The sequence below is a fragment of the Brasilonema angustatum genome, assembly GCF_059505445.1.
The window spans coordinates 1-51,998 of sequence record NZ_JCACKO010000035.1 but is presented as its reverse complement, the minus strand read 5'-3'; the positions used below and the strand labels follow the sequence as shown (position 1 = coordinate 51,998).

The following is a 51,998-nucleotide window of genomic DNA, read 5'->3' as shown; positions in this document are numbered from 1 at the left end:
ACTCACCAACCTGGAATCGCTCGACCTCAGCAGGAATCAACTCAGCGCACTGCCAGCGGAAATTGTCCAACTCACCAACCTGGAATCGCTCGACCTCAGCAGGAATCAACTCAGCGCACTGCCAAAGGAAATTGGACTACTCACTAAAATCAGAGACCTTAGGCTTGATGACAATCCCCTAACGTCACTTCCACCAGAAATTCGAAGAAAAGAATTTAGAGAAATTCTAGACTTTTACAGGCAACAGCTAGAACAAGAAACCGATTACCTCTACGAAGCCAAATTACTTATTGTGGGAGAACCTGGAGCGGGCAAAACTACGTTAGCAAAAAAAATTCAAGACCAAAATTATCAGCTACAACAGGATGAAATCTCTACCGAAGGTATTGATGTTATTCAATGGAAATTTCCACTCTTAACTGGCAGAGAGTTTCAGGTTAATATATGGGATTTTGGCGGTCAGGAAATTTATCATGCTACCCACCAATTTTTCCTCACCAAACGCTCCCTTTATGTTGTGGTCGCAGATACTCGTAAAGAAGATACAGATTTTTACTACTGGCTAAAAGTGGTAGAGTTACTGAGCGGTAACAGTCCTTTGTTAATTATCAAAAACGAAAAGCAGGAGCGTAAACGAGAAATCAACGAACGGGAGTTACGGGGTGAGTTTACTAATTTTAAAGAAACACTCACTACAAATCTTGCGACTAATCGTGGTCTTCCAGAAATCCTTAATAATATTAAGTATTACATTCAAAAGTTACCCCATGTAGGAACAGAACTCCCCAAAACCTGGGTTAAAGTTCGGGAAGCTTTAGAACACGACCCCCGTGAATATATTAGCTTGGAAGAATATCTCGCTATTTGTCAGAAACATGGATTTACTACAAAAAAGGACAAACTCCAACTCAGTGGCTATCTGCATGATTTAGGTGTATGTCTTCACTTGCAAGACGATTCTACACTCAAACACTATCTCATCCTCAAACCGGAATGGGGTACTACTGCTGTCTACAAAGTGTTGGACAATGATACCGTTAGGCAAAATCAGGGGCGCTTTACCCAGGATGATCTTCTTAATATCTGGAATAAAGTTGAACATGCCGATATGCAAGATGAACTGCTGCAGTTGATGATGCGGTTCAAACTCTGCTACAAAATTCCCAATCGTCCTGGCACTTATATTGCACCTCAATTGCTTTGTGCTAACCAACCCGACTACACTTGGGACGAAACCAACAACCTGATTTTGCGCTATGAATACGAATTCATGCCCAAAGGTATCCTCACCCGCTTCATTGTTGAGACACACTTTTGGATTGAACAACAAACACTCGTCTGGAAAAACGGCGTTGTTCTCAATAAAGACCAAATCCGTGCCGAAGTGATTGAAAACTATAATCAAAGGGAAATTAAAATTCGTGTCGCCGGAAACCGCAAGAAAGAACTGCTAGCAGTTGTCACCCACGAACTCGAAAAAATCCATAAGTCTTTCGAGCATTTGAAGTATGAAACCTATGTTCCCTGCAATTGCGCAAGCTGTCAAGCAAGTGAGACGCCTCATCCCTACAAATTGAACGCACTGTATAAGCGCTTGAACGCTGGTATAGACGAGGTTGACTGCGAGAACAGCTATCAAAGAATCCAGATCCGAAGGTTGATTGATGATGTTATGCATCAACCCTTCGCTGTAGATAGAGAACTCAAGTCTCAAGCAGCACCGTTGCAACAGGAACTGGAACAAGAGAAAAAAGCATTGTTGACCCCAACCAGAAACCTCGTTTTCATCAGCTATAGTCATAAAGATCAAAAGTGGTTTGACGACCTCAAAACTCATCTAGAACCATTAATTAGAGAAAAGGATTTGCAACTGTGGGATGATACCCAAATCCAGGCTGGTGCTGTGTGGCGAGATGAAATTTCCAAAGCTCTCGCCGCTGCAAAAGTTGCTTTGTTGCTGGTGAGTCCTAATTTTTTAGCATCAAACTTTATCAATAAAAATGAATTACCACTTCTATTAGAAAAGGCTGGAGCAGGAGTCACAATTTTTTGGATCCCGTTGCGTTTTAGCAGTTACAAAGAAACAGCAATTGAAAAGTATCAAGCAGCGCACGATCCCAAGAAGCCTCTAAGTAGCTTGAGTGAGGCAGAGCAAGATGGAGCTTGGGTGGACATCTGCGAAAAGATTAAAAAAGAAGCAACGTTTCAGTAAATGGTATTTAGTGAGTGCGATTTAGTTAAGTCGGTGGACATAAATAAACGTCACTATGTCCGCCGCGAACGGACACGCTACGCGAACGCAAGTGCTTGAGATTGCTTCGTTTCACTTCGTTCCACTCGCAATGACATATCGTAAGTATTGAGCAGGACATGATATTAGCTATGAATTGATTATTTATTGCAAAAAAACATTGCGATACGCGTTTGGGTCCGAGAGTGCGCTCCCTTTGGGAGCTAGCGCCCCCTATGCCTAACGGCACGGCTACGCCTATCGGGGCTAGCGTCAGCCCTTTGGGCTATCGCCTCCCAAGTTTAAGCAATATGATTGAAGCTACAGCCTGTCCATATGGTAGTGATGAAATAGGCGATCGCTTTATAATTTACGTCCAACCATACCTTACAGTAGATGGGCAAGTTCCTTATTTCCGCTTAACCTTAACCGCTCTAGACTCCACTGTGAACGCTGGAATATCTTGCAGTTCAGTTTCACTCAAACTGTATTGTTCACAAACTAAGCTTAGACGAGTCCCTGTGATTTTAACAGCATTCACCGAATGAGTCAGATCGCCTTGAAAATACAGTAACGTGTTAGTTCGTGGTTTAATCTGCCCGACTTGCTGTTTGTGGCGGCGCAGCACCAGTTCTCCGCCTTGCAAGTTTGGCTGTACTTGCACATAAAGAACACTAACCACCACAGGAGGCTCAATCGTTTTGCAGTAAGATCGCAGGGAGCGATCAATATGCGGATCGACGCGGGAGCCTTCTTTGAGCAGCAGCGGGTTAAGATAGAAAGCGTTGCAGTTCGGCTCTAGCGCCTGGTCGAGATAGGGCTTGAAGAAAGGAAAGCGCCGTTCTACTTCCGCAATTTCTGAACGCTGGAATACCACAGAAAAACCCTTTGTGTCAACAAAGTCGCGGTTAAGGTTGTTGGTTGCAAAATAGGGGGACGCTAAAATCTCTCCTCGCAAGTCGTTGAGGTAAGTGATTGGGAAGGCGTCTTGGTGCTGAGAAAAGTAGTTCAAGTGTTCAAAAAGTTTAAAAGTTTCAAGTTGAACAGAGATTCAGATTGGTGATGAGGCAAAGTATGGTTTTGGGTGAGAGCGGCGGTGATACGATCAAGGCAATTGTGTTCTACTGATATGCATCAAACCTTTATCCCTGGCATTACTCCAGCCACAGTACAATCTCAACCTTCCTGGTGGTTTGCCTTTGTTGGCAATAAATTGCTGGTTCGCTCCGAAGGAAACGTCAGCCAAATTCCCAATTTAATCAGTCTAACAGAAATTGGCTTAGAGCCAGTGCGAACCCAATTCCTTGGCACCCTGGATGGTCAACCTTGTTACTCGGCAGAACTGCCCAAGGATGCGATCGTCCCCGATGGCATGGTTTTGCAGGGATTGCGCGAATTGTACGGAATGTTGGATGAACAGTTGTATGCGCTGAGTGGTCGTGCGATCCAAATCGTGGAATGGGATCGCACTCACCAATACTGCGGGCACTGTGCGACTCCGACAACCCAATTATCCCATGAGCGTGCCAAACGTTGCCCCAAGTGTGGATTAGTGAATTATCCTCGCCTCTCGCCTGCGATTATCGTTCTCGTTTCTCGCGGCGAAGAACTCTTATTGGCTCGCGCCCCTCGGTTTCCACCGGGAATGTACAGCGTGCTAGCTGGCTTCGTGGAACCAGGAGAATCATTAGAAGAAACGGTGGTGCGCGAAGTCCGCGAGGAAGTGGGGATTGAGGTGAAAGATATTCGCTATTTTGGCTCGCAACCTTGGCCATTTCCCAACTCACTTATGATTGGATTCACAGCCACTTATGCAAGTGGTGACATCGTTATCGAACCGCAAGAGTTGGTAGATGCTGCCTGGTTTAGTAAGCACAACTTACCACAAGTTCCTCCTAGGTTGAGTATTGCTCGCAAGCTTATCGACTCCTTTGTACTTTGAGCGAAACTAAGGGTGTAGGGGTGTAGGGGTGTAGGGGTGTAAGGGGTAAGAAGGGATTATATTTTTGTGCAATGCCCAACGGGAGAGCCAGTCGCCCAGGCGACTGGTGAACGCGTAAGGGTGGTCAATAGGTTAGTGGTGGCTTGGTGCCCCCAAATTACACTCATCCCCTACACCCCTACACCCTTACCCCCTTACACCCCTAATTCTTAAAAATCAATGGTTCAAACAATTATTGTTTTTGTGATCATTGGGCTGATTATCACTGGGATTTTAGTCAGTCCCACCCTAGTTAAACAACGAAGAAACCGTCTTAAACATCGTCCTTTCCCGCCACTTTGGAATGCGATTATTGAGAATAATCTTCCCATTTATCTCCATCTTTCTCCCGCTGAACGCCGACAGGTTCAAGGACATATTCAAGTATTTTTAGCGGAAAAACAATTCATTGGCTGTGCAGGATTGCAGGTAACGGAGGAGATGAAATTGGCGATCGCTGCTGTAGCCTGTTTGCTCTTGCTTAACGAGCGAGGAGAATACTTCCCTAAACTTCGTTCAATTCTGATTTATCCCAGCACTTATTTTGTTAATGAAACGATTGCCACCGGCAATTATATTGTTGAGGAAAGGCGCGTGGCAAGACTGGGAGAATCGTGGACTCATGACCAAGTTATATTATCTTGGGAACAGGTGCAACAAGACACTCAAAACTGGAGGGATGGACATAACGTTGTGCTTCATGAATTCGCCCACCAATTGGATCAAGAGGATGGGAAAGCTGAGGGGGTTCCTATTTTGCAACGAAATTCAGACTATCCCATTTGGGCGCAGGTGATGGCACAAGAATATCAACAGCTGTGCAATGATGTTCAACGAGGCGTAAAGACCGTAATGGATAGCTATGGCACAACTAATCCCGCAGAATTTTTCGCCGTGGCGACTGAAACATTCTTTGAAAAACCCCAGCAATTGCTGAAGAAGCATCCGGCACTTTATGAACTACTGCAACGTTACTATCAACTAGATCCGGTGCAATGGGTGAGAGATTAGATTGAGTTGAGGCGTAAGACCTAAGATTATATTGAGTAGTGAGGAGTTTTGTTTTTTAAGGCATCTTACAACGGTAGAGTTTGCTGCACTTCAACTAGTATAAGTTTTTATTGAGCGACTATTCGTATAAACTATTAAATACAGTTAATATAGGTGTGATTCATATGAAGATGGAGCCTGCATACACTTCTGTGGGGAAAATTTTTGAATACAGACCGATGTTTTTTATCCCCAAGTATCAAAGAGCTTATGCATGGGAAGCTGAATCTGTTGAAGATTTTATCAAAGATTTGAAAAACTGTTTTGAGAGAAGAAAATCACATACGCCTGTTAATCATTTTTTTGGAGGGGTGCTCTGCGTTAGATATCCTGTTGCAGGAGCTGTTAATCAACACGAATATGAAATTATTGATGGACAACAAAGAATTTCAACATTTACGCTATTAATGTCTTGTTTAATTAAGATATATAAGGAGTTACTTGAACAAGTAAAGCATTCAAAAGATGAAAATAATCAGTTCATTTTGGAGGGACGGATAAAAGATCTCTCTGAAAGATTTATAGAGTTTCGGCAGGAAGTTCAAAGAAAAGTAAATTCTGTCGAAGTTATGAGACTATCCAGAGTGGATCATCCGTTCTATAAAGAACTTATTCGTGAGATGAATCCATCTCCTTCAAGAGATTCTCATGAAAAGATTAATCGCGCCTACCAAACTATACTAAAAGCAGTACGAAATATAATCAATCCATCAAAGTTAGAAGGAAAGATGGACGATATTGAAATAATACAAAATATTATAGATAATGACTTTACCATACTATACATGGTTACTGATAGTAAAGATGATGCATTTAGATTATTTCAAGTTATTAATGATAGAGGAACCAATTTAACAGTTGGCGATTTATTAAAAGCAAATACTTTAGAGATTTTAGAAGGATTCAAAGACTGTCAGGATAGTTGTGAAATCTTCTGGGACAATATCCTTGCCGATTCTCCATCAAAAACAGCAAATTATTTGAACTGGATTTATGAATCCTATCAGGGTAAAAGAGCTAAACAAGATGAATTTTTTGACACACTTCTTGATAGCTTTTTTCCAGAACATAAAAAACATAAAACAGAAAATTTTACATATTCTGAATCTAAACAAGTATATCAAACAGTCAAAAATATACATGAAGATATCTTGAAGTGTAGAAAATTGCTAGAAGGACAATGGCTATATCCATCAAAACAACCAATCACTAATTGGGATAGAACTCGCTTAAATATTCTTTTGAAAGAACTTGACCATACTTTATCTGTACCACTCTTTCTAGCCGCTTCACAACTTGAACATAAGATTTTTTCGGAAATAGTGCAGATTGTAGAAAGGGTTTATTTCAGATATAAAATAATATGTAATCAGCACGCCACATCATTAAAAAATATTTATTATGAAGAATCGCTTGCTATCCGGGAGAATCCAAGCTCTTATAATGTCTCAGGATTAAGGCAAAAGTTACAAAAGCTAATTAATTCTAAAGCATCAGATATCACATTTAAGACTGGTCTTGAAATGTTAGAGTATAAAGACTCTGGAGTAAGTAATAAACCCCTTAAATATTACTTAATGACTACAGAATATTATTACGAATGGTATCAAGCTGGAGCTACAGAAACTCCGTTATGTAAAGATAAAAGCAGAGTCTATGACTTTGCCGGAACTTCAATTGAACATATATATCCACAAAATACAAGTAAGAAGTTTAGAGACGAAAAGTTGGAACCTCTGAAAAATACATTGGGAAATCTGACTATTTTAGACCCCGCGCAGAATACTATAGGCGGAAATGATCCTTTCGATGCAAAAAGGTCTCTTTATCAAGCATCATCAGTATTATTGACTAGAAATATAGCAAGAAATCAAACTTGGGGTGAACAAGAAATCAAAAATCATAAAAATTTACTTATAGATATTGCGCTCAAAGTTTTTTATCCATAATTTTCAACAATGAAAGACGAAGTCACATCATAAATTAATTTTGATTACACTGTAAAAGTGCAATTGGGCAAAGTCCACTGTGTTCTGCACTCAGGGTGCGATCTCACATTTGTAAAAACACGACTGGCGATGACTATCATCAGTCACTATCTACTTGTTTGTCCTTTTCTTCCGGCTCAAACTCAGCCAATATCTGCTGAATTTCCTCTGCTGCAATATCTTCCTGCTCAGATTTAGAGTAGATAGTAACTAAAATAATCTTTGTACTGGTTTTGAGATAATATATCAGCCTATATCCACCACTCTTACCCTTTTGGATATCGCTATTTTTTAGTCTTAGCTTAAAAATGGTATAACCTACTCCTGGTATCTGGTCGCCTGGTAACTCTCCAGATTGAAGTTGTTCAATAATTGGCTGGATATCATTGCGAATACTGCGGTACTTTTTCGCCAAAATCCGCAAATTGCGCTTGAATTTGCCAGTTACCTCAACCTGAATCAAAGGTGAATCATTCTGCATCAATTCCTTCCCACAGTTGAGACACGGGTAAAGTATTTCCCGTCATTGCATCATACCAACCCTGACGAAAACTTTCTGCGGCAGATTCAGATATTTCCTCATCTTCTTCGTGGTTGTTTTCTTTATCAGCTTCTTCAGCAAGCAGTACAATGACTCTGACACGGGTATGCTTGTCCACACTCAAGGGTATATCTAGGGAAAGTTGACCTTGCTCATCCACAGTTCCCATGATTTCAATAGCTTTCATGACTCCTCCAATGGGATTTGCTTTCACTACTGTACTCCCAAATCGACTTAAAGCAATGGCGTTAGCAACCGAGATACTCTCACGGCTAACTTGAACCAGAAAGGTTTTTTATGGTATTCAGATAAATCAACAGAAACAGAAGCAGCCAAATCATCTTGTAACATTTTCTCCACACTTTCAACAAAGTGAGAATCAGCAACAAAGCCCATCACTTCAAAGTTAAGGAAGAAAGAACGATAATCCAAGTTGATACTTCCTACCCCTGCCATGTCGTCATCAATAAGTATGATTTTCTGGTGCATGAACCCATTTTTGTAGCGGTACAGCTTAATACCACCTATTGCCTGTATCTCAGCATAGTACGAGAAAGAACACAGATAAACGAATAAGTGATCGGGTCGATTTGGTAAGATAATACGTACATCTACACCGCGCATTGCTGCCAGTTTCAAAGCTTGAAGAGTTGATTCATCTGGTACCAAATAAGGAGTAGCAATCCACAAGCGAGTCTGAGCTTGATTGATTACATTGATAAAGAAAAGGTTACAAACTGGTAATTGATCCGCAGGTCCAGTGGAAAGCACTAACGCGGTTTGGTTAGCTTCCCGATTAGCTTTAATCTGCCAGTTAACTTCCAGAATTTTTCGAGTCGCCCAGTACCAATCTTGTATAAAAACACTTTGCAGACTGTGTACACTCGGACCTTGCAACATCATGTGAGTGTCACGCCAAGGACTTAGGCGGGGATTTTTTCCCAAATATTCGTCAGCTATATTCAAACCACCGACAAATGCTGTTTCACCATCCACCACCAGAATTTTACGATGGTTTCGGAAATTGAGCTGAAAACGATTGCCTTTGCCTCTAGTGGTGTGGAATGCACTTACTTGAATGTTATTGTTGCGTAGAGACTTAATATAAGAGCGAGATAAGTTTTTTGAACCAATTTCATCGTAGAGAAAGTAGATGCGTACTCCTTGCTTTGCCTTGGTAATCAACGCTTGCTTAAACTCGTTACCTGCCTGGTCATCACTGACGGTGTAGGATTCTAGCAAGATATAATCGGTTGCTTGTGCGATCGCACTCAACATCGCTTCATAAGTTTGCTGGGCATCAATCAGCAATTGAGCTGCATTACCTGATGTGAAGGGAATTGCTGTCAACGCTTCAGCTATTGGTTGCAGCTGCGCTAACTTTTGGGGTGGTGCAATTTTAAATTTAGCAATTTCACCGTAAGCTTCTTGAACCAGCCTATAGTGTTGTGCGTAAACTGAGCGTAGGGCTTCGGTATATCCATGAAATTTAGTCCTGCCTAAAATCCAATACAATGGAATGGCTAGCCAGGGAAAGGTGATCAGAGAAATCCCCCAGGCGATCGCCCCACTAGAAGAACGCACAGTCATCACCGCATGAGCAGCATGCAAAATCCCCAAAGCATGAACAACAACTACTATAATTCCACTGACAAGGGCTAAAACACCACTATCAACAAGCATCTCGATTTTATTGGGTATCTATATCTGTATAAGAAAATTCTGCCAGCAATGGCTTGTGATCAGATGAACAAATCTGATCTAGCACCTTAGCACTAGCTTTCTTTTCGCTGAATCCTCGGTAAAAGATATAGTCTAAAGGAGGTGACAACAGGAATCGTTTAATTTTCTTGCTTTCATGCGGTGCAAAAACAACTGGTGCTAACCCCAGCCGAGTAACCGCTTCTTCAAGGAGAACTGCTCTTTTTCGACTCCAGGTATTGAAGTCTCCTGAAAATATCACACAACCATGATGTGTAGATAGGGCAAACTCTAACTCATGCAGTTGTGTTTTGAATTTATTTAAATCCACAAAATTGATCAGATGACTATTAATAGCGAGGAGAGTCTCTTGTTTATCAGAGAGCGGATACTCAGTAATTAGGGAAACTTTAGGAGTTTTAACAATAGGTTCATGATGTTTTGTCAAAATCGATCTACAGCTAACTGGACTGATTTTCGCTGCTGTTAAAATTCCAGAATAAGTCTGATGATGAGCATCGATAAAATTAGGGGCAAAATCCCAACTCATTTCTTTCAATTGAGCAGCATGTTCGGCATTTATTTTCAAGCTAAATTCTTGCATAAACACAAGATCTGGTTTGTACTGCTCAAGAATTGCTAAAAAATCTTTCATCCAAATTTTGTCATAATTTCTCTTAGCAATGTTCCAACTCAGCACTTTAATTGAGCTACTATTTAGTTCTGTTTGGAGGACATGGCTTCTACTAATTGTGGATTTATCTGTGCGAATGAATCGATATGATGGAACAAATTGTTTTGTGAGAGTGGCTATGTGTTCTTTTTGATCAGGCATGACTAAAAATTAACGGAACTTCGGATAGCTTAACGTTATTGAATAGTCAACAGAGCCTATCATATCAGATGATGTGGCGATACCCCTTGGGGACTGAGCCTTGCCTAATTACTTAAAGAAAGCAGACTCATACACTGCAAATTATGATCGTCGCACAGATAAATCCATCAAATTCGCCAGCTTGAAAACAATCCGCGCACCAACATTACCATCCCACTCAGCATCACCAACTTCGCACAGATCAAAACCAATAATTTTTCTACCACTATTTACCAATTCACGAAACAAACAAAAAGCTTGCTCTAATTCCAGTCCACCCGGAACAGGAGTTCCTGTACTTGAACAGTATTTTGGATCTAGACCATCTACATCAAAGCTAATGTAAACATATTCAGGCAAATGACTGATAATTTCTCGACACAACTCCATCCAAGTCGTTCCCGAATATAGCTTTTGTTTCATGGCTGGGTCATAATAAGCGACAATTCGACCATGAGATTGGTTAATCATTTGCACTTCATCATGACAAATATCACGCAAGCCTACCTGCACTAACTTGGAAATTTGTGGTAGCTTCATCGCATTGAACATGATGGACGCATGGGAAAACTCAAATCCCTCATAGGCATCGCGTAAATCTGCGTGTGCGTCTATGTGCAAAATGCCATAGTTTGCGTAGCTGGCTGCTAATGCTTGGAAGTAACCTAACGGTGAACTGTGATCCCCACCAATCACAGCAACTCGTTTACCATTTTCAATTGCTTGCTTAGACTGTTCAAACAACCGTTGATTTACCTGTTGACAAGCTTGATTAATTTCTGCTAACACAGGTGTTAAATCTGGTGTATCTGTCAGGGATTTACCTTGTTGGAGTCGCTCGATAATTTTTGCCGCTAAAATGCGATAGTATTCGTTCTTCTCTAAAATATCCTGGGGAATTTCTACCATGAAAATTCCCTGTTTCCATCCATCAGGATTATCGAAATCGAACAAATCTAGTTGCGGCGAAGCATCCAGAACCCGTTGTGGTCCTTGGGCAGTGCCTGCGCCATAGGAAACGGTCACTTCCCAGGGTATACCAAAGATAATCAGGTTTGCAGACTCGTAATCAAATGGTAAAGCAAAAAGGTTGCCATTAATTTGACCTATGCCACTGGGATTGTACTCTTGGAGTTGATGGCTCATTGATTCTCTTATGGATGTACGTGGGTAGATAAAACACCGCTTGGTGGACACCTGCACTATTGTAGCGAACCATTAGCTTATGGTATCTTGCTTGTCAGACGCACCCTAGGCAATGTGGGTATCCACAATGATTAAGATAGGGCGATCGCCTACGGCAGAGCTACGCTTAACGCTCTTGGCGGCGGCAGCTTCCGCATCGCCCTTCTTCGCCCAGAGGCTTGGGTCTAAACGTGTAAAAATCCAGCAACTTATGCCAACTGATCGCTTGGCGATACGCCTTTATGCGTCTGTTGCTTTGCGCAATCGCCCTAATAATAGAGGTGAAGCATTGTCAAGGCAGCTTTGCACAGGGTACTTCCCCCGCAAACGTGCCGCCCCTAAAAATCCGATCGCCTTTATTTGTTTGCCAATAGCTTATGTCTCGTATCAGGTCAGCCATCAACCTTAATATTATTTTCTTGTCATTCTATAATTTTCTGTTAAGGAAGACAGAAAACAAGCATAGTAAAACTTATGACTATACACAATATGTTAGTGGACGTGACTATATATTTGAATCGATTGATAATCAGCCAAAAGGTTATATGACTGGACTTGGTACAGGTATCCAACGCGGGGATTATATCATTTTATGTAACAAATCTAATACTTGTCGATATCAGGTTGAGGACATTGATTACTATTCTGAGCCACCCGATATGTGGATAGCCTTACTTCAAGAAGTTGATTTTGAATAGTAGAGATTTTCATTTTTCCAGGATTTAAAACCGAAAGCCCACGGCGCGTCTTTCCATGTGCGCACCGATATATCATGTCTGTGGAACTGTCAATAGATTGAAACTCTATCGCTTTATGAGTAGAGTTCTCCTAACTCTACCAATTCTGAATGTTGACTCCTTTCATTGAACTTTAAAATTCTTTCCAAAATTCCAAGGCAAAGGTGAGAGTTTATTTGTTGTCATAGAAAATAAAAAGGCGATAATTATGTCGGTAAACATACAGTTTTTTTGAAATGGAGAGGCTCTTTTGAGTCATTGCAAAGATTAGATATCTCAATTAACACATACTTAACAGTATTGTGTTTTTTTTATGAATTTTATGAAAAAAACTAGTATTTTTTGGCATTAATTATCATATAATGTCAGGTAAGCATTCGTTGAAATAAGCATATACAAACTTGAGTACAATTAAGTTTGTTGGAAAAGCCATCTACCACTGCAGATAAAAAATCCAGTTTGTGATCTAGATTATTGCATGTTTTGAGACCAGGGACAATTTATAAGTAGGTAGGCACAAGTAAACCTAACTACGTAACAAAATATAAAGTGGTCAAAACTATTGCGATTGCTAAGAAAGCGGGAAGCCCCCTCCCGGGTCTACGTTCTACTCGCAATAATATACTGAAAAATTTTTCCGTTCACCTACTTAACAGTTAAGACTGTGATAGTTTTTCTTATCAGAGTAAAGCTTAGGAAACTCAAGAAATTGGTATAGTTTGGGTAGTGTACTAGACAAGTAAAACCCTATAAAATAGGGTAGAGTTAGTTGCTGTGTGTCAATCACTCATCTTAATGATTTCAAGTTACACAAAGTCTTTAGAATTAATGTACCTTTTGAGAGATTTCCAGTGCATTGACTGATTTGAAAATCAATTACAAAAATAAATTTTTTAAAAAATCAAGCATCAAAAGGAAATCCCTGTAATCATGACCTCAAAATCATTGAACTATAAGATCTCAGAGTCGTCGATAGTAGTAGCTGCTGTAGAGCAGATATCTTCTGATCTTGGTGGCGAAGCAGTCATTCTGAATCTCAAATCGGGAGTTTACCACGGACTAAATGAAATAGGAGCAAGAATTTGGAATATCATTCAACAACCCAAGGTGGTGAATGATATTAAACAGACGCTTTTGGAAGAATATGAAGTAGAACCAAAAGTTTGCATGAGAGATATTTTGGCACTGCTGGAAGAACTGAAAGCTGTAGATCTGGTTAAAGTTAACAATGAAACGGTTGCGTAACTTTCTGAAACTTTCTGGGAGCGATCGCTATTTTTTAGCAATCACTTTTATCCTGCTGGGAGCAATTAGGTTAGGGCTGTTTTTCCTCGCCTTTGGGAATTTACTAAATCTCTTGCAAAAGATAAATAAGCAAAATATTCGTTTTCCATTTGAGACTCATAAAAGTCAAATTTCTGTAGGCAAGATAGTTTGGGCTGTTAACGTAGCAACACGCTATATGCCTGGTGGTGTTAAGTGTCTGGCTCGCGCCTTGACGACTCAATTTCTCATGAACCGCTATCATTACTCCTCTGAACTACGTATAGGTGTTGCTAAAGAACAGGGAGGACAATTAGAGGCTCATGCTTGGATTGAGTATCAGGGACGGGTTGCGATCGGCAATCTTCCGGATCTCTCACGCTTTATCCCACTACCATCTCTCGAAGGAGTCAAGCTATGAGCGGCATTATGGGAATTTACTACCTTGATAATCGCCCTGTAGATCGAGAAGATTTGGGACGGATGGTCGATATTCTTGCTCACCGGGGACATGATGGTGCAGACATCTGGGTTGACGGATCTGTCGGTTTAGGGCATCGGATGCTGTGGACAACACCGGAATCTCTGCTAGAAAAACTGCCATTGATTAACCAGACAGGTGATTTAGCCATTACAGCAGATTGTCGAATAGATAACCGGGATGAACTTATCCATGTGTTACAATTTGATAAGTGCCCATCCGAAAAAATCACGGATAGCCAGTTAATATTGGCGGCTTACGAAAAATGGGGTGAGTCCTGCCCAGAACACCTCTTAGGAGACTTTGCGTTTGCCATTTGGGATAAGCGAAATCAAATGCTTTTTTGCGCTCGCGACCATATGGGCGTCAAACCTTTATACTATTACTATCAAACAGGTCGAATTTTTGCTTTTGGCTCTGAGATTAAAGCTTTATTGTGTTTGCAGGAGATACCACACCAACTTAATGAAGTGAAAGTCGCTGATTATTTAGCAGCAATCTTCAACGATAAGTCTATTACATTTTATCAGCACATATACCGACTTCCTCCTGCCAGTTACATGACGTTGAGTGCCAAAGGAATCCAAATTGGTTCCTATTGGTCACTAGATCCTTGCCGTGAGTTGCGGTTGGGTTCTGATGAGGAATATGCTTCAGCATTACGGGAAATATTTACCGAGGCAGTCCGGTGTCGTCTACGTAGTGCCTTTCCAGTCGGTTCGCATCTTAGTGGTGGGCTAGACTCGTCCTCTGTCACCTGTACGGCACAGCAACTACTGATGCAAGAAGGCAATAATCGCTCATTGCACACCTTCTCAAATATCTTTGATGCAGTTACCGAATGCGATGAGCGCCCGTTTATTGAAGCTGTTCTTGCCCAGGGTGGCATGATTCCCCATTATGTTCATGCCGACCAACAAGGTCCCTTATCAAACTTAGATAAAATTTTCCAATATCACGATGGAGCGATTCCTGCACCTACACATTTTTTGGTTTGGGGATTGAATGAAGCAACTCACAAAGAGGGGGTTCGCGTTGTCTTAGACGGCTTTGACGGTGATAATACCTTGTCTCATGGCGAGGCTTATCTTACTGAATTGGTCAGAAAAGGACAATGGTCAACTTTCGCAAAGGAAGTCGATGATTTACACAAGCTTGCTAGTGTTTCACCACGTAAAATTCTTCAATACTATGCTTTTACGTATCTCGAAGAACTAGCACGCTCTGGGAGATGGGTTACTTTTGCCAGACAAATCAATCAGATCCTGCAATACTTTAACGTCTCACGGCGATCGCTTTTCGTGCACCACGGCTTTAAGCCTTTGCTTCCTCAACCAATACGACAGGCTTGGCAATTGCTGCGCGGACACAATCAACCGGCAAATAATGACCGCAACCAAATCGTCAAGCGTAAATTTGCCAAGCATATCAATCTAAAAAAGCGTATTCAAGTTCTCAAGAATTCACAGTCTAATCAACCCCTTACCGAAAGAGAACAGCACTGGCGGGGTCTAACTTCGGGCGTATTGACACAAGCTCTAGAAGTCTCAGACCAGTATTCCGCAGCATTTTCCATTGAGACGCGCCACCCTTTTATGGATAAGCGGTTGATTGAATTCTGTTTGTCTCTACCACCTGAACAAAAGTTTCGCCAAAGTTGGTCTCGCTTTATTATGCGTCGTGCCATGTCAAATGTTCTACCGGAACAAGTGCAGTGGCGTCGCAGCAAAGGCGATATGAGTTCCAGCTTTTTGTATGGACTATTGGAACATAATCGGGAGCATTTGGATCGAGTGATGCAAAATCATTTACATTCGATCACTGATTATGTGGATGTCAAAGCCCTACGTAAAATCTATGAAGAATTAATATCTATAAAGGACATTCAGTCCTCTGAAAGCGTAACAGACTTAGTGTTCTGGCAAGTAGCCATGTTGGCTTTTTGGCTAGATCACACCCAACTCAAACAATAGAATTAGTTAGAAGTATAAATTACGCTCAATCTTTATACGTACTCATATTAAAATTGGGTGCATCTACGCAAATACACAATACTTCACAACAGGATTGAAAACAATGAAAAAAACTTACGCAGCGCCTAGACTTACCAACCACGGTAACGTGAGCAAGATCACAGCTTTTAGCTTTGACTCTAGTGCAAAAGATACCTATTTTGGACCGCCAATGGCTAGTGTTCCTCTTCAAAGTGGTACTGGTTCACTTGATGGTTGTGTCAAAAAGAACGGGCAATGTATCTAAGAAGCAGCCTAAGAGTTCAAGGTATGCTGTAGCCTCCTTTATAAGGTATGAGCAAACAGCAATTAACGCCCTTGCAACTCTAATACCAAACTGTAATCTAAACCGTAAAACTGAAATGCCTTAAGTACCTCAGTTTTAAGGATACTGCCAAAATCTAAATTACGTTTTAGAAAGCGGATTGGTATAAGTCTTCTTTGTAGGAGCTAATTTCTCCTAAGAGAATAGCTATGAATCTTCATAGCTATTCTCTTCAATTCTTCCCGAACAAGCAAAAAGGTGACTAAAAGGTGTTTGCTTACTCTGCCTATAATCTCTATATTCACTCAGAACTGGCTTTTCCTGAATTGATGCCTGGTGAAACAATGCCAGAAATTACTAGGCAACAGCCAGATGTAGTCATTTCCAAGGGGCAGATTGGCGACTTTGAAAGTGAAGCTGCTGATGGTGGCTTAAGGCTAGTAGGATTTTTAAAGTTAGAAAACTCAACAGTGGGAAGGTTTTTGGTAGAGTTTGGACACAAGATTGTTGTCGAACCAGACCCAGGAATTGATGAGGATTTGCTGCGTCCTTTTATTCTCGGACCGGCTCTTGCAGTACTGCTCAGGCAACGAGGACTGCTTGTTCTTCATGCCAGTAGCATTGCTGTTAAAGGTGGAGCAATAGCATTTTTAGGTCATTCTGGATGGGGTAAGTCAACGCTAGCCGAGGCATTCCATACTAAAGGATACAGTATTTTTACGGATGATGTGATGGCTGTCAAGATGGATACTGACGAACCCATCGTCTTTCCTGGATTTCCCCAGGTTAAATTATGGTCTGATGCCGCCACTTCTTTAGGGCATACTCCGGAAAATTTGCCGTTGTTACACTCAATGACGGAAAAGCTGGTTTACCGCTTTTCCGAAGGTTTTTGCGAAAAACCCCTGCCATTAAAGCGTCTTTACGTGCTGGACAAAGGAACTCAACATAGCATTGAAGAACCGTTGCATCCTGCAAATGCCTTCATGGAGTTGGTGCGCTATTCCCGCGCTGTCAATTTATTACAAACTCCAGACTTTACCAAGACACATTTTGACCAGTGCCAGAAACTAGTTAAGCAAATATCTGTGTGCCGACTGCGACGGCAATTTTCTTTGGACGCTCTTCCAGATCTAGTGAAGTTGATCGAGGAAGATATTAAACAGGGTGTTTATACTCGCTGAATTGTCAAAAATAACTTTTTTCTATAATCTAACTTTAGATTCAACACTCGCAGCAGCCATTTAACCTCTTAATATTTTGTTTTGGTATAAATTTAAAGTATGCAAGCAGGCAAAATATTAAAACAAAAACTCCAGAACACATTACGCTTTTTGCCTGCATTGCGCCTAGTTTGGCAAAGCAGTCAAGGTTGGACGATCGCTCGCGTCGTCCTCTTGGTCATCCAAGGTATATTACCTTTACTAACAATCTATCTTGCTAAACTCATCGTCGATACAGTCGCTGCCAGCCTCAACACAGCTGACAAAGCAGCAGCCTTTGGTCAGGTATTATTCTTAATTGTCCTAGCAGGTGTAGTCACCCTGGTCACTACGCTTTGCAACTCCTTAACAGAACTGGTCAATACCGCCCACTCGCAGCGGGTGAGTGACTATATGCAGGGTATTCTCCAGGCTAAATCAATAGAAGCTGATCTAGAATACTACGAAAATCCCCAATACTACGATACCCTGCAACGCGCTCAACAAGAAGCTCCTTACCGCCCTCCCCAAATCTTGAATCGTTTGGCACAGGTGGGACAAAATAGTATTTCTTTGCTGGCGATGGTTGGCTTACTGCTGTCACTTCATTGGGGAATTGCCTTAATGTTATTTGTTGCTGGTCTCCCCTCTATGCTGGTAAGAGTAAAATACACTCGTGTTTTGTACCGTTGGCAGCGTAAAGTCACACCTCAAGAACGGCAGTCGATGTACTTAGCTTGGATGCTGACATCAGACCAATTCGCTAAAGAGATTCGCTTGTTTAATTTAGGCTCCTACTTCAGTCAATGGTATCTCCGTATCCGACGACAAATATATAAAGAAAGTCTAGCCATTTTCACCGCACGTTCTCTGGCTAACTTTGCTGCTCAAGCTGTAGCAGCAATTTTAATGTTTGCTGTCCTTGCCTTCATCGTCAATCAAGCTATCCAAGGTGTGCTCAAACTAGGGGATCTTGTCTTGTATTACCAAGCATTGCAACGTGGACAGAACGATATTAAAGGTCTATTGAGTAGTGTGTCTGGTTTGTATGAAGACAACCTATTTCTCGCTAACCTTTATGAATTCCTTGACCTGAAACCCAAATTGGTTGAGCCTTTACATCCTGTGCCTATCCCCCGACCGATGCAAACTGGCATCGTCTTTAATCATGTCAGTTTCCAATACTCTACTACTACCCGTCAGGCACTTAAGGATATTAACTTGATTATTCGACCTGGGGAAGTCGTAGCGTTGGTGGGAGAAAACGGTTCTGGTAAAACTAGCCTCATTAAACTCTTATGCAGATTATACGCTCCAACCTCTGGAAGTATCACTATTGATGGCATTGACCTCAGCCAATTTAAAATTGCCGAATTACGTCGGGAAATTAGCGTAATTTTCCAAGATTATGCCAAGTACCACTTCACAGCGCAAGAGAACATTTGGTTAGGCAACATCGACTTACCACCGCACCGGGAAAGCATAATTGCCGCTGCCCGTCGTTCTGGTGCTGATGATGTTATTACTCATTTACCCCAAGGTTATGACACCATCCTGGGCAAATTGTTTGAGCTAGGAGAAGAACTGAGCATTGGTCAGTGGCAGAAAGTCGCATTGGCACGGGCATTTCTCCGGGACTCCCAGGTGATTGTCTTGGACGAACCCACCAGTGCGATGGACCCTAAGGCTGAATACGAGGTATTTGAAAAGTTCCGCCAACTGATCAAAAATCAAGCTGCCATTCTGATTAGCCATCGCTTATCAACCGTCAAAATGGCGGATCGCATTTATGTGATGGCAAATGGTTCAATTGTTGAAAGTGGCACTCATGACGAACTGATACAGTTGAGCGCTACTTATGCCCACTTGTTTGAAACCCAAGCCCAGCAGTATCGATGAAGACTCTATGTGGCAAGAAACCCTCTCTCAAGCTAGTAAAACACAATCACTTTCCCCGGCGGCTCAGTTGCCGAAAATCTATAGCATTCCAATTGCTGCCGAATCTTTAGCTCACTATAGTCGTGAACTCCAAATAGCTGAACCTGCTGAGGCATTGTGTAGGTTAAGTCAAGCCATTACCAGCAGTCCTAGTTGGGCAGAAATGCCTCCAAGTGTATTGATTGCTCGACCGACTCCCCAACCTGTACTAGCGGTGTTGGGCTGCTTTGATGAAGTTGCTAAATTCCGAATTGGGACACAGTTGCAAAACTTAAATCGGGATCTAGCTCAGATGCGCTATGTCAGCTATCGTCAAGCTGAACTGGATTGTCAGCGCTTGGCTTGTCAGTTAATTGATCGCTTTGGTCATCAGGAACTGAAACGCTTTCACTTCACTGCCATTCCTCGCGGGGGACAGATTGTACTGGGAATGCTGGCTTATTGTTTAGGACTAACGAGCGAGCAATTGCAGCCACCTCAATCGCCGGATGTACCTTGGGTAGTTGTGGATGACTGCGTGTATACTGGTTCGCGGTTATACGGATTTTTGCAATCCCACTCCCCGCAGAAGGTCATTTTTGCCCATCTGTACTCTCATCCGGAGCTACGTTCGTGCATCGCAACTAGTGAACCTCGCGTCCTCGCTTGTGTGAGTGCACAGGATGTTTATGACTACGCACCTGAAGAGTTGGGCGATGATTACCAAGCTTGGCAGAAACACTCGCTCTTCAACCTCAGCGGTTTCCGCTATTGGGTTGGAAAAACTGACCATGTCTGTTTCAGTTGGAATGAGCCAGATCGCTTTTTTTGGAACCCTGTGACTGAAAGGATAGAGGGTTGCTGGCTTTTGATTCCTCCAGAAATCTGCTTAAAAAATCGACTCAAAGCTGCTACTGAACCTCCAATTATCCAGATTCAGCCGGAGAGTAAAGGACTCATTCAACCAGAATCACAAGTCATCTTTGGAGAGTATGAGGGACAGATTGTAATTGGTAATTTGGCAACTCAAGAAAGCTTTTGCTTGACTGGTGTAGCTGCTGATATTTGGCAAGCGGTTGTTGAGCATGGCGATATAGAAGAAGTTGTCATGTCAGTATTAAGCAGCTACGACGTTGAGGAAACCACACTCCGGTGTGATGTGGAGACATTTATAGATGAGTTGTACGCTCAGGGTTTGCTGGTTAAATGCGATCGCTAGCTCTGAAAAAGTGTGTCGCAATTTACAAATGTGTAAACGCGACGCGGCTTGTCATCAGACATTGCTTTACTTTCTGATGTCACTGATTGACAAATTAAAAGTAATCAAATAAACCCCTGGTTTGCTGTCAATTACTAATTGGAGGATGTAAAGATGGTTACATATGAAGAATTAAATGCACAACAAATCGTTAGCGAGACCGACCCTTTCACAGAGAAACGCTACCGCCAGTTTTATCGCTTTTTTCCTATGAATATCCTTACTGTACTTGATATAGGATGCAATACTGGAAGAGGTGGTCAAGTATTAAAAAGTCTCAATAAAAGTCTGCAAATTTTTGGGCTAGATTGCGTCAAGGATAGGTTGGATAGGCTACCTCAAGCATATGAACGAGGCATTTACGGATTATCAACAGAAATTCCTTGTGATGACCGTACGTTCGATGTCGTTGTTGCTGGAGAATTTATTGAACACATATACCCAATGGACGTTGACAAGACGCTTGCGGAAATCTTTCGGGTTTTGAAAGTTGGCGGCAGATTTATGCTTACAACCCCTAATCCTTTAGACATAAAGAAGAAAATTCGTGGAGAAAGCGTTTTAGATGACACTAGCCATGTTTCCCAGCATTTTCATGATGCCTTGAAGTTGAAGCTGAAGATGATGGGGTATTGCCACATTAGAGTGTGTGGCAGTGGTAAGGTGACACGGTATCTTGGCAATCATTTTCCTTATCTGCATATTTATGGCAGTTACCTAATAATGGGAGACAAAAAATAATTACTGAAGTCATAGCCTGCGGAAGTACCAGAAAGGTCATCGATAGCAGGCTGAATATAAAAAATGAACATTAATTACATTAATTAACAAAAATGCAAACTATATCTAAACAAAATACCTGGATTTCAGAAAAAAAAATCTGTTTGGAGATAGAGCTACTTCTTTGTTGCGTGCGCCCACAGGTTGATGATGCTATTAGCGATGCTCCGGAGGAGCTGCTCCAAGGGGGCGAACGCATCAAAGCTTTGGTTAAAGAAAACATTGACTGGGAATACCTAATTCAAACAGCATATGGACACGGTGTAATATCTCTGCTGTACACTCGCCTCAACACCATGTGTCCTAAGATCGTACCAGAGTTTGCTCTAAATCAACTCCGCACCCTTTTCCACACGCTCGCTGGGCGTAACTTGTTTTTGACTGGAGAACTCGTCAAACTCTTGGATCTTTTGAAGGACCAAGGGATTGTAGCAGTACCTTACAAAGGGCCAGTTTTGGCTACCTTAATATACGGTGATGTAGCTTTGCGGCAATTTGGTGATTTAGATATTATTGTCGAAGTGCAAGATATTTTTGCAGTTAAGAAACTACTGCTTGATCAAGGATATCGACCCAATATTGAAATGACTTATGCAGAAGAAATTGCCTATCTGCAAGCAAAAACTGAGCATACCTATGACTTTATTCATGATGAAAAGGAAATTTTTCTAGAAATTCATTGGCGAATTGCACCAAAGTACATCACTCCCATTGAACCTAAACACTTGTGGCAAGACTTGGAACCATTCTCATTGGCTGGCACAACTCTATCCTACCTGCCTCTAGAAGATTGGCTACCAATTTTATGCGTACATGGGTCTAGACATATGTGGGAAAGGCTATCATGGCTGTGCGATATTGCTACACTCGTTCACAAACACCCGGATCTAAATTGGGAAAAAGTCCTCAAACAAGCTAGCGCATTTGGCTGTAGACGGATGCTGTTTTTGGGGCTTTTCTTGGCACATGATCTTTTAGGAGTTGTCTTACCAACAGAAATTTGGCAGCAGGTGAAAGCTGAACCGATGGTAAGTGCGATCGTCCCCCAGGTTTACAATCAACTTTTTGATCCAGTCAGGACTTCAGATAGATTTATGGGCAGAACTCTCTACCATATTCAGGTGAGGGAACGCTTGCAAGATAAAGTTCTTTACATCCAATCTTTTTTCCACTGGTTGAAGAGTGGCGAAAAATAAAACAGAGCTAAATTAAATAGCAAAAAAGTTTGTTAAACTTACTTGTACTTCTTTAGTATGAGTAAGTTTTTGGATGTGGAAGGTAGGAGAATTTGCAAAACTAATAGGTGTTTCTACATCTACTTTGCGTAGATGGGAAAGTGAGAATCGAGTGATACCAGAAAGAACCTTAGGGAATCAGAGGATTTACACGGAAAAACATCTAGCGCAAGTGAAGAACCTGAAACAAGGCAGTGTTTCTACTAACTACTAACCCAAGTTGCTAGCTTTAGCTTATTTGTACCCGAGTGTCTGCATCGGTTGGGTGTGCGGGATGATAACGCGATCGCACTCTCAACTGCCTTTCATGCCATTGTAAACCGAGCAAACACGCTACCGTAAGCATGTGTCCCGGTTCCTCCATCTGAGTCAGGATCAACCCAAAAACGGCAGTGGAAAGTAGCAAAAACTTGCTAAAGTCATCCGCACAAATCCTGCGCCACACAATAGAGCAAAGGTATAAGTAGGCTCCCAAGCCGGCGAATCCTAAATCTCCCCAGATCCCTGCCCATGTAAATAGTGGGAAGTATACAGTAGACTCTTGCGGAAGGTAGCTAGCGTTGATGGCCTGCCAAATATCAGCACTTACAGGATGAACAGTAGCACCTAGAGGCATTAGCATCTTCGCGTAATCTCGCAGTACCCATCCTCCTAAACGACCGGCTGTGTGACCTGGACCCAGACCCAACAACCAGTTCAATGGCGTTTTATAATAAGAGGGAATGAGTCGAAATGCTGTCAGCTTGATTCGAGCAGCTTCCCCGTCTAGTCCCCAGATATCTCGATCAAGCCAGTTTTTATAGGCTGCCAAAAATTCAAGATCTAGATTTTTTATAGCCCAGAAAAATAGGGCAACTATCAAAATAAAAGGGATCAGATACAATAATAATTTTCTCAGATCTTTCGATTTGACGATAACTAAAATGAGCCACCCTCCCATAATGGCGAGAAACACTTGTTTGGAATCGGAAACCTGTATTTGATACACGGTAGCTAATAATCCAGCGATTTTAACCCAGAGAGGAACCGTCTTGAAAATGTTAAAAGAATATAAGGCGAAATATAGCGAAATCGTGCAAGACACATAATTGCCTGCATTTCCTCCTCCTCCCCCAAACACACCTACAATGTTGTCTTGTATGGTTCCTCCTTGTGGTTTCGGGTAAATTCCAAGAGGGAGGAGAATCGACTGAGCAAGGGCTAATAGCAAATTAAATAGGGCGAATCCGAATAACCAATGTTTAATTTTTGTTATATTTTTACTGCCTACAGGAACAGCCATTATAGCTAGTAAAAATATGAAGGGTTCCGCTAGCAATATCAGGTCTACAAAAACATTTATAATACCTGCCTGATTGAGCAGAGCACTGGCAGTCATGCATGCAAGCAGTATCCCTATTCCGAAAACCAGTTCTCCAATCATTGCAATCTGCTTACGATCTTTAAGCTCAGTTGTAAATATCGCTATTCCAACAACCGTTGGTATCACTAGAAAATGAACAAAATTGATTGCTGAGGGAGCACCATAGCTTGACAGTAAGCGAGGAAAAAAAGCAGTAGCAAACCCTAGAAGGAACAATGTTGAATTTCTAATTATTCCCTGCTTTGGTCGAATTGATGGATCACGGTTCACGGACATATTTTAAACTTAAAATAATGACCTTGTTACAAATATAACCAGACTAAAAATCTTGAAATTGTGTTCCCTATTATTAATAGACATAGGAGTGGAAATTAATTATACTTTACCCGAAACTCTTGCTATTAACTGTAGATATTTAATAAGCTAATTTTTTGGAAGTATCTATCTGTTTACATACTCAAATATATTGAGGAAATAAATCTAAGCCATTTTGGATATTACCTCTAGTCTTTTTTGGGGTACGGAACGCTCCAAAAACACCAATAACAAGTCAAGTGCAAGAGTTCAATCATCTTATTGAATTGTATAAGTCTAAATACTGCTGGGCTATATTTGGTTTCAAAAAGCGTGAATCCATGAATGAAGTGTCGGTAGAAGGTTGAGAGAGAGTAGAAACCATGCCTTCTGAAAGATTTTTGACAGGATCATGCTTTAAATCAAAGTAGTGACAGGTTGAGGAGCCAACTTCTCGAAGGATGGGAATATCTGAACAAACTACCTTACATGAAAAGGATAATGCTTCCACCAAGGGAAAACAGAACCCTTCGGTAGATGATGGAATAACGAAAAGCTCGCAGTTTTTGTATAGCCAGCATAGTTCTTCATCTTCAATAGAGGAAAGCAAAATGACCTGTTTTTGGAGGTCAAGCGCTTGAATTAAAGATTGAATATTCTCTGTTTCTGGACCATAACTGCCAACAATAATTAGTTGAGTTGAATCTTTTAGTTGATGCTGCTTGAGCAGGAGAGAATATGCTTGTATTAATATATCTAGGTTTTTATTCTTCCGATGTTGAGCAACAGAGAGCAAGAACGGAGCTTCAATACTATTCTTGATACTATTTGAAACTCTTGAAATTACATTACCAAAATCTACGTAGTTATAAACTACAGTCGTTTTTTGTTTGCTATTTTCAATATAATAAAAATATTTTTTTAGGCATTTTAAAGTGATTTTAGAAACGCAAGAAAGCCCATCACTATTATTTATACATACTTGCAAGAATAACTTATTAAAGATAACATTAGGATAGCCAAAATTCTCTGGGTATTCATAAGGATACAAGTCATGAATAGTGGCTACGACAGGACAGGAAAAAAGTGAGCGAATGAAGGGAAGTGGAAATGAAAGATGCACGATATCAGAATTGAGTTGTTTGGCGATTTTTGGGAGACCAAATAAAAACCACATATTTCTATAAACTGAGCTATTTTTAATATCGACGAGCACTAATTTAATTTTTTCGGAAGATAGAGAAAAAGCTGTTTCAAAGTAATCTTTTTGCCATACTCCTAGCACCAAAGTAATTTTGCTAATTTTGTCATTATCTGCAAGACATTTAGCAAGATTTGCAGCGTGTCTACAAACACCAGTTGGTTTTGTAGGTCTGTGTAAAGCAGCAATTAGGATATGCATATTAGGGCGTTATTTTTCTTTCTTTGAATGTACTTAGCGATACGCCTTTGGCGTGTGCGTTCCGCGCAATCGCAATTCAGGCTGCTTCGTTATTTTTTCTTTCCGAGCTACAATTTCTTCATAAACCTCAGCCAAACGTTCTCCCTTAACTTGCCAACTAAAAGCCTCTGTGGTTAACTTCTGTCCGGCTTGACCCATACGTAGGCGTAGTTCTGGATCTTTAGCGAAACTAATCATTGCTTTAGACAAGTCATCGACTGCCTGATCCGGATGATTTGCAGAAATTTTGAAGCCAGTTTCCTCAGTAACTTGCAAAGCAGGTCCTCCCAAGTCCAGACAAATGACCGGACGCCCTGTTGCCATTGCCTCCATACACACCAACCCCCCAGAATCGTGTAAGCTGGGATGAACTAACACATGGCACTCGCCTAGTTTTGCCAAAGTCTCTTCACGGGGTAGCTCGCCCCAGAACTTTACCTGTTGAGCAATTCCTAAATCTTGAGCAAGGGTGTGAAGGCGATCGCGTTCCGAACCGTCTCCCAAAATCCAGTACTCGGCATCAGGCAGGTTTGCCTGGGCGAAAGCACGTAGTCCTAGATGAAACCCTTTCCAATGCAACAGTCTACCAATGCTAATAAACCTTACTGGCAAAGCGTCTGGCATCGCGTACTCAGCAAGATGGGCTATTTCTTCCTTCGTCAGCCCTATTGCAGATAAAACCTGCACATTACTTACACCCATTCTATACAGTCGCTTAGCCGTATCCTCAGTTGTAGCGCTAACGACAGCACTTTTTTTAGCAGTCAGATGCACAAACGGATCGAGTTCCCCTAAAAAGCGAACAAAGTCCCTGATAATTTCGTAAGTTTTTGCACGCCAGCTAAAATCTCGCCAAAACTCTTTTGGCGCTGATTCGCCGCCACCAACAGGTCCCCATACAAAAGGAACTGGCAGCAGTGAAAGAAAGCTAGGATTTGAATACTTGACAAAAGTTACGTGCTGTATGATGTCAAAGCCGATTTCACGATGTAGACGGCGGGCTACAAAGTATGCTTGGATCTGCCAAAGATAGTAGTGGATTTGCATCGCACCGCTTGACCCCCAGCGCCAGAGACTACCGAATATGGGAAGATTGAAATATACGAAGTGTAAGTTAGGCACTGGGTTACGAGCTAGCTCGGCTTCAATTGCTTCCCCACTTTCGTCAAATCGAGTTAAAACCCAAACTTCGTGATATTTAGCGACTTCCCGAACAACATTCCAGCCCACGCCGCGTTCAGATCCCTTACCTGGTTCACACGAGTAGGCGGACATCAGAATTTTCATAAAACCTCGTGGAAAGTGTGGAAACTCAGTCGCTTTAGCGCTGAGAGGAAACACGACTCAGGCAGTTTTAACTGCCGTAGATATTCTCCATGAGCCGTAAGATTTGAAAATACATTCCTTGGTAGTTGCATTTTGTGTTAATCGCTTACCAGTTTTAAGACTGTGCAAGCTAATTGTTTTTCTGTCTGGGTCTTTTTTAGTCGGTGATTCTTGCCAACCACCCACGTAACAGAACCCAAATTTAGGATGTTTCACGACTGAACCGCGCTTAAAACCTGCGCTGATTGTCCCGCCATATCGAGACCTAATATGACCAGCAGCATGTTGCAGTCGATGAAGTTGACGACGATGAAATTCTAATGGGACAATCTCAAGTAGTTGAGTGTTTTCCGGCTTAGCATGTCCACCTACAAACCAATTAGCCAGCACCCAAGAATCAACGCAGTGAGCATCAAACTTGTTAGATAGCTTGTTTTTAGATTTTTTCAAACCTAAGCTTAAACGCATTTCGTAAGTATCGTTGCCAGTTCGGGTTTCTAGATTAGCAATCCTTTCTAGCTCTAAATAAAACCATCTTTTACCAACTTCGAGTGGACTAAACATAACGTTCCACCTCTTTGCACCCTTCCAAGTTTTTGCTTTAATATCTTCAACTACGAAAGTAGAGACAGGGAATATCAGCGTCAACCACTTGCAAACTCGTAATTTCCATTGCCATCTGGCTTTAGTGGATGGCGGTAATTTTTGCTTGTTTACAAGTCTATTTTTACGGTTGTGTCGGCATGGAGTGTTGCGAAACCGTCTAGCGCGTCGCATGTTACGCCTAACTTCTACATGGTCTTTCACCCAATCAACAGCATGAGTTTGAATGTTTAAGTAAGTGTGTGCCTGTGACTTTACTGTGTAGCCTTCACGCTTACTCCCTGGATCGATTCCAACCGCTACTGGTTGCGTGTTTCTATTAGATGGCTCTTGATTCAACCGAACACAAAATACTCCTTTTTTAAAAAATGGTGTAGCTTTACCTGACTTAATCCAACGCTTTGCCCTGCTAGGGGTAGTTGGCATCAAGGGACGGTTGTTTTGGTCAACTACTGGAACAAACATTTACAATAAGTCCTATTGCTAGGTTTATATATCCCTTCGCTACTGACTGCCACAGAGATTAAAAACTAGGGAGGCATTTTTAACGTGTTTTGGGCTACCACACCCAGGCAATTCAGTTGAAATAGCTAGACACTTTTTTAACTTGATTCAGGAAGTGGTTATTTCCCCTCTTGCAAGCCCAGTAGCTTTTAGCCCTGGGTTAGTGACATCTAGAGCGCCTCTTTAGAATAGATTGAACAACGAAAAAATTAAGTTTTACTACCTACATTCCGCGTCCAGCACTGTCACAAGCGATTTTTTCTGAATTATGGAGCATATCAAAGTAGTTTTTTAGACTAAAAAAGTTCTGTTTCCTGTTCTCTATTTCCTTAAGTTTTCGCAACTCCTTTAAGTTCTTTACAAGCCTGAACTTTCTCATAAATTTCAGCAATTTGTTTACCTGCTTTTTCCCAGGTAAACAGTTTAGCTCTTGCAATTCCCTTGCTTACTAATTCCTGATAAGAATCAGGATGATTGTGAAGATGACACACTGCATCTGCAATTGCTTGATAGTCGTTTGGATCAACTAATAATCCCGCTTCTCCTACTACTTCAGGCATGGCTGAAACCTTTGAGGTAATAACTGGAATTCCGCAACCCATTGCCTCTAGAAGGGTTATGCCAAATCCCTCATGGAGTGAAGGCGCTATTAACATATCAGCGGCGTTATAAATTTGAATTAGGGTAGATTTATCTGGCTTGCCTAAGTAGCTGATATGATTTTCTAGCCCTTGGGTTTGGATGAAGGTTTTTTGTTCATCTGTAAAGTCTGCACCCACTTTCCACAAGTGGATAGACAAGCCTCGCTGCTGCAAAGTTTCTATGACTTTGAGAATGGTAGAAAGATTCTTACGCGGATGATTGGAGCCTACATTCAGTAAACAAACTGTTTCTGGTGAAATTCTATATTTTTGCCGTAAAGACTTAACTTGTTCTTTGGGTAATGGTTGAAATGCTGCTTCAACTGCATTGGGTATTACAGAAATACGTGCAGGTTCAATATCCATTATTTGAGTCGTATCTTTGGCTGTTGCAGAAGAAACAGCGACGACATGATCGGCGTACTTCATACCTTTGACAGCGTGTATCCACATACCACGACTGAGGAAGGGCAGTTCCACTGAGCCTTGAAGATTATTGTGACAGTAAAAGTTGACGAGATCGTGACAGGTGACGACAACAGCTTTATTTTTCTTTTTTAACCAATAAGTGATGTGCGCCTCGCTAGGGTCGATGATATGAAATATATCGGCGACTTGCTGCTGCACTTGTTGAGGAAAGCGCCAGAAACGTTCGTAGTATTTCCAAACTCTGAGTAACAGAGAACGACTTTTTCTGTCAACAGGTTGCGGTTTGAGATCAACAATCTCCCAGTTTGGTCGGACAGATCGCAGTCCTGAAATTATGCCATCAGCATAGACATCCATGCTAGGTTCAGGCATCATCCGCGCAATCACTACACGCATTGGTAATCTTTTACCCTCAAAACATCATCAAAGCTAGATTTAAGGCACTGCTATATGAGCTTTTCGTGTCTCATCGCATATGCCGCATTGTTTGGCTCCAGTAACTTTTGCCATAAGTTAAGCAACCGCTCTGCAATCCGTTCGTGCGTGTAATGCTGATACACTCTGGTCATGCCATAGCGTCCAGTTTCTTCGCACCACTGTCGATCGCGGATCATGCGCTCCAATATTGCCGCTAGTCCCTGAGCATCTCCTTCTGGAAACACTAAATCGGGTCGCCCAATGACGTTGGGAATTTCGCCAGAACTAGAACCAATCACTGGTACACCCATTGCCATTGCTTCAATCAGCACATGACCAAACTGTTCTTTCCAGGTTGCGGCTGTGCGTGATGGTAAAACGAGGACATCAAACTTGCTGATTTGTTCTGGGGCTTTATGGTGAGGTACTGCTCCTTGCCAAGTGACTAGATCGGCAATTTGTTGCTTTTGTGCCTCTTGTCTCAAAACTTCTTCACCTGAACCAGAGCCACAGAGGATAATTCGGCAGTTGAGTCCTTGCTGTTGGAGTTGGCGGACTGCGGCAAATATGATGTCAATACCTTTTTCAGGTACCAACCGCCCGAGGAAACCAATGTGAAATTCTTCGTTTTTTTGTTCAGGCGATCGCCTAGCGCCGCCATGAAAATTAGGAGCAAATAACTGAGTATCTACTCCCATCTGGGGCATAACTTCCACTAACCCGGTGTAGCCCCATTGACGCAATAATTCTGCACCATCACGATTACCAGCAATAATTAACTTTGCCGTACTTAAGACGAATTGGCGAACCCAGTGGCGTGGAAGTGGTAGGCGGCGCTCCATATTCTCCCAACCGAAGACGACTAGGGGTTTGCTGGTGAGTCTGCTCCAAATTGCTAGCTCAAACGCACAAAGGGAAAAAACTTCTTCTTCAACCTGCACCACGTCTGGTCGAAACTCATTGAGTACCTGAGCAAGTTTCCAAGGCGCATATAGGTGCGCGCCGCTTCGACCTGTAAATAAAACAGGCGCTGAATAAGTTTTGATATTAGGGTAGGGTGTTTCTAGTGGAAGTAGCCGATTCCACTCTAATGCTTTCCAGTTGCTAGGAGCTAGCAAACCAACTTCAGCTTTGTTAGTTTGGGCGATGGGCTTTGCCCCGGAGGAGGCGATGCTCCCAGAGGGAGCCGCCCTTTGGGCGATCGCATTCAGCTTTCCCTGATTCACACCAACCACGTAGGCATGACTGACAAAAAGTACGCGTAGGGGTGAAGCTGTCTTTATGGGAGAATTAGGCTTGAGCATAATGAGGATTTACACGGATGCTTTGTTCCGTCTGCTTTTTATGAATTAAATGCCCGCATCAAGAGATTTTTTGTTGGGATCTTAGGGCAACCAGCTCCTTCAGCCAAGAAGATCACCTGATGTAGAACACGCAAGTAAGCTTCCCGCAGATACCCGAGAAATGTTGATGCATTCCAAGATGGTTTGATCTCTACCTTTTCAGCAGCAAATCCAGCAATCGTCAAAAGACTCACAGCAGAATGTTCTGTTAAACCGAACTCGTGCGAAAGGTCAGCGTAGCGATAGAGACAGCCAAATACGCTGCCCATGTTGGGGGTTTGAACGACGACATAGCCACCTGGTTTGAGTTGCTTTCGGATCTGCTCCAGAAATTGGGCTGCTGCTTGTTTTGGTAAATGCTCCAAAATATCGATTGCAAATATGACATCATATCGCTCTGCACGAGGGTCTTGTTTCAGTTGCAGTACATCCAACTGTTGCACAAACTTGAACCCCAATCGATGGCAAATGGCTACATTTTGCGGCGAAATATCGAATCCTGACAAGTTTGTATATCCCTTCTCCTTCAAGAATGCTATTAAAGCTCCCTCGCCACAGCCTACATCTAGAATCCTGGCTGAACGATCCACTGGTAGCCACGGATTGAGAATACGCTGAAAATATTGATAAATCAATTTTTTGGAACGGCTGTTCTCAATCGTAGGCCTTTGAATATAAGTGTTGTATTGTTCAAACAGTCTGTCGGTCGTGCTTTTGTAGCTCATGGTATGCTCACCTGTGTTTTGTTGAAGTACTTGACGCTATAAGTCAATCTGTGGTCAGGTATGGCTTCAGTTGCTTGGAATACAAAATGACTTGTTATACAAATTGAAATTCTTAACTCAGCTAGAGCGCCCCTAGTGCAAATCTAGATGAATTTGGATTACCCCTGTGTCCGACTGGCAATCAGCTTTCCCCTCAATAGCAATTTCACGAAACGCTTAAGCCGACTCGATCCGTAAACCAGATCGAACAACGCGGAAAAAACTGGCTTAGGTAGATACTCACCCCATTGTAGTAGTAACTTTTGAGGTATGGAACTACCAAACTGAGCATTAAATTTGGGGTGAGTCACAAGCTGCTGATGTGCCTTTGTGCTTTCTGCCTTAGATGCACCTTTGAGACGAGCAATTAAATAAAGATTGTGGCGTACTAGGAGGCTGGACTGCCAATCTGTCAGCTTCTGTGCGATTTCTGTTCCGTAGAATTTCTTAAGAAACTGTTTTTGCTCTTGGTGTAAACGTGCGATAATTAGGTGCTCACGCTCAAGAGAATCTACAGTCAAAGTTAATAGACTGGTAATGTTTGCTCCATGCAAGCGAAACTGACTCAGCACCTCTGGTACAGATCCAATCTCTGTTATGCATGGAGCTAGACGGAAGATAATACTATCTGCGTTACGTTTGAATTCTTCGTTGAGTGGAAATATCAACTCACCAACTTCCCGTCGGACACTGAGCGCGGAGGCTGGAGGAATGTTGTCAACCCATCCACCATTTTCCAGAGCGTAAGATGCCATCCAACCTGAAGCTAATTGCTTTAACATAGGGGTTGAATTTATCAAGTTCCCCTGACCATCAATTTGAATTACATTGTGAATCACGAAGCCAAACTTAGGCTGAGACTTAAATGCCTCCACAACCCTTTGCAACTTGTTATCCAGCCAAATATCATCTGCATCTAATACGCAAATGATTTCACCTTTGCTTTCTTGATATGCAGCATTTAATGCTGTAGCAACACCCCCATTTTGCTTGCAAACCAGCTTAATTCTGGAATCTTTGCGAACAAAGTTGGCGATGATATCACAGGAATTGTCGGTGGAGCCATCATCACAGACTATGACTTCAAAATGAGGGTAGGTTTGGCGAAGCGCACTTTCTAGAGTTTCGCCAATGTATTTGGCGTAGTTGTAGTTTGGAACTATGACTGAGACTAATGGGTTGTCGGGAAGTGGGGGGAGTGCGATCGCCTGAAGTGTGTTAGTTTGTAAATTTTGCATATACTGCTCCTCAGACTATGAACTTTGCTCATTTAGCTTGAGATACTTTGTCCAAAACTCAGTAGAGGTCAAAAGCTTGACAGCATTTCTCCATTCTGAACTGACAGATGACCACCTAATACCACCTTTAAGAATGATTTGAAGCCATTTGATGAAAATTCCAATACCCACTGGTCTACTCATTTCATTCTGGGAAATAGAGTTGTTGCCTTCCCTGAAAATCAAAACTCGTTTTTTCGTAAATACTTTGGGCCACCACTCCATATTGTCAGAAGTAATCCACAAAATTGCATCATCCTTACTCAACAAAAAGCTTGGGAGCAAATGACCATTGAGAGTCAGTAGACCAAGCAGTTTCTTGAAAGCAGGGTCTTTGGTCTTTTTAGCACCTGAGTTGTTGGGAGGTTCGCTCTTTAGTAAGGAATTAGACTGTATACTCTGACTCTTGTGGCTTTTGCTTAGTCCTACGATACTGGCGTGTAGCATTTCTGGATCGCTGCTTTCCATCAGCAATGGTCCTTTCATATAATCCTCAAAACCCTTGAGCAACATTTCTGCAGAATTATAGTCAAATATAAACAACTTATGCAGCAGGCTTTTTGTCAAAAACTTGACTGCATCCATATAATTCAATGAATTACGCATGGAATGCGTTATCAGGTGGTTGCGAATAATGTAGTAATTATCCCAAACGGGGTTCTTTCCATAGAAAGGTTCATGCCAAACAGCTATTCCTGGAAAAGGTACTATTGGACTACCAAAGTGTTCTTTAATCCTTAAGCTAAAGTCTATATCGTCTAGTTTGATAAAGAATGGCATTGGCAGCCCTATTTCGTCAACAGCTTTTCTGGAAAATGCGAAAAACCAGAATGCTCCGTAGTCTGGGTTCTCCTCTGATAGTAAAAGATTGGTATTAGCAGTATTTTCGAGATTAAGATTGTTCTTCAAAGGAGCAATTGTGAACGGATTATACATATAATCTCCATCACCGTCGAAGCATTTAGCGTACAATGCCCCTGCTTCATACAAAATATGCTTTTTATACAAATCGAACATACTACCAGCTACGGCGAAGTCTTGCTTCGCATATTCGTACAAGGGGAAGAGCCTGTAAATAGATTCAGTCTCTAGCAGAATGTCATCATCCATAAATAGGAAGTGGGTAAAAACATCTTCCTGCAAAGCCTGAATGAGTCCACGAGTGAAGCCACCACTTCCACCTACATTTCTATTAAGAATTAGTTCAACCTGTTGCTCTGGAAACTCATCTTTATTTAAGGTTTTTCCATTGTCAACAACAAATATTTTAAGCTTTTTGTCTTGTAAAAAATCATCTTTCAAAATAGCGTCTACTGTCTTTTTAATGTACGCTTCTTTCTTAAATGTGCAGCTGATGATACCCAAAGATACTTCCCTAACCGGATTTTGAGCAGTTGCTATACATCCCTCCGCAAAAGAACCCCGCTCACTCAAGCACATGATTTCCAGGTAAACTCTGCCAGCATCCTCACTCCGCCAGGAATCAGGGAGCAAGATTTTAATTTGCTCTTGTAGTTGGCAGTTCTCGAAATTCTCCTTATGAATAAGCTCTCTATTCTCTTGTTCATAATGCTCTCTGTAGAGCGAGACTTGAAAATCACCCTCAAGCTTTAATAGGTAATACAGAGACTCAAGCTCCGTATATTTGGCATAAAATGTCTCATAAAATGAATTGAAGTAGGTGTTGAAAGACAAAACACCATTTTTAGTAAGGGTAATCTCTGCATATTCTTCACAGAATTTTAGAGATGCACCCTCACTATATTTCATATACAAGTCAGAGGCATCAGGTGTATTGGTAAATTGAATTCTGCTGATTATATTCATTGAATTCCTGCCGAGTTTATACATATCTCATCTTTTTTGGTAGATGCTGTACCCAGATTAAATAAAGTTCTGGCTCAGCCATTTGTCGCTATTTTTAACTTACAAATCTTGGCTTTCCAAAAATCATAGAAGCTTATGACCTTGTTTCTTCAGATGTGACTTTTCATTTCTACGCGGAGGTTGCTATCTCTTTCTCAAATACACCAAGTGCTCGCAGGACTGCGTGATCCATATCGTAATACTTGTAATCTGCAAGTCGTCCGGCAAAAAGTACTGAACCGCTGAGTTTCTCTACTTCCTTGAGATAAAGCTCAAGACGCTCACGGTTCTCCTCATTGAGGATAGGGTAATAAGGGTCGTTTTTCCCTGGTACATAAGCTTGGGGATATTCCATCACCAAGGTGGTTTTGGGTGAGGTTTGTCCTGACAAATACTTCTGCTCTGTAATGCGGGTAATATCGTAGTCGTTGGGGTAGTTGACTGTACCAACCTCTTGATACTGCTCTTGATCCAAAGTCTCGAAGTGAAAGCGTAGGCTGCGATAAGGCAATTCGCCATACATATAATCGAAGAAGGTATCAATTGGTCCGGTGCAAAGTATCCGATCAAACTTAACGTCGTTAATAATCTCGCGGTAATCTGTGTTCAGCATTACCTTAATGTTGGGGTTAGCCAGCATTTTGCGGAACATTTCGGTGTAGCCAAGCTTGGGCATTGCTTGGTAGGGGTCTTGAAAATAACGGTTATCTCGGCTGATATAAACTGGAACACGTCCTGTGACTCCCCGATCTAGTTCCTCTGGTTTCACACCCCACTGCTTCATCGTGTAGCGGAGGAAAACATTTTCATAGATGTATTCAGCTAGGAAGGTGAGATCACCACTAGCACTTTCACGCAGTTTTAAAATGGGTACTTTAACCCCAAAACCGAAGTTTTCTAAAAGCAAATTCTCCAGCTTTTCTGCATATTTTGGCGGAAAAAGAGCGTAAAGGGAATTGAGATTAAAAGGGATGGGAACTTTCTTCCCTTCCACAACTCCCAGCACATGGTGATAGTAATGTCTCCACTCAGTAAATTGAGACAAATAATCCCAAACTTTTTTAGATTTTGTGTGAAAGATATGGGGCCCGTATTTGTGAACTAGGATGCCATGCTCGTTGTAGTAATCGTAGGCATTACCGCCAATGTGATCCCGTTTTTCTACAATTAGTACTCTTTGTCCTAGTTCATTAGCAACTCGCTCAGCTATTACGCAGGCTGAATATCCAGCGCCTATGATTAGCCAGTCAAATTTCATGTGATTTATCTATCCTTGCTTGATGTAATTTGGGGTTTGAAACTTCATTACTGCTTTAGCTTTATTGAAAGCTAATATTAAGTAGTTTTATTTTTTTTAGGAAAAAACGTTTAAATTTGCCCAAAATTTTCCGAATTGTAAGGATTATTCTGTTGTTGCTATTGTTACTCAATTTGTAGATTTTTCTTACAATGGCGTTACTTCTGGCAACTGACGCAGGAAACCATACATCTACATGATGTGGTTGCCTATCATAAAGCAGTAGTCTCCACCAGTCGGCTAAGCTGTAAATGGGTGCTATTTCATAGAAGGCATTTTCAGTTTGATCTGAAGAGATTGCGAAGGAGCCAAACACTTGGGCTTCGTGAGGGGAAGGATTGAGGACAATTTCTTTTGCTAAAATTTCAGTTCCCTGCAGTAAAAGATCAGTTGTACATTCTTGCTCACTCAGGTGTGTTGTAATTTGCTCTGCAAATTCAACAGCAGCGTCTTGCATGACATATAATCCCCAATTAATCGCTTGTTCATTTTTTGGGGAACGAAGTACGGGAATATACTGCTCACCACATCGCTCGTAGCTCATTGTGCTACCATGATCCGCCGTAAGGAAAAGCTCAAACAAGCAAGTGTACTTGGAGATAAAATCGCGAGCACGCGGTGCACATACATCATAGAAATAAGCCTGTAAACGATCATTTTGAAATGGCTTAACCCGATGTTGAAAGGCAAAGTAAAAACCAAAAACGCCTGATTCTGGATACAGACCACCAATGTCAAGTAATCTACTAAAAGAGCGTTGTATGCGTCCAGTCCAGCCAACATCCACCAAACCAAAGGGAACTTCATCGCCTATTCCTTCCTGACGGAAGTAGCCAATCGCCTTCTTACGATAGGTCGCTACAGTTGAGATGATAACTTCAGTAACCTCCTTGTGAGTGAAAATCTGCTTTAGTAATTCACGTTCGTGTTGCTGAAGATTCAGATCCCATTTTGTTGCTGGAAAATCATAGAGACTCAAGATATCTTTAATTTGATCCGGTGATATGTTAACCCGGTCACAAATAGAACGAATTGAATAAAACTGACTGCCAGCCTCAGTGCCAAACAAAATCCAGTCAAGCTCGGCTTCGCCAATCTCTTGGATAGCAGGCAAATGCCATGCTTGACGAGAACCGTATAAGTAGCGGCAGTCGATTTTAAATCCCCAATTCCGGCAGATAACTTGAGCAATTTTTTGCAATATTTGCCCATCTCTGGCGACAAAGTATAGTCTTTGAATTCCTTTTTTTTGCGCTTCTACTAAGCACCAGTGAACGAAACCGAATAAGATCGGAGCGATCGCACTCGCTGTCGTGTCCCAAATAACTTGTTTATCAAGACTCGTTTCTTGAGACTGCAAACGGGTAAGTCTGGTAGCCCCAGCTAGGAGAGATCTAAATTTTAACGGCAGCCCAGTGCTGTCCGCTATTCGTTCCTCGTATCGATTGAGGTGGGTTTGAGTAAAAAATTCAAATGGAATACCAAGTTTTCTAGGAACTTTGACATCTGCGTGTTGGTTATCTCCAACATGAGACAACTGAGATGGTTTGAGCGATTCTTCTACCAAACAGTGTTGAAATAACTTGCCAGATTCTTTCTGAACCCCTACCTCTGATGAAACATACAAAGTACTGCCCGGTGTCCAGACATTGTTTTCTTTCAAGAAAGTCCGAATAACTTCTTCAGAAAGATAGTTATCTGAAATAAAGATTACTTGTTGGTTTGCTTGCTGGAGCGATTGAATTTTCTTTTGAGTTGCTGGTACTGGACGTAAACTCAATAGCTCAATTTCTATCTCCTTCTGTTTTGCCTTTTCCACTTCATCGGTTGACCAGTTTAAGGAAGGAGCAAGATGTGTATATATTTCTTTTAGTGTTACTTCATCAGTTAATGCAGTCTTTCTTGCAGTTATTTCAGCCTCTATTCTTAGGTGACACCAAGATTCTGGCGAAACCTGAATCAAATTGTCTTTTTGTAGTTGATTGCCTACTTCCAAGAAGAGGTGGGTTGGTCTAGCCCAAATCCGAACCAGGGATGTGTCAAATACGTCAAAAGAATAAACTATGTCTTTCATTAAGATTCCACCAATGTTGTTAGGGGATTCAACAAAAAGCCCAAGACTTGACTTATCTGTTTATTGCAGGTTCAGTCGGTACAACAGACTGTAGGTCAATTTTCGACAATGAATGCTCAAAATTCTGATAGAGTTGCAGATGCTTCTCAACACATACAGCCCTTGAAAAGTAATTTTCAACATCTCTTCTTGCCTGCTGACCCATTGCTTCTAAATCACTGGACAGCAATGCTTGGCGCAGAGCTTGGTTTAGTGCCTGTTGGTTAGTAGGTTCAACTAGGATACCGTTGCGTCCAGTCTGGATCATCTCTGGAACACCCCCTGTGGAAAAACCAATGACTGGAGTAGATGCGGCCATTGCTTCAAGAACAGTAAGTGGCAGGTTATCAGCAAGGGTACAGAAAAGCATAACGTCTGTTGCAGAGTAAACTTGAGCCAAAAAGTTAGGGTCTGAAATAAAACCCATTTCTCTGACCTCAACTCCCTCCAATGCCTGCCTCAACTCATCGTTACAATGTCCTACAGCTAGAACTATTGGAGACAAATCGCGCACACTTTGAAGGGCTGTAATTGCATACTTTACGCCCTTACGGGGATCAAACAGACCGTGTGCTGAAATAACAACTACTTTGCGGTGTTCTGGAATACCTAAACTATTTTTTGCATCAACCTTTTTCACAGAAGGAAAACATTGCAAATTAAGACCATTTGGAATAACAACAGGTGAAATTTTAAATTTAAGAGCCTGTTGAGCCTCTTGAAGCATCCAATGACTTGGAAATATGTAGCGAATATTGAATTTACTCGCAATCCATCGTTTAATTGTCTGAATTTCTCTTGTATGATCAGGTATTTTCTCTTTATTTTTCCCCTCAGGTAATTGAGGACACTTATGACAATCGCTAGTAAATTTATCACACCCCATTGGGTACACACAGCCACCAGTAAATGGAGAACAGTCATGTACCGTGAAAAAAGTGGGTTTGCGTCGAGAAGTTAGAGCGAGAGTGAGCGGAGATATGGCAGTATATAAATCATGAAAATGGACAACATCGTAATTATCGAGAATTCTGCTTAAGTTAAACCAGTATTCAACAGGAAACAACTCAGGGAAACCGTATTCCTTCGTCTTTTCATGAATTTTTTTACAAACCTTGAATCTAATACGTTGTGCGTAGAGACTGCGCTGGAATGAAAGAGGTTCTTTGAAGTTAAAGGCAATCAAATGGTCAGTTGGGTGACCTGCATCATTTAACCAGGTTGCAAGATCTTCAGCAACTCTACTTGCTCCACCTCCATTTCTATCTGACTTGCTAACAATAGCTATTTTCATAGGTTAGGGATAGTTAGTATATTTCAATTCATCTAAGTAGGACTAGAGATATCTTTTTTAAGTTTAATTAATGGCACTTCAAATTTAAAAATTCCGTACAACACATACCGAGCCAAAGCCTTGAAATAGACTTTCATAGCAGATTTACGAGGAGATAGTTTTAAATTCCAACCTGCATGAATTAAGCTACCTTTCCATATTTTTCTCTTTGCTAACTCTTCATAGAAGTAACGAGCTAGCTCTGCTATGTGAGAATATTTATTTTTTTCAATCTCTGTACGATTTTTTTCAGGTAATTGATGCATACACATATCAACTGTGTATTTGCCCTCCCAAATATTTTTACCTGTAAGCGCCAGTCGGCTTGTATCACTTCCTGAATGAACACGATAATAAGCAACTTGCCTATCTAGGGTAACCGCCTTGCCATACAGACCTGCTCTGAACCACATTTCCCAATCAGCAGTATGGCTCAGTGGCAGATAGAAACCGCCAATCTGCTCATAAACTTTGCGAGGTACAATCACAGTAGGCGTATGAATCGCATTTCTCACAGCCTGAATTGTTGGAAAGTCTGTTATTCTTCCATCTATGTTTGGAAGTGGTGACTCAGTGTGGATATGCTGATTCTTTTCATCAACAGAAATTGAAGGGCTAATTATTAAGGTAGCGTCTGGATGTGATTGCAAAAGTTCTGCATAGGATGAATAAAAGTCTGGTGCAATAAAATCATCACCATGAAGAATGTGAACAAACTGTCCTACACTACGCTGAATACAGGTATTGAAGTTACGAATTGCACCTACATTTTGAGGTTGACGATAGAAAGATACACGCCCTTTACCAATTTCTCTTACTACTGCTTCTGGGTCATCTTTAGTTGAGCAATCATCGACAACCTCTATTTGCATGTGTTTTAGTCCGGGATCTTGGGACAGAACACTCTCAAGAGTCTGAGCGAGATAGTTAGCACAGTTGTAAGTTGGAATCATCACTGACCACAAAGGACGGTGTGTACCTTCAGGTATAGGTTCAATCTGAGGGTATTCAATCTTTTGAGGTAGTTTCGACTTCATGGGAACTTGTGAAAGTTTTAACTTCATAGCATCGCCAATATAAACCTAAGTTTTTCTTACATAATTTTCCGTGATAATCACTTGATTGCTGGAGCCGTTTCATCCCATTGCACTTGGTATTTCGGTGTTACTTCACAAGCAAAAGAATTAGGATACCAACCGTAGGCAAACCAATTTTCGGAGTCATCTTGCATAAGATTAGTACCATAAAGCTTTGTTCTATTACTTCCTGGAACTACAGGAACAGATGAAATAGGCAAATAGGGACCAGTCAACTTATCTGCAACATAACAGTACAAAGAGAAATCGTTTGCTCCAGCCTTTGAATATATGTCAATAACTTTAGGATTTAATGTTCCTAACCAAGCTGATCCAAATAAATAATATTGATTGTTTTTAAAGATGATTTGAGGTCTTTCTATCTCAAAGAAAATACCTTCATCTGTCCCTTCAACTTTTGGATAGAGAATAGGTTCCATAAGAGTATAAGGTCCTTGAATATGCTCTGAAACAGCTATTCCGACACAACCCCTGTAACTTTCATGACCATAAGCCGCTGAAGCAGAGAAAATTATATAATAAAGCTCGCTAGAAGGACATTTGTACAGATAGGGATCTCGAAAGTGCCAGTGTTCAAACTCTGGCTTTGGCATAAGGAAAGGATTTAGTTCTTTTGCAGAACTATAATTTATATTGTCCGCAACAATTAAAGGCTCAGGCAATTTAAACCAGTTTTTACTATCTTCTGAAATAGCCAAGCCTATTTTCTCTTCAAAAAGCCTTGGAGATTTAGGGGACGCAGAATAGAATAGGTAATATAAACCATCTTCTACGTAGCAAGAACCTGCAAGGAGTCTTCCATTTTGCCATTCATACCTATCATCTATATTGAGAGCAACTCCTTGATAAATCCAGTTCTTTAAGTCATACGAGATAGAGTATCCAATACTTCCTGCTACCCAAAAAGGCTCTGCAAACTTATTGCCTAGTAAAAAAAACATTCTGTAGACATTCTTATCTTTGAGAATCCAAGGATCCCAACTTCTACACGCAATCTGTTTAAAAGGAAGATACTCCGTATGGAAGTACAACGCCTCTTTCTTATACACTTTAGGCTGCTCAAACATGAGAAAGAGAGCCTTTTCATAGGGAATTGTTAATGAGCGATTGACCGAGATTAAATTTCTCTTTAGTGAACCAATTTTTCTTTTAGCTTTTTCAAAGGTTGTAAGAGTTAAGGTTGTCAGAGTCATGGATGTTGTTGAGCTACTTCTAAATTAATAGTGAATGACAGTACCTACTTTTTTTATTGGCAAGAATTAGGTGTAGATAAACTTAATGAAGTTGAGAACAAAGACGCGCATTAATTCTTTATGGGTTCTGAATTATCCACTTCCAGTTAGGTCTAAATATGCCATCCCATTTTGATGTTATGAACTTCCTACCAATACCTTCTACGTTGACAACAGAAAAGCTTAGCTCCTTATTTATAATCTGTTTCACATTATGAATTCCTATATCAAGTTTTACAAGAAAATCGCCATTAGCAAGTGTGTTACCAGGTATCACTAATTCTGACACATGATACCCTACAGAAGTGTACTTAGAATCAAACGCAATGCAGTCGTCTATTCTACTATGAGCTAACAATTCACTCCGGATTGTATGGATACTGACTCCGATGATTAGGTCAGGTATATCTTTAGCAAGCTCGTATTCTAATCTAACTCTTATTTCCTTGTGATTTTGCAGTTCCGAGTTACCATTTTCATCTTGGTACACACAAACTTTGAATAGTTTCAGATGTTCGTCACCTTCAATACCAGTCCATGAGTTAGATAGTTGTAAGGAATTACTGGCAAGATAGTAATCAATTCCTTGTTGTATATCTCCAACGTAATTGACTTTTCCTGATTCAAGGAAGACAACTCTACTGCATAGTTGAGAAATAGCGGACATACTGTGGCTGACGAATAGAACTGTTCTCCCTCCTTGAGCTGCTACATCTTCCATTTTGCCAAGGCATTTTTTCTGAAATTGTGCATCTCCCACTGCCAGTACTTCATCTACAATCAAAATCTCTGGTTCCAAGTGAGCAGCAACTGCAAAAGCTAATCGCACATACATACCTGATGAATATCGCTTTACTGGCGTGTCTAAAAACTTTTCAATTTCTGCAAACGCCACAATTTCATCAAATTTGCGTTTAATCTCCACTTTGCTCATACCCAGAATCGCACCATTGAGAAAGATATTCTCTCGACCTGTTAACTCTGGGTGAAAACCTGTACCAACTTCTAATAAACTTGCGACACGTCCTTTAATAGAAATTCTACCCTTAGTCGGCTCTATAATCCGGCTTAAAACTTTTAATAATGTCGATTTTCCTGCACCGTTACGACCAAGAAAGCCAACCCTGTCGCCCTGCTTGATTTCAAACGAAACATCCTTCAACGCCCAAAATTCTTCACGGGTAGGCTTAGATGTCTTCTGAGCAGAAGGTTTCAGTAATTTTTTACCTAAAGACTTTGTCCCATCTGTGATCTTGTCACGTAAAGAATTATAGCTAGCACTCCCCCCTGTCTGCTGGTGACTCAGAACGTACTTTTTACTGAGATTTTCAACTCTAATGACTGTATCAGACACGTCATCCACTCCTCGCTAAATTACGTCAGCAAACTTGCGTTCCGTTTTGCGGAAATACCAGATTCCGCTCCATAGCAGCACGACCACAAAACTAACAGACAGCGCAAACCCTGGTAAATATATCTGCGACTCTCCGCCCAAAATTGCCCAGCGGAAACCGTCGATGACCCCTACCATTGGGTTGAGTGAATACAGCAGCAGCAACTGTTCAGAAAACCGTTGAGCAATAACCTTGCTGCTAAACCCTACAGGTGAAACATAAAGCCCAAACTGGACAATAAACGGCACAATGAACCGAAAATCTCGATACTTCACGTTTAATGCTGCTAACCACAACCCTGCTCCAATTGAGGCTGCAAACGCAATCAAAATAAATATTGGCAGAGTTAGAATGCGCCAGTCTGGCACAAAGTTATACCATGCCATCAATGCCAGTAAAATCATGCCAGAAACCAAAAAGTCTACGAAGCTGACAATCACTGCACTCGTCGGCACAATCAACCGAGGAAAGTAGACTTTAGAAACCAGGTTGGCGTTGTTAATTAAGCTGTTGCTACACTCAGTTAGCGCACCGGAAAAGAACTGCCAAGGCAACAGCGCTGAAAATACCATAATTGGGTAAGGTGCATCACCCTCAGATGGAAGCTTAGCTATATTGCCAAACACAACTGTGAACACAACCATTGTCAAAAACGGTCGAATCAGTGCCCAAGCGAGTCCGATCGCCGTTTGTTTGTAGCGCACTAAAATGTCACGCCATGCAAGAAAGTAGAACAGTTCCCGGTATGTCCACAAATCTTTCCAGTACTGCTTTTCAGCCCTACCTGCCTCGATTGTGAGTTCTTTTGTGTTCATCTACTTACCTGTATATTGCATCAATTAGATAACGGGCGATTGTTTGCAGCCAAAAGATTTGAAAATTCAGAGAAAACACCGTTGTCATTCCTCTTATTACTTCTTTACACAGACCTTAATATCAGGAAGTATTTGTATCTTTTTTACGTCTTCATCTAATCTTTACAATGCATCTGACATGAAATTTCTGCTAGTTCTCGGACAGCAATGTAGAACAAGCAATAGCGCTAATTATCAAATTTCTTTAAAACCTAGAACTTACGCACGCGCTACGAAAAAGAGTGGGTTGCGATTGCTTCCCTATGCCCTCCCTTGCCCGCTGCGCTAACGGTCGCAATGACTATAACTACGTTGTTCGTGCGTAAGTCCTGAAACGTTATGAACCAAGCACCAATTCTAAATTTCTTTGCCAGGTAGGCAAAGCTAACCCAAATCTGCAAGAGATTTTTTGAGTATCTAATGAAGAATAAGCTGGTCTGGTTGCTGGGGTCGGATATTGCTCTGAGGGGATTGCTACCAAGTTCTTTAGCTTATGCTCACTGCGTTTGGAGTCAAGTTCAAAAATCGCTTTTGCAAAGCCATACCAACTTGTCTGACCAGTAGCTGTCAGATGATATATCCCACTCTTATTGCTCAAAAAACCAATCAAATCCTGTTTTCCTTGAGAGAGAATTTGTGCTGTAGATTCTGCAATCATCCGGCTCCAAGTTGGTGCTCCCACTTGGTCATCTACAACTCTTATTTCTTCACGCTCTGGTGCTAATTTTAGCATTGTTAACAAAAAGTTTTTACCTCTCAAGCCATAGACCCAACTTGTTCTCAGGATTAAATAAGGCACACCAACTGCTTGAATTGCCTTTTCACCAGCTAGTTTTGTTTTTCCGTAGATATTTTGCGGATCAGGTTCGTCTTGCTCTGTGTATGGTGTCGCTTGATGACCGTTGAACACGTAATCTGTTGAGTAATGAATCACTCCTGCTCCCAACTGCTTGGCTGCTTCTGCAATCACACCAGGTGCAGTTCCATTGACAGCCATTGCTAATTCAGGTTCTGATTCTGCGTTGTCCACTGCAGTGTATGCCGCTGGATTTACAATTAAGTCAGGCTGAACTTCACGAATCACATGACGAATACTGTCAGGCTGAGACAGATCCATGAGTAGACCACAAGAGGAGATTTGATGTCCCACAGAAATGACTTCTCCAAGAGTCATCAAAGTTCGTTGCAGTTCCCAACCAACTTGACCTGTGCTGCCTGTTAAGAGTATTCTGGTCACGCAAAGACCTCCGCCTGTTTGAGGAGTTTACCCGCTTTATCTTTGGCAGAGAGAATGGGTTCTTCTTTGAGGGGCCAGGCGATCGCCACATCAGGATCATTCCACAAAATACTACGTTCATATTCAGGTGCGTAATAGTCTGTCGCTTTATAAAGCGTCTCAGCATATTCTGATAACACCAAGAAGCCGTGAGCAAAACCTGCTGGTATCCATAGTTGCTGCTTGTCCTTAGCGTTCAGATGAACCCCAACCCATTGACCGAAATATTTAGAACTCATTCTCAAGTCCACGGCGACATCAAACACTTCACCAACCACAACTCTCACCAATTTCCCTTGAGGTTGCTTGATTTGATAGTGCAAACCGCGTAGTACGTTCTTCACTGAACGAGAGTGATTGTCTTGTACAAAGTGTTCTACAACATTTGTCTTTTCTCGCCAAACTTGTTCATTATAACTTTCGTAAAAAAAGCCACGCTCATCTTCAAAAACTCGTGGTTCAATCAGCAATACATCAGGAATTTCGGTCTGTATAACCTTCACAGTCCTACCTTCTTAGTTTCTGTAAATTCCTGCTTCAAGTAATGGGCGGATCTCACCGGATTGACCTGCTGAACTTGAGTCGTACGGATATCACCATTGATCATATCCATTATATAACGCCCATAGCTGCTGTTAGCTAATGGTTTAGCAAGTTGATAGAGTTGGTCTGCATTGATATATCCTTGGCAGTAGGCAATTTCTTCAATACAAGCTATTTTCAAGCCTTGCCGTTGTTCCAAAGTTTGAATAAAGCTAGCAGCCTGATGAAGAGATTCATGGGTACCCGTATCTAACCAAGCATAGCCTCGACCTAAAATTTCAACTTTGAGTTGTCCTCTACGGAGATACACTTGGCTTAGCTCAGTGATTTCTAGCTCATTGCGGGCTGAGGGTTTAAGTTGAGATGCAATTTCACAAACCTGAGCATCATAAAAGTAAATACCTGGTACAGCATAGTTAGACTTGGGAAACTTAGGCTTTTCTTCTAAACTCACGACCTGACCTGCTGCGTCAAATTCAACCACTCCATATCGCTCTTGTTCAGCAACTCGATAACCAAAAATTAGTCCGCCCTCACGCAACTGTGCTGCACGAGTGAGTACATCAATTAGACCATGTCCGTAGAAGATATTATCACCTAAAATCAGGCATACGGAGTCGTTGTCGATAAAATCTTTACCTAAAATGAATGCCTGTGCTATTCCTTCAGGCTTTGGTTGCTCAACATAGCTAAACTTAAGACCCCACTGGCTACCATCGTGCAGAAGTTGTTGAAACAGTGGCAGATGGCTGGGCGTAGAGATGATGAGAATTTCACGAATCCCAGCCAACATGAGAGTAGACAAGGGGTAGTAAATCATTGGCTTATCATAAACAGGCATCAGTTGTTTGCTGACCACTTGAGTCAGTGGATACAACCGCGTACCAGAACCGCCAGCTAAAATAATGCCCCTCATGCTTAACTCCTCAGATATTTCAGGATTTGGCTTTTGTTGATCAGACTGTTTCTCTGTCTGCGTAGTTCTCCTGAATCCAACTTTGGTAAGCGCCAGATTGCACTTGCTCAACCCACGTTAAATTGCTCAAGTACCACTGAATTGTTTTGAGCAAACCACTCTCAAAATTCTCCTTTGGCTGCCAACTCAGTTCCTTGACGATTTTACTGCAATCTATTGCATACCGTCGGTCGTGACCTGGGCGATCTTTCACAAAAGTCATCAAAGACGAGTGACACAAACCTGGTTTGGGAGCTAATTCATCGAGGATTGCACAAATTTTCGCTACCACTGTTAAGTTTGTTTGCTCATTATTACCACCAATATTATAGGTCTCTCCAATAGAGCTATTTTTTAAAACCAGGTAAAGAGCTTCGCAATGATCCATAACATACAGCCAATCTCTGATATTCTTTCCATCACCGTAGATTGGTAAAGGTTTCTCGTTTAAAGCATTGAGAATGATCAGAGGAATCAGTTTTTCGGGAAACTGGCGTGGACCATAGTTGTTTGAGCAGTTGGTTATTAAAGTGGGGAGACCATAGGTGTGAAAGTAAGCTCTGACGAGATGGTCTGAACTTGCTTTTGATGCAGCATAGGGACTATTAGGAGCATATGGAGTATTTTCCTGAAAGGCTGGATCAGTTGGACTTAATGTGCCGTACACTTCATCTGTAGATACGTGCAAAAAACGGAATTGCTCTCGCTTTTGCGGGGATAATTTTTCCCAGTAAGCTCTGCTAGCTTCTAAAAGTTGGAATGTTCCAACTACGTTTGTTTGAATAAAATCTTGGGGATTGAGAATTGAGCGATCGACATGGCTCTCAGCAGCAAAGTTGATGATTGCATCTGGTTGGTACTGCTCCAGAACATGAAGTATCAGTTTAATATCACCAATATCTCCACGAACAAAATGATATCCTGAATCATCCTGTAAATCTTTTAGATTTTGAGGATTGCTTGCGTAGGTCAGTTTGTCGATATTGATAATATTAGCCCAAAGTTTTTTTCTAGCTTTCAAGATGAAGTTAGAACCGATGAAACCTAATCCACCAGTTAGCAAAAAAGTTTGCATCTTCCTAGTTTGTTCTTAACTACAGAGGTTTTCGCAGGTTAAAATTTTGCTCGAAAACTCTGTCTTACATACATAGCTTAACTTTGGGCAATTTAAATCGCTACAAAATTCAATCAAAAATTGCTTGATTTTTTAGATTCGTATGTCTCTGTGACAATGGATCAGGGTGCTTATACCAGTTAAAAAAAAGAATGCAACAGATGAAGCCAAAGCCACTCCCCAACCCTGATATTAGTCACCACAAGGGGCGTAAGGGTGCGCAAAGAGCGCGGGTGGGGTATCTGTCGCAAACATTTTTTAAAATGGTATTGCTTCCAACTTCATCATGGCTGTGTCAGCACTCACTCCTTCAGGGTATCTCCTGCAGCCCTATGCCTGGAGGGCACGATCTTTATAACGCTTGCCTTGAACGTAGTATTTAGGGCACTTAGTCTGGTCAGATATGGCTTTCCAAACCCCCGCTTTTAAATATAGGGTTTCTGACACTCTTCAAGAGTTTTCTTAATACTCAGGAGATTTTCATCAGAAAGTCTCCTGATAATACAATGCAATTGTGTCCTCAAAGCTAGTGTGCCAATCGTTCCCGATGGATAAGAGTGGGTATCAAATACTAACTAAGTTCTTGTTGGCTAGTCACAATGTCTGCTGGCAATGAACTTTGTTATTGCAAAAGGTTAGCCACTTTAATATCACCACAGTTAGCAATCTACTAATCTCTCCATCCTAAGTACCGTTCACGAATATGGAATGGCGTACTGATTAACGAAGTTGAAGTCAATAGTTGCTTAAAAGCCAACCAAAGAAACGGTGGAATAGTCTTGGTATAGCGTTTACAAAGGCGACGGGGTTCTTGTATCCATCGATAAAGCCATTCCAAACCAGAATCCCGCACCATGCGTGGTGCTCTTTTATGGAGGCCTGCATAAACTGGGAAAGCACCACCCAGCCCAACCATGACTGCTTGAATTCTATCCTTGTGCTGAGCCATCCAATTTTCTTGTTTGGGACATCCTAAACAGACAAACACCAAACCAGCACCGCTGGAATTGATTCTTTCGATGAGTGCTTTATCTTCAGTTGATGTCAGGGGACGAAAAGGCAAAGGTTCCATCGCTGCAATCTTCAGGTTAGGAAATTCCTGAATTAACCTTTCTCTCATCCGAGAAAGAATCTCTGTTTGAGAGCCCACGAAATAAACGCTGACATTCAGTTTTTGAGCAAGCGCACACGATGCCTGTAGAATATCAATTCCTGCTACACGGTCTTGGTATTTAACCCCCAAAAGTTTCATCATCCACACCACAGGCATACCGTCAGGAGTGACAAGATCTGCATTCTTCAGTACAGTTCCAAAGTCTGGATTCCAATATGCCTCCATCAGCATATGTACGTTTGCAACACATACAGTTTTACTTTCATGTGCGATCGCCCATCGCAACATTGTTCGTATCTGATCATCTAAGCGTAAGGCAGTAATCGGAAAATCTAATACTCTTTGAGTCGGTAGAAAAGCTCTTCCTACCATAAGTCACTCCTTGTGTCTAACAGAGAACAAATCATCTTTATGACCTTTCCAAACTTTGAAGTGTGTCAGTCTATCTCACTGGACTGACTCGTTTCAACTTTTAGTACACGGTCGAAAGTTAACACATGGAGATGCAGTAGCTTTTACTATAAATCGCCGACTTCCCTGGTATGAAGAATTTATTTACATTAGCCTGTATAGTACTCTACTCTAAAATTCTACTTCTTTAAGCATATTTTATTAACCTTTACATTAATTTCATATTTTAATTACATTAATTTCATATTTCAATTACATTAACTTTGTATTTTTTTGTATTAAAGAAAGAAATATTTGATGAGTAAATACATTGAAATCTGCTCAGCGAGATCACAGACAATCAAGCCTATAATATTTGATGCTTAATCATTACAAAAGAACTGTTATTTAAGATACAAACTTGCTGGATCAAAATCCATAAATGATTGCTTTATCAAGTTAATAACTCTTTATATTCAACTTTCACACCCTATGTAGCGTGCCATGACAAACTATGTTGTCTTTGCTAAAAAATAAAAAATTTAGGGGGAAGAGAATTTTATCTTCCCCCTGTCTTTGTTTTTTCTTTTTCCCTTGTTTTATACTATCTGCTTGATTGTCTTTCTCGAGTTTTTTACCTTCTTTAAGTCTTTTCCGGAGCATTTGATGTTGTTTTTGAAGTTGTCTCTGCCTTGCCGAGCCCCCTCTTCCCTTGTCATTTCTACCTTCTTGCCGAGGAGATTCCCATCTTTTTAGTCGCATTTTAGTTGTCCTTTCATATGCTTGGCAAATGAAACATGATTTCAATAACTCAAGCTCTATAACTACCAAAAAATAGGCTAGTTTATTTCTATTCTTTTAGTTAATTATAATAAATAAGATTTTAAATTTCTTCAATATTCAAATGAAAAAAACATCACTAGAGAATGAATACATATTATTTAACTAGCAACGAATCAATCGCAGAATTTCTATTTTAAGTTTTTTTAGGCTGACCTACTTAACCACAACACCTTACACTAAAGTTTACACGATATATTATTCACTATGTCTTAACCGTTATCCGGAATGAATTCTATATATCTACGGAAAAAACACATAAAGATATCTAATCAAGTTCATTCTTGGCAGAAAAGGTTTTGACTATGCATACAGTTATGTTCCTAGCCCTAATTTGCTTTCAAGCGATCTATATTCCGCAGTTATACATCCACATAACTCTAAGTAAGTCGGCCTGGAAATTTCTAACTATGTAACGAAAAGTTAAAGGCGGCAGCCAAAGTGAAATTTAATATGTTCTGTACTATGTTTTCCTCTTTCTTACAACAGTCGCCAACTCGCCCAAAAATTAGAAAGCGATTGCCTAGGGCAGACCTAGCTAGCCCCTAAGGGGGCGCTACGCAAACGCTTAACGCTCAATAAAACTGAGTCCCGACAGATTAAGACGGGTACTCAAAAAAAGGGGAGCCAGTGCCTTGGGCGGCTCTGCCGACTTGAAGCAACTGGCGTGGTAAATTGGAAGCGAGCAAGGAAAAGTCACAAAGGCAACCAAGACCCGATAGCACGAGCAAACAAGCAAGCAGACCTAGATATATTGGAATTATCTGCTGCTGCCGGAGACATAAACCTAAAATATTTGGATGAATCAGGGTTTTGTGTATGGAGCGAACCAGGTTATACCTATTACTTTAAGGGTGAGCAAAAACGCTTAGAGCAAAAAAACGTCGTGGTCGCAGATTAAGTATTATTGGCTTTGTTCAACCTTTAATCAGTTTTTTTACGCTCTGGTAATTGGAGGTGTCAATCGCAAATCTTACATCCATATGATGGAGAAAGAAGCGCTTGAAGCCCAAAAAACTGGACGTATGAAAGTAATAGTACAAGACAACGGTTCCATACATAGATGCAAGGAAGTTCAGCAGTTATGGAAAAAGTGGCAGCACATGGGTTTATACATTTTCTTTTTACCAAAATATTGCTCCCAACGGTTCCAATTGAATTGGAGTGGCAACACTTAAAAAAAGATCAGCTATCTGGGCAAATATTTGATGATGAGTTCAACGAGTGCTTATGCGGTCATTGATGGTGTTACAGCTAGGGGAGAAAAAGGAAACTATAGTACGCAACGTGTAAAATTTAACTCTAATGCCTATAGTTAAGTTTTCGTTACATAGTTTGAAATTTTTTCGCCTACCTACTTATTAGAAAATCGATTGTGACAGTTGGCAGAATGCCAGATAAACGAACAAAAGGCAGTTGCTAGATTTAGCAACTGCCTTTTGTAATGAGTTGAAATCAAATCCTGGCATCGAGCTATT

46 protein-coding genes are annotated in these 51,998 nt (G+C 41.3%); 18 read left to right on the top strand and 28 right to left on the bottom strand.

The window, feature by feature from the left end; genetic code table 11:
• Positions 1-2,212: COR domain-containing protein (locus tag AC5JM2_RS08955; protein ID WP_495834545.1), on the top strand; the 2,212-nt coding region annotated here is incomplete at its 5' end.
• A 427-nt stretch (positions 2,213-2,639) separates the two neighbouring features.
• On the opposite strand, the gene AC5JM2_RS08950 is transcribed toward AC5JM2_RS08955, so the two are convergent.
• Positions 2,640-3,242: a 2OG-Fe(II) oxygenase gene (locus tag AC5JM2_RS08950; RefSeq protein ID WP_495834544.1), complete on the bottom strand. Its 603-nt coding sequence runs from the start codon at positions 3,240-3,242 to the stop codon at positions 2,640-2,642.
• A 117-nt stretch (positions 3,243-3,359) separates the two neighbouring features.
• On the opposite strand from AC5JM2_RS08950, the gene nudC reads away from it, so the two are divergent.
• The 3 genes from nudC (at position 3,360) to AC5JM2_RS08935 (ending at position 7,210) form a co-directional block, all read left to right on the top strand.
• Positions 3,360-4,172 (top strand): NAD(+) diphosphatase, encoded by an 813-nt coding sequence (gene nudC / locus AC5JM2_RS08945; RefSeq protein WP_495834543.1) that lies wholly within the window; start codon positions 3,360-3,362, stop codon positions 4,170-4,172.
• A 219-nt stretch (positions 4,173-4,391) separates the two neighbouring features.
• Entirely contained in the window at positions 4,392-5,222 is an 831-nt protein-coding gene (locus AC5JM2_RS08940) for a M90 family metallopeptidase (RefSeq protein WP_495834542.1), read from the top strand.
• A 164-nt stretch (positions 5,223-5,386) separates the two neighbouring features.
• Positions 5,387-7,210 carry a DUF262 domain-containing protein gene (locus AC5JM2_RS08935; protein ID WP_495834541.1) on the top strand — a complete coding sequence of 608 codons (1,824 nt, stop codon included), beginning with the start codon at positions 5,387-5,389 and terminating at the stop codon, positions 7,208-7,210.
• A gap of 139 nt (positions 7,211-7,349) precedes the next feature.
• On the opposite strand, the gene AC5JM2_RS08930 is transcribed toward AC5JM2_RS08935, so the two are convergent.
• The 5 genes from AC5JM2_RS08930 to speB all read right to left on the bottom strand — a co-directional run bounded on the left by AC5JM2_RS08930 (position 7,350) and on the right by speB (position 11,511).
• Positions 7,350-7,730, bottom strand: a complete 381-nt coding sequence (locus AC5JM2_RS08930) for a type II toxin-antitoxin system RelE/ParE family toxin (RefSeq protein WP_495834540.1) — start codon at positions 7,728-7,730, stop codon at positions 7,350-7,352.
• A complete protein-coding gene (locus AC5JM2_RS08925; protein ID WP_495834548.1) occupies positions 7,720-7,977 on the bottom strand; it encodes a type II toxin-antitoxin system RelN family antitoxin in 258 nt (85 codons plus the stop codon). Before AC5JM2_RS08925 ends, AC5JM2_RS08930 begins: the two co-directional genes overlap by 11 nt.
• Positions 7,978-8,024: 47 nt before the next feature.
• Positions 8,025-9,473 carry a cardiolipin synthase gene (gene cls / locus AC5JM2_RS08920; RefSeq protein WP_495834539.1) on the bottom strand — a complete coding sequence of 483 codons (1,449 nt, stop codon included), beginning with the start codon at positions 9,471-9,473 and terminating at the stop codon, positions 8,025-8,027.
• A gap of 7 nt (positions 9,474-9,480) precedes the next feature.
• Complete coding sequence (locus tag AC5JM2_RS08915; protein ID WP_495834538.1) at positions 9,481-10,326, bottom strand: endonuclease/exonuclease/phosphatase family protein; 846 nt, start codon at positions 10,324-10,326, stop codon at positions 9,481-9,483.
• 141 nt (positions 10,327-10,467) lie between these two features.
• On the bottom strand, positions 10,468-11,511 hold the full coding sequence (speB, locus tag AC5JM2_RS08910; protein ID WP_495834537.1) for an agmatinase SpeB: 1,044 nt from the start codon (positions 11,509-11,511) through the stop codon (positions 10,468-10,470).
• A gap of 127 nt (positions 11,512-11,638) precedes the next feature.
• Between speB and AC5JM2_RS08905 the strand changes: the two genes are divergently transcribed.
• The 12 genes from AC5JM2_RS08905 (at position 11,639) to AC5JM2_RS08850 (ending at position 22,914) form a co-directional block, all read left to right on the top strand.
• Positions 11,639-11,959: a hypothetical protein gene (locus tag AC5JM2_RS08905; protein WP_495834536.1), complete on the top strand. Its 321-nt coding sequence runs from the start codon at positions 11,639-11,641 to the stop codon at positions 11,957-11,959.
• A 136-nt stretch (positions 11,960-12,095) separates the two neighbouring features.
• Positions 12,096-12,248 (top strand): hypothetical protein, encoded by a 153-nt coding sequence (locus tag AC5JM2_RS08900; protein ID WP_495834535.1) that lies wholly within the window; start codon positions 12,096-12,098, stop codon positions 12,246-12,248.
• Between the two features lie 969 nt (positions 12,249-13,217).
• Positions 13,218-13,532 carry a PqqD family peptide modification chaperone gene (locus AC5JM2_RS08895; protein ID WP_495834534.1) on the top strand — a complete coding sequence of 105 codons (315 nt, stop codon included), beginning with the start codon at positions 13,218-13,220 and terminating at the stop codon, positions 13,530-13,532.
• Positions 13,516-13,971, top strand: coding sequence for a lasso peptide biosynthesis B2 protein (locus AC5JM2_RS08890; RefSeq protein ID WP_495834533.1), 456 nt, complete (start codon positions 13,516-13,518; stop codon positions 13,969-13,971). Before AC5JM2_RS08895 ends, AC5JM2_RS08890 begins: the two co-directional genes overlap by 17 nt.
• The gene (locus AC5JM2_RS08885) at positions 13,968-16,004 is read left to right on the top strand and encodes a lasso peptide isopeptide bond-forming cyclase (protein WP_495834532.1); all 2,037 of its coding nucleotides are present in this window, start codon (positions 13,968-13,970) and stop codon (positions 16,002-16,004) included. The genes AC5JM2_RS08890 and AC5JM2_RS08885 overlap by 4 nt, the downstream gene beginning before the upstream one ends.
• A 103-nt stretch (positions 16,005-16,107) precedes the next feature.
• On the top strand, positions 16,108-16,290 hold the full coding sequence (locus AC5JM2_RS08880) for a lasso peptide (protein WP_495834531.1): 183 nt from the start codon (positions 16,108-16,110) through the stop codon (positions 16,288-16,290).
• Positions 16,291-16,577: 287 nt separating this feature from the next.
• The gene (locus AC5JM2_RS08875; protein WP_495834530.1) at positions 16,578-17,492 is read left to right on the top strand and encodes a serine kinase; all 915 of its coding nucleotides are present in this window, start codon (positions 16,578-16,580) and stop codon (positions 17,490-17,492) included.
• Positions 17,493-17,591: 99 nt separating this feature from the next.
• Complete coding sequence (locus AC5JM2_RS08870; protein ID WP_495834529.1) at positions 17,592-19,409, top strand: ABC transporter ATP-binding protein; 1,818 nt, start codon at positions 17,592-17,594, stop codon at positions 19,407-19,409.
• Positions 19,369-20,646: a PqqD family peptide modification chaperone gene (locus AC5JM2_RS08865; protein ID WP_495834528.1), complete on the top strand. Its 1,278-nt coding sequence runs from the start codon at positions 19,369-19,371 to the stop codon at positions 20,644-20,646. The genes AC5JM2_RS08870 and AC5JM2_RS08865 overlap by 41 nt, the downstream gene beginning before the upstream one ends.
• Positions 20,647-20,799: 153 nt before the next feature.
• On the top strand, positions 20,800-21,426 hold the full coding sequence (locus AC5JM2_RS08860) for a methyltransferase domain-containing protein (RefSeq protein WP_495834527.1): 627 nt from the start codon (positions 20,800-20,802) through the stop codon (positions 21,424-21,426).
• 92 nt (positions 21,427-21,518) lie between these two features.
• The gene (locus tag AC5JM2_RS08855) at positions 21,519-22,661 is read left to right on the top strand and encodes a nucleotidyltransferase domain-containing protein (RefSeq protein ID WP_495834526.1); all 1,143 of its coding nucleotides are present in this window, start codon (positions 21,519-21,521) and stop codon (positions 22,659-22,661) included.
• A gap of 73 nt (positions 22,662-22,734) precedes the next feature.
• Entirely contained in the window at positions 22,735-22,914 is a 180-nt protein-coding gene (locus AC5JM2_RS08850) for a MerR family transcriptional regulator (RefSeq protein WP_495834525.1), read from the top strand.
• A 15-nt stretch (positions 22,915-22,929) separates the two neighbouring features.
• Here AC5JM2_RS08850 and AC5JM2_RS08845 read toward each other — a convergent pair whose 3' ends face one another.
• The 22 genes from AC5JM2_RS08845 to AC5JM2_RS08740 all read right to left on the bottom strand — a co-directional run bounded on the left by AC5JM2_RS08845 (position 22,930) and on the right by AC5JM2_RS08740 (position 50,442).
• Entirely contained in the window at positions 22,930-24,339 is a 1,410-nt protein-coding gene (locus AC5JM2_RS08845; protein WP_495834524.1) for a hypothetical protein, read from the bottom strand.
• Between the two features lie 292 nt (positions 24,340-24,631).
• On the bottom strand, positions 24,632-25,759 hold the full coding sequence (locus tag AC5JM2_RS08840; protein WP_495834523.1) for a glycosyltransferase family 4 protein: 1,128 nt from the start codon (positions 25,757-25,759) through the stop codon (positions 24,632-24,634).
• Between the two features lie 33 nt (positions 25,760-25,792).
• Positions 25,793-27,085 (bottom strand): glycosyltransferase family 4 protein, encoded by a 1,293-nt coding sequence (locus AC5JM2_RS08835; RefSeq protein ID WP_495834522.1) that lies wholly within the window; start codon positions 27,083-27,085, stop codon positions 25,793-25,795.
• A gap of 57 nt (positions 27,086-27,142) precedes the next feature.
• On the bottom strand, positions 27,143-28,192 hold the full coding sequence (locus AC5JM2_RS08830; RefSeq protein WP_495834521.1) for an RRXRR domain-containing protein: 1,050 nt from the start codon (positions 28,190-28,192) through the stop codon (positions 27,143-27,145).
• Positions 28,193-28,560: 368 nt separating this feature from the next.
• The gene (locus AC5JM2_RS08825) at positions 28,561-29,697 is read right to left on the bottom strand and encodes a glycosyltransferase family 4 protein (protein WP_495834520.1); all 1,137 of its coding nucleotides are present in this window, start codon (positions 29,695-29,697) and stop codon (positions 28,561-28,563) included.
• 50 nt (positions 29,698-29,747) lie between these two features.
• Entirely contained in the window at positions 29,748-31,022 is a 1,275-nt protein-coding gene (locus AC5JM2_RS08820; protein ID WP_495834519.1) for a glycosyltransferase, read from the bottom strand.
• 38 nt (positions 31,023-31,060) lie between these two features.
• On the bottom strand, positions 31,061-31,786 hold the full coding sequence (locus tag AC5JM2_RS08815) for a class I SAM-dependent methyltransferase (protein ID WP_495834518.1): 726 nt from the start codon (positions 31,784-31,786) through the stop codon (positions 31,061-31,063).
• A 158-nt stretch (positions 31,787-31,944) separates the two neighbouring features.
• On the bottom strand, positions 31,945-33,063 hold the full coding sequence (locus AC5JM2_RS08810; protein WP_495834517.1) for a glycosyltransferase family 2 protein: 1,119 nt from the start codon (positions 33,061-33,063) through the stop codon (positions 31,945-31,947).
• 15 nt (positions 33,064-33,078) lie between these two features.
• Positions 33,079-34,929 carry a glycosyltransferase gene (locus tag AC5JM2_RS08805; protein WP_495834516.1) on the bottom strand — a complete coding sequence of 617 codons (1,851 nt, stop codon included), beginning with the start codon at positions 34,927-34,929 and terminating at the stop codon, positions 33,079-33,081.
• 169 nt (positions 34,930-35,098) lie between these two features.
• Entirely contained in the window at positions 35,099-36,226 is a 1,128-nt protein-coding gene (gene glf / locus AC5JM2_RS08800) for a UDP-galactopyranose mutase (protein WP_495834515.1), read from the bottom strand.
• A 61-nt stretch (positions 36,227-36,287) separates the two neighbouring features.
• Positions 36,288-38,339, bottom strand: coding sequence for an HAD family hydrolase (locus AC5JM2_RS08795; protein ID WP_495834514.1), 2,052 nt, complete (start codon positions 38,337-38,339; stop codon positions 36,288-36,290).
• A gap of 52 nt (positions 38,340-38,391) precedes the next feature.
• Complete coding sequence (locus AC5JM2_RS08790) at positions 38,392-39,672, bottom strand: glycosyltransferase (protein ID WP_495834513.1); 1,281 nt, start codon at positions 39,670-39,672, stop codon at positions 38,392-38,394.
• A gap of 32 nt (positions 39,673-39,704) precedes the next feature.
• Positions 39,705-40,664, bottom strand: coding sequence for a glycosyltransferase (locus AC5JM2_RS08785; protein ID WP_495834547.1), 960 nt, complete (start codon positions 40,662-40,664; stop codon positions 39,705-39,707).
• Between the two features lie 161 nt (positions 40,665-40,825).
• Positions 40,826-42,001 (bottom strand): glycoside hydrolase family protein, encoded by a 1,176-nt coding sequence (locus tag AC5JM2_RS08780; RefSeq protein ID WP_495834512.1) that lies wholly within the window; start codon positions 41,999-42,001, stop codon positions 40,826-40,828.
• A 118-nt stretch (positions 42,002-42,119) separates the two neighbouring features.
• Positions 42,120-43,394, bottom strand: coding sequence for an ABC transporter ATP-binding protein (locus AC5JM2_RS08775; RefSeq protein ID WP_495834511.1), 1,275 nt, complete (start codon positions 43,392-43,394; stop codon positions 42,120-42,122).
• A gap of 15 nt (positions 43,395-43,409) precedes the next feature.
• Positions 43,410-44,249, bottom strand: coding sequence for an ABC transporter permease (locus AC5JM2_RS08770; RefSeq protein WP_495834510.1), 840 nt, complete (start codon positions 44,247-44,249; stop codon positions 43,410-43,412).
• A gap of 376 nt (positions 44,250-44,625) precedes the next feature.
• A complete protein-coding gene (rfbD, locus tag AC5JM2_RS08765; protein ID WP_495834509.1) occupies positions 44,626-45,525 on the bottom strand; it encodes a dTDP-4-dehydrorhamnose reductase in 900 nt (299 codons plus the stop codon).
• Entirely contained in the window at positions 45,522-46,067 is a 546-nt protein-coding gene (gene rfbC / locus AC5JM2_RS08760; protein WP_495834508.1) for a dTDP-4-dehydrorhamnose 3,5-epimerase, read from the bottom strand. Before rfbC ends, rfbD begins: the two co-directional genes overlap by 4 nt.
• Entirely contained in the window at positions 46,064-47,023 is a 960-nt protein-coding gene (gene rfbA / locus AC5JM2_RS08755) for a glucose-1-phosphate thymidylyltransferase RfbA (RefSeq protein ID WP_495834507.1), read from the bottom strand. Before rfbA ends, rfbC begins: the two co-directional genes overlap by 4 nt.
• Positions 47,024-47,063: 40 nt before the next feature.
• On the bottom strand, positions 47,064-48,137 hold the full coding sequence (gene rfbB / locus AC5JM2_RS08750; RefSeq protein ID WP_495834506.1) for a dTDP-glucose 4,6-dehydratase: 1,074 nt from the start codon (positions 48,135-48,137) through the stop codon (positions 47,064-47,066).
• A 709-nt stretch (positions 48,138-48,846) separates the two neighbouring features.
• Positions 48,847-49,662 (bottom strand): WecB/TagA/CpsF family glycosyltransferase, encoded by an 816-nt coding sequence (locus tag AC5JM2_RS08745; RefSeq protein WP_495834505.1) that lies wholly within the window; start codon positions 49,660-49,662, stop codon positions 48,847-48,849.
• A gap of 501 nt (positions 49,663-50,163) precedes the next feature.
• Positions 50,164-50,442, bottom strand: a complete 279-nt coding sequence (locus tag AC5JM2_RS08740; RefSeq protein WP_495834504.1) for a hypothetical protein — start codon at positions 50,440-50,442, stop codon at positions 50,164-50,166.
• Positions 50,443-51,187: 745 nt separating this feature from the next.
• Here AC5JM2_RS08740 and AC5JM2_RS08735 point away from each other — a divergent pair.
• Together AC5JM2_RS08735 and AC5JM2_RS08730 are read left to right on the top strand one after the other, a co-directional pair.
• Complete coding sequence (locus AC5JM2_RS08735; RefSeq protein ID WP_495834503.1) at positions 51,188-51,421, top strand: hypothetical protein; 234 nt, start codon at positions 51,188-51,190, stop codon at positions 51,419-51,421.
• Positions 51,417-51,698 carry a transposase gene (locus AC5JM2_RS08730; protein ID WP_495834546.1) on the top strand — a complete coding sequence of 94 codons (282 nt, stop codon included), beginning with the start codon at positions 51,417-51,419 and terminating at the stop codon, positions 51,696-51,698. Before AC5JM2_RS08735 ends, AC5JM2_RS08730 begins: the two co-directional genes overlap by 5 nt.
• Positions 51,699-51,998: the final 300 nt, after the last annotated feature.

What these genes read in the sequence shown, in the direction of transcription:
- nudC (WP_495834543.1), top strand. Translation starts at nt 3,360, where the DNA reads ATGCATCAAACCTTTATCCCTGGCATTACTCCAGCCACAGTACAATCT.
- AC5JM2_RS08940 (WP_495834542.1), top strand. Translation starts at nt 4,392, where the DNA reads ATGGTTCAAACAATTATTGTTTTTGTGATCATTGGGCTGATTATCACT.
- AC5JM2_RS08935 (WP_495834541.1), top strand. Translation starts at nt 5,387, where the DNA reads ATGAAGATGGAGCCTGCATACACTTCTGTGGGGAAAATTTTTGAATAC.
- AC5JM2_RS08930 (WP_495834540.1), bottom strand. Translation starts at nt 7,730, where the DNA reads ATGCAGAATGATTCACCTTTGATTCAGGTTGAGGTAACTGGCAAATTC.
- AC5JM2_RS08925 (WP_495834548.1), bottom strand. Translation starts at nt 7,977, where the DNA reads ATGAAAGCTATTGAAATCATGGGAACTGTGGATGAGCAAGGTCAACTT.
- cls (WP_495834539.1), bottom strand. Translation starts at nt 9,473, where the DNA reads ATGCTTGTTGATAGTGGTGTTTTAGCCCTTGTCAGTGGAATTATAGTA.
- AC5JM2_RS08915 (WP_495834538.1), bottom strand. Translation starts at nt 10,326, where the DNA reads ATGCCTGATCAAAAAGAACACATAGCCACTCTCACAAAACAATTTGTT.
- speB (WP_495834537.1), bottom strand. Translation starts at nt 11,511, where the DNA reads ATGAGCCATCAACTCCAAGAGTACAATCCCAGTGGCATAGGTCAAATT.
- AC5JM2_RS08905 (WP_495834536.1), top strand. Translation starts at nt 11,639, where the DNA reads ATGATTAAGATAGGGCGATCGCCTACGGCAGAGCTACGCTTAACGCTC.
- AC5JM2_RS08900 (WP_495834535.1), top strand. Translation starts at nt 12,096, where the DNA reads ATGACTGGACTTGGTACAGGTATCCAACGCGGGGATTATATCATTTTA.
- AC5JM2_RS08895 (WP_495834534.1), top strand. Translation starts at nt 13,218, where the DNA reads ATGACCTCAAAATCATTGAACTATAAGATCTCAGAGTCGTCGATAGTA.
- AC5JM2_RS08890 (WP_495834533.1), top strand. Translation starts at nt 13,516, where the DNA reads ATGAAACGGTTGCGTAACTTTCTGAAACTTTCTGGGAGCGATCGCTAT.
- AC5JM2_RS08885 (WP_495834532.1), top strand. Translation starts at nt 13,968, where the DNA reads ATGAGCGGCATTATGGGAATTTACTACCTTGATAATCGCCCTGTAGAT.
- AC5JM2_RS08880 (WP_495834531.1), top strand. Translation starts at nt 16,108, where the DNA reads ATGAAAAAAACTTACGCAGCGCCTAGACTTACCAACCACGGTAACGTG.
- AC5JM2_RS08870 (WP_495834529.1), top strand. Translation starts at nt 17,592, where the DNA reads ATGCAAGCAGGCAAAATATTAAAACAAAAACTCCAGAACACATTACGC.
- AC5JM2_RS08865 (WP_495834528.1), top strand. Translation starts at nt 19,369, where the DNA reads ATGCCCACTTGTTTGAAACCCAAGCCCAGCAGTATCGATGAAGACTCT.
- AC5JM2_RS08860 (WP_495834527.1), top strand. Translation starts at nt 20,800, where the DNA reads ATGGTTACATATGAAGAATTAAATGCACAACAAATCGTTAGCGAGACC.
- AC5JM2_RS08855 (WP_495834526.1), top strand. Translation starts at nt 21,519, where the DNA reads ATGCAAACTATATCTAAACAAAATACCTGGATTTCAGAAAAAAAAATC.
- AC5JM2_RS08850 (WP_495834525.1), top strand. Translation starts at nt 22,735, where the DNA reads ATGTGGAAGGTAGGAGAATTTGCAAAACTAATAGGTGTTTCTACATCT.
- AC5JM2_RS08845 (WP_495834524.1), bottom strand. Translation starts at nt 24,339, where the DNA reads ATGTCCGTGAACCGTGATCCATCAATTCGACCAAAGCAGGGAATAATT.
- AC5JM2_RS08840 (WP_495834523.1), bottom strand. Translation starts at nt 25,759, where the DNA reads ATGCATATCCTAATTGCTGCTTTACACAGACCTACAAAACCAACTGGT.
- AC5JM2_RS08835 (WP_495834522.1), bottom strand. Translation starts at nt 27,085, where the DNA reads ATGAAAATTCTGATGTCCGCCTACTCGTGTGAACCAGGTAAGGGATCT.
- AC5JM2_RS08830 (WP_495834521.1), bottom strand. Translation starts at nt 28,192, where the DNA reads ATGTTTGTTCCAGTAGTTGACCAAAACAACCGTCCCTTGATGCCAACT.
- AC5JM2_RS08825 (WP_495834520.1), bottom strand. Translation starts at nt 29,697, where the DNA reads ATGCGTGTAGTGATTGCGCGGATGATGCCTGAACCTAGCATGGATGTC.
- AC5JM2_RS08820 (WP_495834519.1), bottom strand. Translation starts at nt 31,022, where the DNA reads ATGCTCAAGCCTAATTCTCCCATAAAGACAGCTTCACCCCTACGCGTA.
- AC5JM2_RS08815 (WP_495834518.1), bottom strand. Translation starts at nt 31,786, where the DNA reads ATGAGCTACAAAAGCACGACCGACAGACTGTTTGAACAATACAACACT.
- AC5JM2_RS08810 (WP_495834517.1), bottom strand. Translation starts at nt 33,063, where the DNA reads ATGCAAAATTTACAAACTAACACACTTCAGGCGATCGCACTCCCCCCA.
- AC5JM2_RS08805 (WP_495834516.1), bottom strand. Translation starts at nt 34,929, where the DNA reads ATGAATATAATCAGCAGAATTCAATTTACCAATACACCTGATGCCTCT.
- glf (WP_495834515.1), bottom strand. Translation starts at nt 36,226, where the DNA reads ATGAAATTTGACTGGCTAATCATAGGCGCTGGATATTCAGCCTGCGTA.
- AC5JM2_RS08795 (WP_495834514.1), bottom strand. Translation starts at nt 38,339, where the DNA reads ATGAAAGACATAGTTTATTCTTTTGACGTATTTGACACATCCCTGGTT.
- AC5JM2_RS08790 (WP_495834513.1), bottom strand. Translation starts at nt 39,672, where the DNA reads ATGAAAATAGCTATTGTTAGCAAGTCAGATAGAAATGGAGGTGGAGCA.
- AC5JM2_RS08785 (WP_495834547.1), bottom strand. Translation starts at nt 40,664, where the DNA reads ATGATTCCAACTTACAACTGTGCTAACTATCTCGCTCAGACTCTTGAG.
- AC5JM2_RS08780 (WP_495834512.1), bottom strand. Translation starts at nt 42,001, where the DNA reads ATGACTCTGACAACCTTAACTCTTACAACCTTTGAAAAAGCTAAAAGA.
- AC5JM2_RS08770 (WP_495834510.1), bottom strand. Translation starts at nt 44,249, where the DNA reads ATGAACACAAAAGAACTCACAATCGAGGCAGGTAGGGCTGAAAAGCAG.
- rfbA (WP_495834507.1), bottom strand. Translation starts at nt 47,023, where the DNA reads ATGAGGGGCATTATTTTAGCTGGCGGTTCTGGTACGCGGTTGTATCCA.
- rfbB (WP_495834506.1), bottom strand. Translation starts at nt 48,137, where the DNA reads ATGCAAACTTTTTTGCTAACTGGTGGATTAGGTTTCATCGGTTCTAAC.
- AC5JM2_RS08745 (WP_495834505.1), bottom strand. Translation starts at nt 49,662, where the DNA reads ATGGTAGGAAGAGCTTTTCTACCGACTCAAAGAGTATTAGATTTTCCG.
- AC5JM2_RS08740 (WP_495834504.1), bottom strand. Translation starts at nt 50,442, where the DNA reads ATGCGACTAAAAAGATGGGAATCTCCTCGGCAAGAAGGTAGAAATGAC.